Source organism: Wolbachia endosymbiont (group B) of Longitarsus flavicornis, assembly GCF_964028135.1.
Taxonomy (GTDB): Bacteria; Pseudomonadota; Alphaproteobacteria; order Rickettsiales; family Anaplasmataceae; genus Wolbachia.
In genome coordinates this window covers 1,441,561-1,499,231 of record NZ_OZ034758.1, presented here as the reverse complement: position 1 = coordinate 1,499,231, position 57,671 = coordinate 1,441,561, and the positions used below count along the sequence as shown (strand labels likewise).

Sequence of the window (57,671 nt, the reverse complement as noted above, 5' to 3'; positions counted from 1 at the left end):
TGAGCTAATAAAGCAATCATCATCTATAAAGAGATAAGTGAAAGTTAATAAATGCTGTAGGTTATACTGTTTCTTCATGTAGATTTTTATATTCTCTTGCCGAAATACTTTTATACAAACAAAAGCTTTTCATTGGTAATTTTTTTAATGCTGTAACAAGAAGTTAAGTTTTCATTTTGTTATAGCATTTGTTTTTATGTAAGTCTCATTTGTGTTAACTACATATTAGTCAGATTGATTTATTATGTAGGAAAAAGATATTAGTTATTAACTAAATGCTACTTAATTTACTAAGGTTAGAATATATTCATTTGAGGCAGCTTTGTGGAGTTATAGCTCTTTTCATAATAGTCCGAAAAGCTTATAGAAAAGCGGAATCAACAGCATGACGAAAAGACGTAAATAGAGGAATGTTTTTCCTGATTTTGTTTTTTATAGCAAACCAATGGTGCTCAATTTTATTGAAATCTGGAGAATATGGCGGTAAATACAGAATATCTACACCAACGCTTTTGGCAAATTCAACAGTCTTTTTAGACTTATGAAAAGTTCCATTATCCAAAATCACCGTTTGTCCAGGCTGTAAAATTGGTGCAAGAAATTGCTCAAACCAGCCATTAAAAACCTCTGTATCACAATAGCCTTCGAAGGTCATAGGTGCAACGATTTTTCCCTTATTTAAAGCATGCTAACTCTCTGAATTTTTTTACCTGATTTTAGTGCATTCTCCTTTTCTGCAATATCCATATGTTCTGTATTGTCTATACCAGATTCATCAATATATCAAATTTTTAGGGGACTCTGCCGATATGACTTTCAAAAATTCAGCACGTTTTTCTTCATTTCTTTCTTTATATCAATAAGTCTTTTTTTGCGTTTAAATCCACTTTTTTTAGAGCTGTATGAATCGTTTGATGACTATATATTGCCTCAGCACCTCTGATTGTGTTTTACCGCCGTGTTTTTTTATAAATTCTGCAAACGCATTCCAATCGGTGATTTTATGATTATAGCCTCTACTTCTCAGTTTCTTCGATTCCTGTTTCTTTCCGCCTTTTCTCCCATTTGTACAATGTTACTCTACTGATTTTGAACCTCTTTGCTACTGCTGTTTTACTCTCTCCTTCATCTAACGCCTGAATGGCTTTTTTCCTTAAGTCATAACTGTACGCTGCTGGCACTTTTACCTTCTTATTACCCTAAATCTCTATTTTATTCTGTTGCCACTATTATTAGAAGGGCTATAATTCAGTAAAATTTAAGAATTTTAATAGTTTAGCAGCATGAAACACGCAATAAACTGCCACTTTTAAATTTGATCAGACTTAATTAAAAAAGACAAGATTTTCAATAATTTGCCAAAATCTAATCCAGAATTCGGGTTGAAAACATGGCAAAAATTAGATGAAACTGCTTTACAACATAGTATAAGCTTACAATGGGTAATATGTATAATTAGAAAGCAAGCTATAGGAAGAAAACTAAAATACAGAAATCAGAGACACCAAAAAAGAGATATAAATTTTAGACAAAGTAAGTCATGAAGGGTATATTTTACTTTCAATCAAAGCTTCTATGGCAATAATTCTTTTAGATACAAAAACAATAAACCGTATAGCAGCGGGTGAAGTAATCGAAAGGCCAGCAAGTGTAGTAAAGGAATTAGTAGAAAATGCAATAGATGCTGGAAGTTCAAAAATAGAGATCAAAATAGAAAGTGGTGGGCGCAATCTTATAACTGTGACAGATAATGGAAATGGAATAGAAAAGGAAGATTTGGAACTTGCGTTTATGCGCCACGCTACTTCAAAATTAAGCGATAGTGAGTTAATAGAAATCAAGCACCTTGGGTTTAGAGGAGAAGCTTTGCCTTCAATTGCAGCAGTAAGTAGAATGAACTTATCGTCTAAGGCAAGTGGAGCAAAGGAAGCATGGTCTATAAGGTATGAAGGAGGAGAAAAAGTAGGAGAAGTTATCCCTTGTTCTCTATTGGAAGGTACATATATTGAAGTTCGTGACTTATTTTTTGCGACTCCAAATAGACTAAAATTTCTAAAAACCGAAAGGGCAGAAACACAAAGTATTGTTGATATTGTGAATAACTTAGCGATGATTAATTATAGTATTGGGTTTACTCTCACTTCCGGTAATAAAAAGCTCTTAAAATATGTTAAGCAAACTTCATTATTTAACAGATTATGTGAAGTAGAAGAAGAATTTCAGAGCAATTCGTTGGAAGTTAAAGAGGAAGAAGAAGGCATCAAACTTAAGGGACACATCTGTAAACCTAATGTCAATCGTAGCAACTCAACTCAGATTTATACGTTTGTTAATGGGAGGCCAATAAAAGACAATCTACTTGTTGGTGCAATTAGATATGCGTATCACGATTTTATTCCAGACAATAGGTATCCTTTTGCAGTGTTGCATTTAGAAGTACCATATGACCAAGTAGATGTAAATGTGCATCCAAATAAATCGGAAGTAAGATTTCAAAATAAGAGGTTAATATATGAAATAGTGAGAAGAGGGCTAATAAAAGCGTTGTCAATGAGAATAGGTACCTCTTCAGTGAGTGATATTGATGGATCTAGGTGTCAAGGTATTGGAGAAGAACTGGGTGGTTCGCCTCTTGATGTTAGTGAAAGTCAAAGGAATAATGAGCGTGTTAATAATGGAAAAAGCAGAGAAGTAAAGGGTCAAAAAGAATTTTACGAAAGGAGGCCAAATCTTTTAGAAAATCGTCTAATGAAAGAATTCAATGCACCAGATGAAAGAAGGCAAAGCTTACCAGAAACGTTTAAATATGGAGAATCTCCACCCCAAAAGGGAACGATGGTTTTAGAAAGGAAGCAAATTGATTTAATAGCGGATCATCCTCTAGGATATGCACGCTGTCAGGTCTACAATACTTACATTATTGCTGAGGCTAAAGGCAAATTAATTATAGTAGACCAGCACGCAGCTCATGAGAGGTTGATCTATGAGTGCTTAAAACAAAAATCAAGCATAAAAAGGCAAAAGCTTCTTCTTCCTGAAATAGTCGAGATTAAAAACCAAGCAGGAATGGAGATGGTTGAAATGTATAAAGATAAGCTTTTCGAAATGGGTTTTGGTATTGAAATAGAATCAGAAGATAAAGTAAGGGTGAAAGAAATACCTGCAATTTTAGGAACAATAAATGTGAAAGAGATGGTGATGAATATAGTTGATAGATTAATGGAGATAGGAGATACGCTACCTATAGAAGAAAAAGTGAACAAGATACTAGCTACCATTGCGTGCCATGGGTCAATTAGAGCTGGAAGGGAAATGAAGTTGGAGGAGATGAATGAGTTGATGAGACAAATGGAGGAAACACCTTATGCTGGGCAATGCAATCACGGAAGACCAACGTATATAGAAATGAAACTAAGTGATATAGAAAAATTGTTTGAAAGGAGATGAGTTCAGTTTGTCAAAAAGGTTCCCAATTAAGTATACGTAACAGCTCTTCTGGTTATGGAGTATAAAATGTGAAAAAAGAGAATAAATGCTCTAATTTTTTAGATTACAAAGTAATAGGACAGGAAGTAAGAGGTTGTCCGGAAACTAGTAAACTCAAGCATATTCCCTACTTAACATAACTTTACTCATAGCCAGATATATGAAACTTTCAGTAGATGTTGTAAGTAAATCGTACTCCTTTGATAGTCTTCTATTTCTATTGATCCAAGCAAAAGTCCTCTCTACCACCACTGCCATTAAGTTAAGGAAAAGTGATGAACTGTATTATAAAATCAGGTAAGATTCACAAATTAAAAGAAGTAATGACATGAGTAAAAAAAAGAATAATCATGTTTATAAAAAATAAATTGATGAGTTTAAACTTTATAAACGCACACAGAGCATCCTCAAAAGACTTCTCACGAAAAAGAAAGCTGCCCTTCGTTAATGTATTTCTCCTGATTTTTAGAAAGAGTGTAAAGTCATTACAAGTGATGCTTAATGAGTTTGTTCTGCATACAAGAAAAGATTATACAATTACGGCAAGTGCATTTACTCAAGCAAGAAAGAAGCTAAAACATACTGCGTTTTCAGAGTTAAATGATGATATAGTTTCCCTATACTACCAAGATCAGGAATTTAAAACCCACCATGGCTTCAGAGTACTTGCATTTGATGCTTCAATACTGATTCTGCCAAAGAGCGACAAAATAATAGGTGAGTTTAGCTCAAGAGCAGTATGGAATGGAATCCAGAGATTTGAAGACTATACAAGTGCAACCTTTGAAGTTTGTTACGATGTGCTAAATAATATTGCAATAAAATCTGTGCTAAGTAGAGGTGACAGCTATGAGGTTGATTTAGCAATCGGTATGCTTGAATCCATAAAATCAGACGATTTGTTAATCTGTGATAGAGGATACGTATCTTATCGATTTCTTGCTGAGCTTACAGGAAGGAAAATCAATTATATAATTCGCTGTTCAAGTTCGTCTTTCAATGAAATAAACGCTATGTTTAAGCCGGAAAGCCCATCTAGTACGGTGGTAGTGTCTACCGCACCTATTAAAGTAGCAAGACAGCTACGAAAGCTAGGATTACCTGATGAGATGAAATTCAGGTTAGTCAAAATAATACTTTCTTCTGGCGAAGTTGAAGTGTTAGTAACATCTCTGTTAGATGAGAAACGTTTTACAGTTGAAGAGTTTGAGAGATTATATTACTTGCGCTGGGGAGTAGAAACATTTTTTTCTAGGCTGAAGGGAAGATTAAATTTAGAGAATTTCACAGGAAAAAGTATTGAAACTATCAAGCAGGATTTTTGGTCAACTATCTTCATCAGTAATCTAGAAAGTATCATGATAGAAGATGATGAAGAGACATTGAGCTCACAGAATAGTAAACTAAAAAAAAGCATCAATAAATCTGTCTCATTTAATGCGATTAAAAACTTAGCCTTTGATATTTTTTCTACAGAGTCAGACATAGACTGCATTATGGATCGACTATCACAGTTATTTTTGATGAACACTTTAGTGGTGAGAAAAGGGAGAAGAGTTGATCGTCATAAGATATCTGATATTCGTTCACTCAACTACCAGAAAAGAGCTAGAAAACATGTGTTTTAAATTCAAGATATCTTTTCAGTATCATTGCATTAGTACATTCTTTGCAAAATAACCTGCAATTATTACTTTTTTAAATAACTTGCACTTTTCAGACTCCCTTTTCTTAAAAATTCACCCTAGTATTTACCATAATTATCAATCACTTCAAATTTTTTGTCCAATCTTAACTTCTCTTTCCCTTAACTTAATGGCAGTGAGATCAGACCAGGGATATAGGAAACATTTAAGTAATATATTAAGCAATGATTTGCTAATATCTGATCTCGGTTATTTTGTGCCAAGTTCTTTTAAACAAATCAATGAAATAGGAGCTTATTTCATAAGTCGTTATAAATCCGATACCAACATATATGATGTAGAAACAAATCAAAAAATGGAGTTATTAGAATGTTTAGAGGATAAGTTATTTTTAGAAAACGAGGTATTGTTAGGAAAAGAAGCAAAAATTAGAGTAAGAATTATATGTCAGAAACTAACTGAAGAACAGTCTATGGCCAGAAGAAGGAAAGCTAATGTATCCGTTCAGAGGTGTGGCTTAAGAGACAATAGATAGAAGGTTTTGAAATGGATTTAACTTTTTTTGCCTCCAAGTGAGATACAACGAAATTATCCGCTCAAGGAATCTATTCCCTCGCTCTGACTGTGCAAAATATGAATTCTTACGATAGACAACATAATGCCGTATTTGTCGCTCAACATGATTATTCGTTAATGGAATATTCTCTGGATCATCCAAAAATGTCCACATCATTGGCTCGGATTTTATAATACCCTTTACCGTTCGTGAAGCTCCTTTTGCTTCAAGTATATAAGATATTTTTATCATGCAGTACTGCATAAATCTTCGTAACTCTTTAGCTTGCTTAGTGAACTTTGAAATACTAATTTCATTTTCTGACAAAGCGTTTTTTAATGTAAATAATCCATTAGCTGCATCTTTTAAACAATGGCCAAGTCTCATTACTTCACTATTCCAGCTATGAGATAACCTCTCGAAATTTCTCAATAAGTGAGCCCAACAAATTTGTCGTTTTTCATCACTGAAGTGGTTGTAAACTCCATATCTGTCGGTAATTACCCGATTTTTGTAATCACAAAATGCACTATTCTTTAAAAACTTCATTCCTCTTGTATCTGCTAACTTCATAAGACTTGCTTTATTGTTGGCAAACATCCAGCACCATTCCAATTTACCTTTGTTATAGTGACTGGTTTCATCAATATGCAAAATTTCGCTTGCTTTCATTTCTTCCTCTATTTGTTCATAGGCTTCTTTACATTTTGACGAGACCCTTGCTTCGCTATTGGACACACTACCAACACTTATACTCATGTTAAAGATGTCTTTCATGATATTCGCTATTTCTCGCTTTGAATTCTTATAAAACCCACTTAGTGATGCAACTACTGACTTAACTCTAGGACCAAAGGTATCAGGTGTAACTCCTTCTGGTAATTTGCTACTCCTTCTTTTTCCGCATTTACGACAGCGCCCATGTTCTAGTTGGTATTCCACTACGTAAGGCTTAATTTTTGGGAGATCAACATTCTGGTGAATATAGGGTTTGTTGCATACTGCAATTTCTCCACCACATTCACAAGTATCATGTAATCTTACTCTAATTACTTCATCTGCTTCCATTTTTATCCGATAATTTCCTTTATGACCAACTTGACCCCCTATCTTCCTGCCACCCTCTGACTTATCTTCTGGTGTGTCTTTTTTTATTTTGTACAGCTCTTTTGAACTTGGTAAAGATGAATTCCTTGAGTTCAAGCCAAGTCTCTCTCTTAGTTCAGCATTCTCTATTTCTAAGATTTTATTTTTTTCTTCAAGCTTTGCTACTTTTTGCTCTAAGTTTTTACATAACTCTACAATACTGATCAACAATTGAAGCATCTAGCCTTACCTTACTATCAACATTTTCTGTTATTATTACTTTGATATGTTATGTCAATTCTTTTTTATCCTTACCATACCTCTGAACGGATACGGAACAACTCTAACCAGTAGGGCAGGGGTGTTTGCTGCTGGTGATGTTCAAGATAAGGTATATCGCCAGGCAGTAGTTGCAGCAGGTACAGGGTGCATGGCTGCACTTGATGCAGAAAAATTTTTGGAATCATAATTAGTTCTAAAATTTTTAACTAAATTACTTGCAATTTTCTTTGTTTTTTTTATAATTATGTCAATAAATTATAGGTTAGGGAGAATTTAGTATGCTTTCGAGAAGTAATGTAGGTTTTAGAAGAAGTGTTGTTAATGATACAGGATTAAGGGTTCTGTCGCATTTGTAGGGAAGTAGAAAGAAGAATGATATAATTGTCTAAAAAAAAAGCAAAGATGTTTCGTATCAATCAAAAATTGTTGCCATATTTCAAAGGATTTAGCTTTTCAGAGGATGTTATCTGTATACATGAAATGTCGATTCTCTTTGAGCTATCGAGATTTGGAAGAAATGATGAGTATAAGGGGAGCAAAATGCTACGTTACAAAGGTGGGTTATCACCACTGATAGATGAGGCAGTAAGGAAAAGAAAGAAGCAGGTTGGTAGTAGTTGGAGAGACTTACATTAAATTAAACGGTAAATGGGTTTATTTATATACTGTAGACTTGTGTGTTAGTAGAGACAAGTCTGCAGCACTTGCATTCTTTCGTAAAGCCTTCAGGAGTAACTATCTTCCTGAGAAAATTGTAATTGATAAAAGCGGCAGTAATACTGCTGCTCTTGATGATTTGAATGCAGAAATTTCTGAAGATTACAGTTCTTCAAATAAAATATCTAAATAATATTGTTGATAGATTTATCAAAAAACTAATAAAGCCAATGCTTGGGTTTAAAAGCTTCCATTTCGCAAAGATTACCATCACAGGCATAGAAAATATTCGTATGATTCAAAAAAGACAAATTATTAAAATAATGTTTCTACTTTTGAGAATTTTGCTATGTTAATGGCTTCATAACTCCTATAATCCCACCTTTAATGATCTTCTTTCCTATGGTTTATAGATGCGACAGAACCATATAATATAACCAGTGTATTAGGTTACTATGTAAAAATGATTAACATAGAAGCTTTATCATCAAAATATTATTTACTTATTAGTTTAAAATACGTCACAATATAAAAATGAAAAATAGCCGATTAGCGGTAGTATTCGATTGGGATAATACCTTAGTTGATACTCAAGATAATATTTCTAATGCCATTAAGCATACTTTAGATTTGATGGGATCTGGCAGTAAAGTTGTTGATAGAAATTCTCATGAATCAAGAAAGAGCTACATGGTCAATTTGTTTGGTGATCAGTGGAAAAAAGCGAATCAGATATATCAAAAATACCTAGATAATGCATTGTTACAAAATATTACTCTGAATGAAGGAGTAGAGAAAATGCTGCAGACACTGAAAAGCCACAATATTTACCTAGCGATAGTTAGCAATAAGAAAAATACTAATTTACGTCAAGAAGTTGCCTACTTTAAACTAGATTCTTACTTTGAAAGAATAGTTGGATCATGTGATACTGCAGAAGATAAACCATCTGCAACTCCACTGCTATTTGCACTAGAGGAGAGTACGCTACCTGTAAATAGAGAAAATGTGTTTTTTGTTGGTGACAGCATCACAGATATTCTATGTGCACAAAATGCAAATTGCTTACCTATTGTATACGGACAATCAATAAGAGGTTATGAAGATTTGTTATATTTTCAACATTTTAATAAACTTACAGAATTCATAGTAAAGTATTTGAAAGATAGGTGGTAATGACAGAGATCGCTAGTGTACACAGGCGCTTTTGCGCATATTTAATAGATGTAGCAATTTTATTAATTCCAACCTTACTAATTGTGTTGTCATTAGGGGATTTTCCATTAATTTTACACCTTTCATACATGTGTATAAATTGTGGATACTTTACATATTTTATATCTTCAACAGCTCAAGCAACTCCTGGTCAACAGTTAATGAATATATATACTATCACTTTAGATAGTTCTAAAATAGGTTTGAGCTTAGCATTTGATCGCACTATCTCTCAGTTTTTCCTTCCTATGCTAAATAATTCAATTATCACCTTTATCAAACTTTTTCAAACATCAGTAAATGCTTTAAGTACACTAGAAGTGATTATAGTGATGCTTACCTTCAGTTGGTATTTAGTTGCTTGCTTCTCTCAGAGGAAACAGGCATTTCATGATGTGCTATTTGATACGATTGTTGTGAGAAAAATGAATTGATGTTGCCTTGATTGTTATGTAGATTACATTGGTATATTAGCTAAAGAAAGGTTATGAATAAAGAAATAGTAGAACATTTAAATAAATTACTTACAAATGAGCTGACTTCTGTACGCCAGTATCTTTTGCATTCTGCGATTCTTAAAAATAGCGGAATCAATAAACTTGCAGAAAAGATGAGAAAGGAGCTTAATGAAGAACTTGAGCATGCAAATAGGTTGGCAGAAAGAATTTTACTGCTTAAGGGCATGCCAAATTTTCAAGATACAAATAAAATCTCAAAGTATGAAGGAAAGTTCACAAAAGATACAATGCAGAAAATCTTAGAAGATAATTCTAACTTAGAAGAAGAAGGTATCAAGGGCATCAAAGAGGCAATTTCCGTTGCTGAAAAAGAAAAGGATTTCGTGAGTGTAATGTTATTAGAAGGACTACTGAAAAATGAGGAAGAGCACTTACATTGGATCAAAGAACAGATTGACCTTATTGAGCTTATGGGTATTGAAAATTACTTGAGAACACAAATATAGAGTGTTAAGAAAAACAGTATTTATTTTCATTATACCTTTTTTATTTCTTTTTTCACTCGGGTTATGGCAGTTATTTAGATTGAGCTGGAAGAATAATATTATCAAAAATATGGATCTTCCAGTTATTCATCTACTGCCTAGTGATAATCTTTCAAAGTTTAACTACAGAAACGTTAAAATCGACGGAATTTTAAGTGATATAGAACTATATGTTTTCGCAGGTCAACGTGGCTATCATGTGCTGTCTCCTATGTTGCTTATCAATGGACATTACATGTTAATAAATAAAGGAATAGTCAGAGAAAAAAAAGAAGAAAAAGCAAAAATTGAAAAAGTAGCTGCTGATGGCGTTTTGTATTGTGATGGTAGCAAAAATTGGTTTATCAAAAATGATATTGCTTCAAATACATGGTTTACCTTAAGTACAGAAGAAATCTCCAATGATCTAGGTATTAAGCTAGAGAAATGTATATTGTGGCAAGATAATTTTGGTGGCAAATTGACTATACAGCCAATAAAGCATCTTGAATACGCAATTACTTGGTTTGCACTTTCCTTGATTTGGCTCATTATGTGCGTATTTTACTATAGGCAAAATATATATAAGTCGTAGAGATACAGTGTGGAAAAAGAAAAGCTACAAATAGAAAAAATGCAACAAAGTGGAAGAAAATACTTATTACAAGGGTTAGTGATATGTCAGTGTTGCAAATCCGTTTATTATGGAATGAGTAATGCTAAGGGAGGAAGAAGTTACTATCGTTGTCCTGGAAAACGTTTTGGTGAATGTAACAGCAAATCAATACGCGCAGATATACTAGAAGGGGTAGTATGGGAAGAAGTGAAGATGTTAAGAGGGCATATAACGAAGGAAAAGTGTGATTTATCAGAGGTAGATTGGGAGACTAAATTTAATATAATTAGAAAGTTAGTTCAGCGTATTGAAATTGATGATGATAATGTACATATGGTGTTTCGATTAAAAGAACTCGCTCTCGAAAGACAAAAAGAAGATATTCAACCTTGTACCAGAATTATAAAGAATGTAGTGCTATCAAATGCAATAGGAATGCATAAAGTTAGCAATGCCCTGGCTGCAATATCAGTTGCAGTGAAACTTGGAATTAGTGATGAAGAGATTAAAAAAGGTCTTTTGGAATTTAAAGGAGTAGCAAGGAGATTTTCTTTAATTGCCGATATTAAAGGTGTTAAGTTAATTGAGGACTATGCTCATCATCCAAATGAAATACAAGCAACCCTGGCAGCAGCACGTTTGACCACTAAAGGAAAGGTAACAGGAATTATCGAGCCGCTTCGTTTTGCTCGTGTTCGTAATTTTTTTGATGAGTTCGTACGAATTTTCATGATGTTTGATTATGTAATTCTCACTCCTGTCCATCCTCCAGAAGATAAGCCTATTCCTGGCTGTGGAATTGATGATATACAAAAAGCCTTGATCAGTAATGGGTTTAATGATGTGAAGATTATGAATGATGCTTTACTCATTTCACATTTTATTAGTAATTCGACAAGTTCAGGAGATGTAGTATTATTTATTGGTGCTGGTAGTAATATAGCTAAACTAGCGAAAGAAACTGCAAAGCTGCTGCTAGTAAAATAAACTTAAGCATTGGTGATTTATATGATAAAATTGTGTAGTAAAACTGGATCCCAGTGTCTAGGCAAACAACTGTACAGACATTGCGATATGGGGATAGCTTCCATTAAGAATGGTGTCATCCCAGTGCCCAGACACTGGGATCCAGAAGACTTAACTTTAAATAAGTGGCTGTATAATAAAAACTGGATTCCAGTGTCAAGCACTGACCATCCGCTACTCAAATTACCTGTATATTGCAATGTTCGTACACTGAAATGTTACAGCGCTGGGGTGACATTTCCCGAACGTGAACACAATTGTGAATCTAGTGGAGGTTTAGCATGATGAAAAAGACGATCAGCAGTGTATTTGCAAGAGAAATTTTAGATAGCAGGGGTTACCCAACAATTGAGGTAGAAATAGAACTATGTGATGGAGCAACAGGTAGAGCCGCTGTCCCTTCTGGGGCTTCGACCGGTAAACTAGAAGCATTGGAGCTGAGAGATCAAGATGAAAAAAGGTATTGTGGTAAAGGAGTGCTGAAAGCTGTTCAATCTGTGAGTGGAGTGATAGCAAATAAAATCATTGGCATGGATGCAGCAAACCAGAGTGCAATTGATAAAGTTTTAATTGAACTAGATGGAACAAAAAATAAATCTAAACTTGGAGCAAATGCAACTTTGGGTGGGTCTCTTGCTGTTGCAAAAGCAGCAGCAAACAGCTTTAAAATGCCGTTATATAAGTATTTGGGAGTAGGGGAAGAGCAGATGCCAGTTCCGCTAATTAACGTCATTAATGGTGGAGTACATGCAGATAATAAACTCGATTTTCAAGAATTTATGATTCTTCCGGTTGGTGCTGAAACTTTCAGTGAAGCAATCAGAATATCTGCAGAGGTATTTCATAACTTGCGCAGCATTCTTAAGAAAAAAGGTTATAGCACAAACGTAGGAGATGAAGGTGGTTTTGCACCAAACATTGGAAGCACTGAAGAAGCTCTTAATTTGATAATTCAGGCTGTTGAATCTGCCGGTTATTCGATGAAAAATCACTTTGCACTGGGTCTTGATGTTGCTGCATCTACTTTTTATGAAGATGGAGTTTATAAATTTGAAAACAGAGAACTCACTTCAGAGGAATTGGTTCAGTATTATTTTGACCTTGTAGGCAAATATCCAATAATTTCTATAGAAGATGCAATGAATGAAGACGACTATGAAGGTTGGAAATTACTTACTGCAAAATTGGGAAGTAAAATTCAATTAGTCGGGGATGATTTATTTGTTACAAATTGTGAACTAATAAGTAAGGGAATAGAGGAAAAAATGGCAAATTCTGTACTAATTAAACCAAATCAAATAGGAACACTTACGGAAACTTTTGCTGCTATTGAAATGGCAAAATCAAATGGCTATAGGGCTATTATTTCGCATCGCTCAGGTGAAACAGAAGATACAACGATATCCCACATAGCGGTTGCATCGAATTGTGGACAAATCAAGACTGGCTCACTGTCGCGTTCTGATAGGCTTGCAAAGTATAATGAATTAATGAGAATAGAAAGTTCATTAGGAGAAAATGCTAAATATTATTGTGGGTTAGCATGGACTTCATAGACGAAGTTAAATTATATTTAAAAGCAGGTGATGGTGGCGATGGCTGCGCGAGTTTTCGTCGAGAAAAATTCGTTGAATTTGGTGGCCCAAACGGTGGTAATGGAGGCAGGGGAGGAGACATAATTTTCATCAGTGATGCAAATCTCAACACTTTGCTTAATTTTCGTTGTCGAAGACATATTAAAGCAAGTAGTGGAAAAAGTGGTACGAGTAGAGATAGATCTGGCACGGCAGGAAAAGATATTATACTTAAAGTTCCAGTTGGTACACAAATAATCGATGAAGAAAGTGAGGAAATAATAGTAGATCTTGATAAACCTGACATGGAATTTCAAGTAGTGAAAGGTGGAAAAGGTGGGCTTGGAAATACTAACTTTAAATCTGCTACTAATAGGGCACCAAGACATTTTACCCATGGTCAACCCGGTGAAGAAAGAAATATAATATTGAAGCTAAAAGTTTTATCTGATGTTGGCATTATTGGTATGCCAAATGTAGGTAAATCTAAATTTTTAACCCGCTGCTCGAATTCTGATACGAAAGTAGGCGATTATGAATTTACTACTATAAGACCACATTTAGGTGTAGCAAAAGTGGATTATAGCGAAATTGTAATAGCAGATATTCCTGGAATAATCGCTGATGCTCATCTTGGAGTTGGGCTCGGACACAAATTTTTAAAGCACATAGAAAGGTGCAAAATTTTACTGCATTTAATTGATGTAACTCACGATGACATTATTTCAGCTTATAATTGTACGCATAATGAACTGAAGCTTTACAATAGCGATCTTGTTGAAAAAGAGGAAATTGTAGTGTTAAATAAATGTGACTTATTGGAAGAAACAGAAATTCTTGAGAAGAAGAATCATTTAGCCAATTATCTTGATAGAGAAGTACTGTGCTTATCAATCGACGATGATTTACAGCCCATCTTAAGATTATTAAATGAAAAAGTGAAAATTAAGGAAATTAATGTATATGATCCTTTTAAGATGTGAATTTTTTATTTGACAATCAAAGTCTGGATTCCAGTGGGTAATTTTCCACAGTTGTCTGCATTTTTTGTTCCACAACTTATCTTTTTTTCGGCTTGTGCCATTTCTCACACTGTCTCTTGCTTTCTTGAACTCAGAAATTCAATAGCTACAAAAGCATTTGAGTAGTTTTTTGTTAAGAATTAGGCATAGAATCCCCCATATTTATTAATAAAGAACAGAAAAAATGTAACGCACATACGACAGAGATTAAGCATATGTGTGCACCCATGTGCGCTGAAGAAGATACGCTACATTCTTTACTTAGTTTGATTATTTGATAGAAAAGTCTGCAGACGAAGATAGATTTTGAGCTCTAAAAATACCTCTACTGTGAGTATACTAAGATTAGATAAATAGGCGAAGTAATTTTTATATTAGTTTTTTAGTTGCCAATCAATTTGGAGTTCAATAACTTGACATTTATTCAATACTACTGTATAATAAGCATGTGTATTTTTTATACACTATGGCAATAAAATTACCTTGTAATAGGTGTATTGGACCCGAGGGCAGTACTCGGCGCCTCCACCATATTTTTTGATTGATACGGGGGCGAGTAAGGATCGACATGCATAGTAAAGATGGTAGCTTTGCTCGGTTAGATACCACCGCTAAGAGTTCACAATTTAGATGCAAACGATAACTTTGCTGCTGAAGACAATGTTGCATTAGCTGCTTAATTTAGGCACTATAACTTCATTGCTATAAGCACGGTTTAGGGAACGCCGGGTAACAGAAGTTCCCCCAAACATGTAAGGGTTATATGGATAAAACAGATTATCAGAAGTCGCTTAGTTATGCTAAATTTCAAGTTATCAAAAAGGCTTTGAATATTATATTAGATAATGTTTTTACTCCTCACTTAGAAATATTATTTTTTACGCGCTTTAATGGTGTTGTCATACCAGACTACTTGAAAGAATCATACCCTACTCAAATGCTTATTATATTACAGCATCAATTTTTTGGTCTAAAAGTTCTTGAAGATAAGTTTAGCGTCAGTTTGAGCTTTCGTGGAAAACAAGAACAAGTCACTGTACCGTTTTTTGCTATTAGTGAGTTTCATGATAAAATTTCAGGAGATACTTTAGTATTTAGCGTTGATTCTGATAAAGAATATGAAATTGAGAAATGTGCTGAAAAGTCATCAAATGGTAGTATTATATCTATAGATCAACTTTACGATAAGTAGTTACTTCATTTTATAAATAAAAAATATTGTATCTGTTCAGGATATCGACAAGACCATAGAGTAAAAGTGAGTTTATAACAAATGGTATCATTTGAGTAGCTGACATTGGCTTTCACATAAAAAACGTTGTAAAGCGCTTTCATGCTTACCAACGGTTCTGTCGCATCTATAAACCATAGGAAAAAAGCTGGGATTATAGGAGTTATGAAGCCATTAACATAGCAAAATTCTCAAAAGTAGAAACATTATTTTAATAATTTGTCTTTTTTTTAATCATACGAATATTTTCTATGCCTATGATGGTAATCTTTGCGGAATGGAAGCTTTTAAACCCAAGCATTGGCTTTATTAGTTTTTTGATAAATCTATCAACAATATTATTTAGATATTTTATTTGAAGAACTGTAATCTTCAGAAATTTCTGCATTCAAATCATCAAGAGCAGCAGTATTACTGCCGCTTTTATCAATTACAATTTTCTCAGGAAGATAGTTACTCCTGAAGGCTTTACGAAAGAATGCAAGTGCTGCAGACTTGTCTCTACTAACACACAAGTCTACAGTATATAAATAAACCCATTTACCGTTTAATTTAATGTAAGTCTCTCCAACTACTACCAACCTGCTTCTTTCTTTTCCTTACTGCCTCATCTATCAGTGGTGATAACCCACCTTTGTAACGTAGCATTTTGCTCCCCTTATACTCATCATTTCTTCCAAATCTCGATAGCTCAAAGAGAATCGATATTTCATGTATACAGATAACATCCTCTGAAAAGCTAAATCCTTTGAAATATGGCAACAATTTTTGATTGATACGAAACATCTTTGCTTTTTTTTTAGACAATTATATCATTCTTCTTTCTACTTCCCTACAAATGCGACAGAACCCTAAAAAAGAAGTAATACATATAATCGGTATAGGTGGAATTGGAATGAGCGCAATTGCTGAAATTCTTCATAATTCCAGTTATAAAATTCAAGGCAGTGATACGCGATCAAACGACAATATAGATAGGTTACAAAAATTAGGTATAGAGGTCTATATTGGTCACGATGCAAGTAGTATTAGACAAGCTCAAATAGTTGTACATTCTTCCGCAATAAAACCTGATAATGTGGAGCTAGTTGCAGCAAGAAATAACAATAAAACAGTTTTGCATAGGTCAGACATGCTGGCTAAAATTATGAAAGGTAAATATGTGATAGCGGTTTCTGGTTCAAGTGGCAAGACAACAACAACAGCTATGATTGCTTCCATTTTTGATCATTCTGGTACTGATGCTACTGTAATTGTGGGAGGAGTATTAAACTCCTATCAGAGTAATTCAAAACTTGGCAAGAGTGACATTTTTTTAATCGAGGCTGATGAGTCTGATGGAACTATGTTAAAAATTCCTGCAAATATTGCTGTTGTAACAAGTATTAATGACGACCATATAGACCATTACGGTACATTTAACGAAATCAAAAATGCATTTTCTCGATTTGTAAACAACGCGGATTTTGCGGTTTTACCTGATTCTGCAAGCGTCAATTATGATGAGAATAATTCTATAACGTTTGGGTTTGGGAATGATAAGATTAGAGCCAGCAACGTCAAACAACACAATAATAGCATAGAATTTGATGTATTGATTAGTATAAACGAAAATAACTGGATTCCATTGTCAACTACTCAAATAGTTGATAGGGATGGGATAAAAGCAGCTCTTGATTCGTCACTTCAATGCTTGAAACGGGACTCTCGTTTCAATGTTGAACAAAATACTATAGAACTCAAGAAGACAATCCCTAGAAAATCTCTACATCCCAAAAAAAGTAAATCGTACTAATGCTATTTGAACGAACTAGCGCAAAAGTAAGCTAAATTTTTTAGGGTATAAAAACAGCAAGAAACAGTATTTTAAAGAAAGTTAGAATTTGATTGGATTGTTGAAAGTTGGCTCTCAAATTTTAGACGCATGAGCAAGCTCATATTTGTTAACTAATATAGACTAGGTGATGTGGAAGAGATACATTTAGAGCAGCCGGCAAAATTGCAATACATATTACCGCAATAACTAGAAATGAGAAGGATCTATATGGTGATTATAGATTTTCTCCAGATCTTGAAAACAATAAATAGGCAGTAAAAATAAGTTCTAGCGCTACTGCAGATAGAACAAGAAGAGATATATTGATTGCCTGACCGTTGTAAACGTAGCTTGTTAAGCCGATAAAAATAGCCATAACAAAAGCTCTAATGAACGAGAGTGCAGAAGAAGCTGTACCTTTAATTTCAGGAAAAACGTTTATTGATGCGTTAAAAACCACTGGCTGGCATATTGCACAACCAATAGAAAAAATAATCATAGATAGTGTTACTAAGTAGAAAGAATGGGGCATAATTACACTGAGTATTACAAACAATAGAGATCCGATAGCACCCACGCTCGTACCAGAAATTACACACCATACGGCTCCAAATTTTTTGAGGATCTTAATGGAAAATAGGCTAATTAGTGAGAAGGACCCAACTATTGCACCTTGATGTAGTGCATAAATAGTACTGGATAAGCCAAAAGTTTCCATATACAAAAAAGGTCCGCAAGTAATGAATGACATATAAGCAGCAGAGAAGAGGCTCTGCTGCAAAGACAGAACCATAAATTTTGAACTCGATAATAATTTTCTGTAATCTTTCATCATTTTTTTCAAACTGAAAATATCGCGGTCCTTTTTTGTTTCTGGTAACAGAAAAAGCAGCAAAACCCAAGAGATTAAACAAAGTATTGCAACAGTTGCATAATTACCACGCCACCCTACAATTTGATTGATGAAACTGCCTAACACTGGCGCAATTGCCATGACAACTGTTAGAACAGAATTCATGATTCCAATAAATTTTATTGCTTTGTCACCCTGATAACTGTCTGCAACGATTGCAAACACAACTACAGATGTGCTTGCACCAATACCTTGAATAAAACGAGAAATTAAAAGAGAAAAAACCGACGGTGCAAAAACACAACCAACAGCGCCGATTAATAACAAAGTGTTACCTATGATCATAATCCTTCTTCTGCCATAACATTCAGACAATGGACCAAAAAATAACCCTCCTATGCAAAAGCCTAGGAAATTATAAGCAATAGTTAATTGAATTGTTCCTTCTGATACGTTAAAATAGCGCACCATATCAGGAAAACTAGGTACGGAAATGTCAATCTCAATGAACTTGGCAATTAGAGACAGGATTAACAGAAATGGTAGTAACATTTGAGATTTTTCATTAATGAATAAAAATATCACATTTAAAGCGTTGAAAGAAGAACATTTTTTACTGTTATTAAAATGGTTAGAAACACCTCACGTAAAGCTATGGTGGGATGAAGATATAAATTGGACACCAGAGTTAATTGAGAAAAAATATAGTACCTACATTAAGGGGTTCAAACGTTTGAAGTTTGAGACGCAAATTATTGAAAAACCGATGTATGCATTCATTATTAATTGTGACGCAGTTGATATTGGTTATATTCAATACTATAATAGGCAAGATTTTCCACCTGAACAAGGCTACGATACTTCAGAGCTTCCAGAAAGTTGTGCTGCTATAGACTGGTATATCGGAGAGCTGAATTATGTAGGTAAAGGAGTTGGTTCACAAGCTTTGAATATATTTTTAAACAAATTTGTCTTTAAAGTTTATGAGAATGCCTTTGTCGACCCAGGTATAGCAAATGTTTGTGCAATCCGTGTTTACGAAAAAGTTGGCTTTAAAAAAAATTATGGAAAGTAATAGTGCGATTTTAATGATTAAGGCAAGAATTCCTGAGAACCATTCAAGATGAGTGTTTTTTCAACAATCTACCTAAATTACTACAAGTGGTTTATAAAAATATACAAGGAGCTTTATACAAACTTAACATAATTTAATCATAAAAATATCATTATTAAGTCCTATATAAGAACAAATTTTGGCACTCAGTGAATCTTTTTTTAACTAACTATGAACTTGATTAATTGGAAAATAAATTTTACTTACTTTTACAATACCTTAAAATCTAATATCACTTTATCAGCAAAGATATCACAATAGGCTAGTATGTTCTTTACTCTTTTCCTCAAAATATTACCTATTTACATTACAATACTTATTGGTTACTTAGCAGGAAGATATCTTAAAATTGATAGAAATACTATATCTCAAATACTCTTTTATATAGCTAATCCAATAGTGATTTTATACGGAGTATCTCATACAGAAGTTAATTTAAAAGTAATTTCTCTGCCGATTTTGATATGGTTTATAGGTAGTACTATGTCCTTATCAGTGTATTATCTTTCTTCTTTTTTATTTAAGGACAACACGAGAAACATATTAGCGTTTAGCTCGGGCAGCACAAGTATGGGTTATTTTGGTCTACCGATTGCCATGGCTTTATTTGATGAAGATTCAGTGTCTGTGTATGTTGTCTGTTACATAGGAATGGCACTATTTGAAAATAGCTTGGGATTTTATATAGCTGCAAATGGTATCTATACTGCAAAAGAATGCGTATTAAAGTTACTCAAACTTCCCTCATTATATGCAATGATTCTAGGTTTCTTTTTAAGTATATATGATATACAAATACCCACCTTTTTGACAGATGTTATGATAAATATCAGAAGTACATTTATCACATTAGGAATGGTGCTGCTTGGAGTAAGTATTGCACAAATTACAAATTTTAAAGTAGATTGGAAGCTTGCCTTGACCACTATTGTAGCAAAGTACATATTCTGGCCGTCATTTGTTTTGGGAATTGTCTTGCTAGACAAGCATGTTACAGGTATATACGATGAAAGCATCTATAAAGCACTGATGTTACTGGCTATTATTCCGATTTCTGGATCCAGTATAATACTTGCTAATATTTTAAATTACCAACCAGATAAAGCTACTTTATTGCTCCTAATTAGTACTGCAGTGGGGCTATTTTATGTTCCACTTATAATATCATTATTTTTTACTAAACTTGTCCCTTTTTGATCAAAAATTTAAGCGCTAGCCTATTCACAAAACTTGAATTTAGACTAGACTTCTTGGATAATCATAAAAGAAACTAATCCTTTTTTCCTCTCCTTTCTTATTTTTTTACACAGAATAGGAAGTTATCAATTGATGGAATTTTCGCAATAATGTCAATAGCAGTAAGATTTCCTACACCTTTTAGCAGGTCTAGAGTTGAATTTGGATGTTCTATGAGCAGCAACAAATAAATGTAACTTGCCTTTTTCTATATGATGCTATTAACCGAATAGGTATTCGCTTGACATTTCCATATCTTTGTTATCATTAGTAATACTAAAGGGAAAACTAAACTTAATAAGATTTGGAAGCATATTGTTGTTCTATGATTCACGTAATGCTGCTATGCCTTCGTTGCAGACGTTGTCATAAAGTAAATTAAATTCTTTAATATTTGAAAAACTACCACCCCTTAGCGCACTCATTAATATTATTCCACTTTCAACATCAATATCATTAGAAATTAAATCAAGTTTAATAAGATTTGGAAAGTTACCATTCTTTAACAATTTAGTGATTGCTATTGAGCCTTCTGCGCCAATAATGCTAGAAGTTAATTTACACTCAGTAATATTTGGAAGATTAATATTCTCTAATGCTTCATTTAAAACTTCTCCGCACTGAGCATCAATATAACAATTAGATAAAGTCAAGCTTGTAATATTTTGCTTTTTCTGTAAAAAGTTTACTAGCTTTTCCATATATACATATAGATTATTTAACTCTAAGGTGTTACTATTAACATATTGATTAAAGTCAACTTCCATGGTTTCTGTAAGTTATAGAGCTGCTAATTATAGCATAAATTTAAATAATTGTCAACCTTATGAACAACTAACTTTACTTCTTTTTAACCTGATACCTATGCTTTGTTTCAAATTTCCATCAAAAAGTAACATTACCTCCTCCAGTCAACCTTTCTGCTTCATTTCGTGAAATCAATGCCTCAATAAATTCATCTAGTTCACCTTCTTTTATAATCTGTTCTAGTCGATGTGAAGTGAGATTAATTCTATGATCTGTTATTCTTGATTGTGGAAAGTTATAAGTTCTTATACGTTCAGAGCGATCTCCAGAACCAATTTGGCTTTTCCTCATTGTTGACCTTTCCATTTCTTTTTTTTGTCTTTCAATTTCGTATAGCCTTGCTCTCAACACTTTGAGCGCTTTAGCCTTATTTTTGTGCTGCGATTTTTCATCTTGCTGTATTACAACTATCCCTGTTGGCAAGTGGGTGACCCTTACTGCGCTGTCAGTTGTATTCACTGATTGCCCTCCAGGACCACTGGATCTATAAACATCTATGCGTAAATCTTTTTCTTCTATTTCAAAGTCAACCTCTTCTACTTCAGGTAATATTGCAACAGTAGCTGCGGAAGTGTGCAATCTTCCTGAGGATTCAGTTTCTGGCACTCTTTGTACTCTGTGCACCCCTGACTCAAATTTCAGTCTTGCAAAAACTTCTGTTCCATTAATGAGTGCAGAAGCTTCCTTATGGCCACCTATACCTGTATTAGAAATACTTATTGGCTCAAACTTCCAATTTCTTCTTTCTGCATATTTTTGATACATACGAAATAACATCGCTGCAAATAATGCTGCTTCTTCTCCGCCTGTGCCTGCTCTAATTTCTAATATTGCATTTCTTGAGTCATCTTCATCTTTGGGTAATAATGCCAACTTTAGTTTTGCTTTTACTTTCGGTAATAGTATCTTTTGCTTCTCAAGAAGTTCTTCTTTTGCTAACTCTTTTATATCACCATCGCTGTTCTCATCTTTCATGATTTCTTCTAAATCTGAAATTTCCTCTTTTAATATATTATATTCATCGATTATCTCGATAATTGGTCTGAGTTCAGAGTATTCCTTTGAAAAACTAACGAATTCTTTTTGACTCAAATTGGTAGGGTTTTCCAGATTTCTCTCTACATCAGAAAACTTTTTTTTTAAGTCTTGTAAATTATTCTCTATATCCATATAGTACAGGTCTAGTTTTCAGCTGTTTAAGTAAGTAATATATACTGAAATAAAAAATTTCTTATATCAAGCAATAACACTATAATTGTCTCGAATATTTCTACCTAAGTATAATGGCAAAACAGATAACATCAATCTGCAGCTTCATATTTGGAGCTTCAGACAAAAAATCATTACCAGATGAGTCGGCTCCAGAGATTGCATTTGCTGGTAGATCAAACGTAGGAAAATCAAGTTTAATCAACTTGCTGATAAACAGCAAAAAAGCTGCAAGAGTTTCTTCTAAACCTGGATGCACTAGACAAATAAATTTTTACTCTATGTACAATGATAAGTTTAGGATTGTCGACCTACCGGGTTATGGCTATTCTTGTGCAAGCAAGGAAGAAGCAGTACAATACTTAAACCTAATTGAGTACTATCTAATTCACAGGAGAAATCTAAAAAGAGTGTTTGTGCTTATAGATAGCAAGGTAGGATTAAAAGAAATAGACAAAGACTTTGTTTATTGGTTAATATGTAATAATATTAACTTTAATATTGTGCTAACAAAAATAGATAAAGTGAATCAGGAAAGTCTAGATGCTATTCTAGAAAATACTCAAAAGTGGGTTAATAATGAACATGTATCAATTCATCAAATAAGCATTCGTGTTAAGCATAAAATCACCAAGGTAAGAGATGAGTTTTTCAAATTTACAAGATAAAAAAATGAAAAGTGATGAATCTTTAAATGGTAAGATGCCATTGAAGGAAAAAACAGAAATATTATTTGAAGTTCTGTCTAACATACCTAAATTTGTAGGCGAAACTTTTATCATCAAATGCAGCAGTGTAATAATCTCAGATGAAACGCTGCTTAGTGCTTTTGCGCATAATGTTGTTCTGTTGAAACAGCTTGGTATAAATCCGGTGGTAGTTCATGACGGAGAATATGAAATTAACTTAGTGTTAAAAATGCTAGGTATGAATGATAAGTTTATAAATGGTGTCAGACTTACAGACAAAAGCACTATGAAAATCATTGAAATGGCACTGTGTGGTTCAATTAATAAAAAAATTGTTCAGCATATAAATTCTGCTGGTGGTTCAGCTATTGGACTATGTGGAAAAGATGGCAACCTCATAAAAGCTGAAAAGATAAGCACTACGCTTAGGGAAAATAGATTAAATAATATTGAAAAAATACTAGACATGGGATTTATCGGTAGACCAACTGAAATCAATCCTGATATATTATTCTTTATTGAAGAATCAGATTCTATACCAGTTATTGCACCTATCGGTTATGGAAAAAATGGAGAAACATATCATATTGATACTGATAGCACTGCAAGTGCAATTGCACTTGCAGTTTACGCATCTAAAATGATAATCTTGAGTGATACAGATGAAGAAATAAACAAAGTTGGCAATGGAAGAGTCTTGATTAAAAATTTAAAAGAATCGATTGATTGTGGAAAAATTAAAGGAGAAAAATTTGTTGAAAGGCTTATGTCATATACTAAAATGGTAGAAGAATGTGCAGGGGTTGTTCACATAGTTGATGGTAGAGTACCTAACATTATACTTGATTTATTTACTGAGAATAATTCAGGTATATCAATAATGGATGATTAATAGCTGTACTGCTTATAACCATATGAACATTGAAAATTTGGGAATAGCTTATGTCAAATTCCTATTCTCTTTTCCAGTTTTTTAGGGTTTTTTTTTCTTGCAAGCATAATAGTTTCGTATACATAATGAAACCAAATGGTATTTTTAGCTTGATAACAGAGGAAAATAAAGAGGGCTTGGGTGTAACACTCAAATAATGATTTACCTTATGGATACCGCTAGAAAAGTTGACTAAGGTATACAATTCTCTCTGCGTCAAGTTACTCAAGATATCGAATCTACAAACGCTTTGGATTGAGTGTGTTTGGTCAATTTGAGTGCTTTAAATGAAAGGCGAAAATTGAGCATACTATGCCTCTGTACACAGTATCTTTAATGCAAATGCCCATGTGATTCCATAGATAATCTCTGTTTTTTTATTTTATCTGTCCATTTATCATTCTCTATATCTTGCTTGTTGGTTGCTCTTTTTTCTTGCTCAACAATTGCCTTATCTATCTTCTGATGAATTGCATTAATTGCATTTTTTTCTTTGTATACTTCGCTTTTTCCTTCAACAATTAAATTGGTAAAAATATTTACAATAAACTGCACTTGATTATGATTAACCTGACCTTTTATCGAAGAAGGTAAAGAGTTTAATTCCATCAATACTTCTGATGCTGTTTTATCTTGAGTGGAAAGCCCTAAATTATCTGCTACTTCACTTATTAATAACTCTCTGTTTTCTTTATTATCTTCCAATTTAGTATAATCACGCAGTAGATCCATAACTGAAGATACTCTGACTTCAATAATATCATCAACATCTTCACCTCCTAGAGCAACTCCTGATCCCAATAACCTCTCTCTGAGATTTTTCTTTAAAAGATTGGTAAATTTTTCATTTGCATCCGATCCTGTAGTAGATATTGTACCATCTAAATAGTTGTTTACTTTGATTTGAGTACCTAAGCTATGCTCTATTTGTATTTTTGCCTCAGGTTTAAATCCTAATTTTGCACAGAATTTCTGAAAATATTCTTTAATAGTGTCAAACAAGGTCTTGCCATTGTCTTTATAGTTTTTCAACTCTTCAGGAATAGTAAGTGATAATTTACCATCTCCATATTTTACAAGGTCTTCACCATATTGAGACTCAAGTGTAAATTCTAATGAGCTGGATAGGTCACATATTTTCTCTTCCGGATTGTCAATCGTGGTTATAGGTATTGCCATATCAGACGTCACTTTTATGCGGTTGTGGTCAGTGCAGTAAATGTTTAGCACTTTTTTAGGACTGTGTGGAGTTAAATTACAACTACTGAGTGCGGCATGAGATTCATTAAATATACCAGCCCCATACCCTGCTTGATTACAATTGGTGACTAACTCTTCTAAAATAGCATCACTTGGGATTTCTGCTTCAGCGTATCTAAACATTTCCTTAAAAATTTCCTTTGCTAATGAACGGTAATCTTTTTTGGAGAATAGATGATAAGAGCTTCTCCCTGCGTTATAAAATCTCTCAAATTCCTTTCTATATTCATCAATTTTTTTTTCATCAGCAACTGTAGGGCTATTACAATGATTTTCCCAAACTTCAGATAGTCTATCTTGATCAAGCTCCTTAAGTACTGGTTCCATAAAAGCTTTACCTTCTTCAGAGAGGTTATCAAAATTATCACGGTTAAAAATCTCATTTTTATAATCTTTAGCTCCTTCCTTAAATGCAATGATAAAATCTTTATCTATTTCTTTTCCGTTAATAATAAAATTCATCCTTTGAAAATCTAAGAACATTGTTTCACCGGAATTTGCTAATTTATTTTCTTGATCTGCTCTTAACTTACTAAAATTGAACTCTTTAGCTGTGGCCTTTAATCTAATTACTGGACTCTCCTTTGCCTTTTTCATAATCAACACCTTACTATAAATATGCTGTAAGTTGTACCATATAATGATGAATAATTTTATAATATATAAAAAAGTCGATAGTCTATTTCTTTATTTTAGGGATATAGGAAAGGCGTAGATTTCTCTTTTCATTTGTAGCATGCTGCATTAATATTTACGTATTAATCTAGAAAATAGTGATGAATAATATTGTAATTGTTGGTCTGCAATGGGGTGACGAAGGTAAGGGTAAAATAGTAGATTATCTTTCTGAGAATGCAGATGTAGTTGTGAGATTTCAGGGAGGAAATAATGCAGGGCACACTATAGTAATAGATGATGAGGTTTATAAATTAAATTTACTGCCCTCTGCTGTTTTGAGAGCGGACAAAATATCTATTATAGGAAACGGTGTTGCTCTTGATTCACATGCTCTAGTCTCAGAAATAGAGTCATTGAAAGTTAAAGGAGTGGACGTAAACTATAACAACTTGATGGTATCCGAGAGCTGTCCATTAATACTTAGCGTACATAAGGACAAGGAAAAGCTATTTGAAGATTTAAACGGAAATCACAAAATTGGTACAACAAACAAAGGGATAGGGCCATGTTATGAAGATAAAGTTGGCAGGAGAGCTATACGCCTTTGTGACTTAGAAAACACAGATGAGCTCAATCAAAGAGTGGATGCTCTCCTGAGTTACCATAATGCTATCAGAAAAGGACTTAACTACCAGGTAGTTAAAAAAGAAGAAATATTAAAGGAAATTCAAGAGATTTCAGAAAAAATTCTTTTATATAAAAAACCTGTGTGGAAGATACTAAATGATTTTATGAAAGAAGGTAAGAAAATAATATTTGAAGGCGCTCAAGGCGCATTTTTAGATATCGACCACGGAACTTACCCTTTTGTTACTTCAAGTAATACTGTAGCATCGCAAGCGATAACAGGCTCAGGATTATCCTACAATGCTCACATTATTGGTGTAGCAAAAGCGTATACAACAAGAGTGGGTAATGGTCCATTTCCTACTGAACAAAATAACGAGATTGGAGACAGCTTATTTTCTATAGGTAAGGAACTTGGAACAGTAAGCAATAGAAGAAGGCGCTGCGGATGGTTTGACGCAGTTTTAGTGCGCCAGGCCGTACAACTCTCTGGAGTTTCAAGCATTGTATTAACCAAATTAGATATTCTTGATTCTTTTGATACTATTAAAATAGGCACTGGTTATAAGTATGGCGGAAAAATGTATGATTATTTACCCGCATCACATTCAATACAAAAAGAATTAGAGCCAATATATGAAGAATTTCCTGGTTGGAAAGAGAAAACTCAAGGCAAAAGGTCAGTTAAGGAATTACCTGCAAATTTGATGAAATATGTGAGAAAAATAGAAGAATTAATAGGTGTACCAATTCATCTAATTTCAACTAGTCCCAATAGAGAGGATGTTATTAAGCTTAAAAATCTATGAAAACGTCTTGTTAACTTTTATCTAATAAAAAACGATACTTGTGTGACTTCAAGCAATCTATTATGCAAAGTAGCAGCGTAAACGTACAGTGAGCAGTGTGATTTTTCTTAAATACATGTTGATTGTTATAATATAAACATAGTTAAAGGAGGCGTATTATGATTGCAGGTTTGACTAAGGGAGACAAAGCAGTAAAAGCGGAAAAAACAAGTGATCAGCTGAGAGAATTGTCAGTTGCAGAATATGTAGTTAAGTCAATACATGACTTGCAAAAATTGCATAATAGATTATGTTCATCACAGGGCAACAATTGTGTTAATGATAGAGAGAAGTTTGTCCAAGATAGTGATGGGCTTGGTATATTTCAATTTCTCAAAAGCTATATTAATGATGCAGAAAAAAATGAGCCTTCCATTAAGAACCTTACTATAATGAAATTTCTTCGCTCAATTATAGAAGATAGGGAACTGTATAAAAAGTTATGCAGTTTCGATGATTTTCTCGATTGTGAGTTAGAAAATTTGAGAGATAAGATAAGCTTATTAGCGCTTTTGAGAGAAAAGATGGACTTTGCTGATATACAAAAAGCTTATGATAATTGGCGTTTTAATGATCTAATAGGTGATAATGATTTTAAGCGAATGTACGTGGATCAAGCAGTAAAAGAAAGAGAAAAGCCTGTTAATGAGGACTTTGAGAAAAATATAGGTAAATACATAGAGTTAGTAAAGGAAGGAAAAGAAGTTGCAAGTAGGTATTTTGGAAAATGGAAAGAGGACTTTCAAGTTTACTGTGAAGAAATTGACAATAATAATAAAGTTTTGAATATTAACCTTACTCATTACGACAATAGTGAGCCAACAAAGATTAGTGACGTTTTACAGCAAGAGAAAGATATTAAAGAACTGAATATCTATTGCAATAAAAAACATGAAATACACGCTCATAAAAAAGATAAGAAAAGATATTATGAATTTAAAGAAGGTGCATATTATGAAATGACAAGCACTTGGGCTGCAAAAGATGGATCAGGAATGTGTACCATGATTATGAATGTGAGTAGCGATGGCATAACTGAAATACTAAAATTTAATGGTGAAGATTTTGTTTCATCGAAGGAGATTCTAGAATTAATAAAGCAAAACGATGAATTATATATTCAAGGTCTCTCCTTATATGATGCTGTAATGGAATCACTAGAAGAGAATAGGGCTACTCCTATTAATCTTTACAATGAATCTATGGTGGCTTATCAAGGTAAGGAACCAGAGGGGAAGTTAGATCATAAAGTTGATGCTGATAATAGCCTTCCTTCTTCTCCTTCTATTAATAGCAATGCATTGGAAGTCAATTTACAGCACACTGAAACTCAACCAGAAATTGCTTCACAACAAATAACTGATTTACAAAACAGTTTTGGAAAAGAAGAGCGAAAAAACACGGAATTGCAAACTGAACTGGCACAAAAAGATGAAAAGTTAGCAAGTGTGTTAGCAGAGTTACAAGAGAAAGCACAAGAACTTAAAAATGTATGTGAAGCAAAAGGAAAGCTAGAGGGTAAGTTAAAAGGTGTTAATACAGAAAAGAAGGAGTTAGAAGACAAATTAAAAGAAGCAGCACACATAATGAAGGAAAAGGAGCAGTATATAAGCAATTTAAAACTTCAAGTGCAAGAGTTGAAAGATGAGTATAAAGCACAATTGGAATCTTATGAACAAGGGATATGCAAACTAGCATGGGAAGTTGAAGAGTTAAGAAGCAAGCTAGAGTGTGAGAATGAATGGGATGATAAAGTTGTAGAAATAGCTGATGGACTGGGAGAAAAAATTCATGCTGATGAACAAAGAAGCCTCAATAATCAATTTTATACTCCAACAAGAAATATTTTTAATGAGACTAATAATGAGTCTTGTGTTCCACTGGAAGAAAAGATGACGTTACTCAGATCTTCAAGTTTTGATAGTGGACTTGATAGCGATGAGGAAAATTGTGATAATGATTTATCTTCTAACATAACTTCTATTGAGAAGGTAGTAGAGAGTAGAAGCGTAGGTAGCTCGCTTTCCTCTTGCATTGTTAAGGAGATGATTGGAGTTAAGTTGCAAGAGCAATACTCAAGTAGAGTATAAAAATCTCCTGTATTGATAATAATTTAAAATCTATAGTAGACTGAAAAAGATTATTAAATTATAATACGACAATGATAAAAGAAGACAAATCAAAAACAATTTTTGAAGTGGAAGGGGCAGTAACTGCTTTACTACCTGCAGCAGAATTTAGAGTGAAGCTGGACAATGAACATGAGATTATCTGTCATGTATCAGGGAAAGTGAGAAGAAGTAAAATACGCATAATTATAGGCGATAGGGTGTTGGTTGAGATGAGTGTTTATGATAGGAATGCAAAAAAGGGTAGGATAATTAGAAGGCTTAAAGGTACAAGTGACAGAACGATCTCTAAATAATCTTATTCTTGCTTCATCATCGAAAAGGCGTATAGCTTTACTAAAACAAATAAATATTGAGCCAGGTTTAATTTTGCCAGCAGACATAGATGAAGTTCCTTTAAAAAAGGAACTTCCAAGAGATTACTCAATCCGTATGGCAAAAAGTAAAGCTGAGAAAACACAAAGTTCAAATCCAAATTACTTTGTGCTTGGTGTTGATACAGTTGTTGCTTGTGGTAGAAGGATACTGCTCAAAGCTGAAAACGTTGAGCAAGCAGAAAAATGCGTTCGCTTGTTATCAGGAAGAAGGCATAGAGTATACACCAGTGTGTGTTTATTAACTCCTGATCAATCTAAACAGCATATTAGGACTGTAGTTACAATAGTGAAATTTAAGCGTCTCAGCGAACAAGAAATTAAATATTATTTAGCATCAGAAGAGTGGAAAAACAGGGCAGGGGGGTGCAACATACAAGGTCTTGCAGGAATGTTTGTATTATTTTTACGTGGCTCATACTCTTCTGTAATAGGGTTACCATTACATGAAACCCATTGCTTGCTAAGTAATTACTTTAACCTATACTAATACCATTGTCCTTTTTTTGTTTTTCTTCAGCAATAAGTTCAGCCCAGATTCTATTTCTATTTGCTAATGCAATTCTATTGCGATCAGGACTATCATTGCGTTCTGTTAAAGTATCTTTTCTTTCCTCTTCTACTATTCCAGCTTTCAGTTGTGCTGCATCTTTTTCTAGCAATTTATATAGTTCGCTATTTTTGTCTATAGTCAGATTAGTATTATCATTTTCTTGTTCTGCTTCTTGTTCTGCCACTTTTCTTTCTAATAACTTACGTACAGGGTCATATTTTTTACCTTCTTTTATTTCTTTCAACATACTTTCTGAGAATAAATCTTTAGTAGCCTGGTGTGAAGGTTCTCTCAATCCTTTATTCAATTTTTCCAATGTATCTTTTGGTTCAATGGTTTCTAATCTCTTCTCTAATTGCTCAGAATTGACCTGAAAATTATAGTGGCTAGTGTAAGTTGGAGATGAGTAACCTGAGTCGTTTATTTCTTTCTCCGCTGCATTGTCTTTTAGCAATCCAGCTGCTAATAAATGTTCTTTTGTTTGCCCACTCATTTTCTTTTGATTTACTGGTTTTAGCAGGAATTTCTGAGTTTCTTTATCCAACTTACTGGTAAATTCCGCAAGTAGGGTATCATCTCTTTGTTCAACATTCATTAGGCTCGCTTTTAACTGTCCAGAATTTACTCGAGATTTTTCATGATTAGAGTGAGTTGGAGATGAATAGCCCGAATCGTTTGTTTTTATGTCTGTTGAGCTGTATTCTAGAGATTCATTTTCTTGTAATTTATCTTCGGTTTCTTTTTGTTTATCGTTTCCTCTTTCTTCGTTTTCCTTAGTGCTAAGATAATCTTTTTCTTGTTTATAATCTGATTGAGGATTTGAAAGCGTTATATACTCATCTTCGTTATCGCTCCAACCATCTTCGAAGTCAGAAAATTCTTCATCATACTCACTTTCACTACGTAATAACTCATTTTTTGCTTTCCATGCAAGAATCGAAGCTACATCATTTAGTGGTTGCTTATTTCCAGTATTGCGTGATTCTTTAGCGTTTTCATACTTAAATGCATCTTTAACTTTTTTGAATGCAACGTCTTGTACTGGTGCAGCGCTTTCAGTAGTTGTAGGATCAAAAATTGCACCTTTTTGCCGATTATTAGATATTTGCTCACTTTCATCTGATTTTCGGCTTCCAGGTACAGCATGTCCAAATGTAGCAAATGTAGGATTGTCATACCGTTCATCCTCTTGTGTATTATCTTGATTGTAGATTACAGACTTGGTGAAAATAGTACTGCTTGAAGAAGCATCAGAATATGGAGAATTGTAGTTATTTCTACTATTAATCCGTATTGGCTGATACTCATCTTTTTTCTGATTATTAGGTAATGAACTAGCTCTAGGTGGCAGTGACGGTGGAATCTTTTTAGCAGATGCGTTATTAGAATTTGTAGTGCTAGTCGTTACATGCTTAAACTCAACTTCTTGATCTTGAGTAGCTTGAACGCCAACACCTTTACTAATATCACTTTCTATGAAAGTTTCAGATGATTGTTGATTCTCTTGTTCTTGTCCTTTCTCCTTGAATTGTATTTGATATAGGAATAAGCCACCTATTTTTACATCTGTGTTTGCTTTTAATTGTTCCTCAGTAACACCATTACGTTCAGTTAGATCTACACCATCTTTATCAATCTTGATTTTGATAGTACATTTTTTTCCATTTTTGTCATGCCAATTCAAAGTCATTTCATATGAACCATCGGTTACAACATAATGCCTTATTCTTTTCTCTCCTTCTTCGGCAACAAAACCGTGCATTCCGCTCTTTCCATCACTATGCAGCGTTGAAAATCCCGAAATTCCTTTCTTCTGACAAAAGTCACTATTTAAAAACTCGCTGATTTTAAACTCTTTTTTGTCATCTCCCAGTGTAATACTTGCGTGATCGCCATATATTGAAACTCCTGCGATATCATCAACATACTCTTTTAACCTTGCTTTAACTTCACTTTCAAGCTTTTGTTCGGCTTTCTTTATCTTGTTCTGCTCTGGAAGAATAACTTTATAAGCTTTATTTTTGTCTTCATCTGTCTCCAAATTCCAGATGGGGTGCTTTATTAGAAACTTTACTGCATTAAAACCAACTCTGGAATTATAAATTGGGTCGTCTTCCTTTTTTATTTCATCGAATAAAGTAAAAAATCCTCGAATGAATTCATGATATTGTTGTGTGCTTTGAGTATTCATATTTTCCCTCACTAATAACCCTCTGCCTTTTAGCCTTAGCTAGTACAATTATTACGGGAATTGATTTAGTTTTTATTAAAGAAGTTGTATTGCTAACGTGATGACATGAGCTATTTTATGTTCACATCAAGCAATTTAAGTTGTCATTCCAGTCTGGAATCTAGATTTTTCTAGACTTGATCCTATAGTCAAATTCATAACTACAAACGTTATAATATAAGAGTAATTTTCACCAAAAAGTATGTCATTCTAGTAGCTGACACTGGGATCCAGTCGCACTCAGTTAGTGAGCATAAAATTATTATGTTAAAACATAACATTTTTGATGAAGTTCATGAAAGGCTGGATTCCAGACTGGGATGACAACTTAAAATATTGCTTTAGCTCTGTTTTTGCAACTTCAAGTATTTGCTACTCATAGTAAATACTTCTGGATCTTGAGAAGTGAGCTTGAGTATAGCAAGTATGTTAATAAAAAGCAAAGCAGCAATCGAGATATCAGCTATATCCCAGAGTAACTTAACTCCACCAATTGCACCAAATGGAATGATTAAGGTAAAAACTACAGTCCAGATTTTGGTGTATTTATTATCCATAGATACATAGCGTATTGTTTGTTTTGAACAAAAAAACCAAGTAAAAATAGTAGTAAATGCAAAGCAAAACATTATGGTCATAATAAAATAGTCAATATAGGGCCAATTCATAGCTTTTCTAAAAGCAAATATGCACATGTTAGTGCTCTCTAAATCAGTAATCCAAGAATCTGTGACAAGCAGTACCATTGTTGTAATGAATACTATGAGTGCAACTATAAAAGGAGATATTATTGTGATTAGACTCTGTTCAATGATAAATTTATTGTTATTTTTTTTAGGAGTAATCGAGGAGTGTACAATTCCTTCGAGGCCAAGTCCTATATCTGTTGCAAAAATACCTCGCAAAGTTCCAACTTGAATAATAGTCAACATTTCTAAAATTAAACCTAAAGATAAACCAGAGTTAAAGCTACTAGTTGTAAAAAAATTGCTTGTTATTAGTTTTAGAGAAGGAAGAATATTTTCACTAAACTTAAATAATATGATACCGCAAAGTGTGAGGTAACTTACCGTCATTATCGGTATCATAGCCGATATAAAAATTTTAATTTTTTTTAAGCTGAGAGCTGCAACAACAAAAAATATTATGGCCATTACAATGCCGCCAATGACTACAGGTATATCTACCATGCTGAGTGGTATTGATAGAGAATTTACCTGAACAAGGTTACCAACTGTTATTGAAACCATCATCATAATAACTAGAAACACAACTGTAGCTTTTCTAGAGTTAAATGCATCAGCCATGTAGGCTACAGGTCCACCTATAAACCGTCCATTTTTTTCTTTTCTGGTTTTTATACTTAGGTAACAAGTAACATATTTTATCACAGAAGTAACAACAATAATTATTGCCATCCATAAAATGGATCCCGGTCCTCCGGTTTTTAGAGCAACAGCAGTTCCTGAAATATTTCCTACTCCTAAATTTCCCCCTAAGATTGTAAACAGAGCAGCTATAGAAGAAAATTTATTTTCTCCTCTTTTAGCTCCAATAAGTGAAAGGGCATACGGTAGTCTAAATATCTGCAACCATTTTAGTTTAACCGATAGGTAAACACCAGCAACTAGTATGAGTAGTATTGTTGGCAGTAATAAAACAAACTTTACTGTATCCATCTGTAAAAGAGAGATTTTTACTTGAGTATATAGCAAAAGTTGAAAAATACCTAACCTATTTTCTATGTATGACTTCGGTTCCATTATTCTAGCACCTCTTATCTTGTCATACCAATCACAACTGTATGAACATTGTAATATGGTACAATGTTAAAACAATGTCATTCCAGACTGGAATCCAGAAAATGAACAATGGATCCTAGTTTTAGCTACTCGGATGATAAGAAAAGGATACTTGAATGACAAGAAAGGGGACACTAGAAAGAAATGGGTGTCATTCCAGTGCTTGACACTGGGATGGCTTTGTTGCATCACTCAAGAGAAAAGAACTGGCAGTTACTGACAAAATTCATTATAGAATAGCCATTTAACCATTGAAGAAAAAATATGCCACAGCAAATGAAAGTCAGTAACTGCAATGAATATAACAAATTTCTCCAAGAAAGAGGAAATATTTTTCATTTAGGCAAGGTGTTGATAAGAAGTTTAAGCTACAAGAGCATTAAATACACTGATGAAGTACGAGAATATCTAAATCACATATTGAAGCAACATTCAACAAGTGTAGATGGAGCACAAGCACAATCTTTAGCAGGTGAAAAGAAACAACTATAGTTTTCGTTATTGTTTAGTGTTGACCTAGAAGGTCAACACTGATATATACCTCTATATAGCTAATGTGTGGAGGTAATATGGTGGTAGATAATCCAAAAGCAGTTAATAATCAGGATTATTTTGATAAAAGTAATCGTTTTTATTTGCGCTTAAAAGATAATTTTTTTAAAAATCTGAGCCCAGATAGTAAAGTATCTATAGATTCTGAAGATAAGAACGAAGAAGTTAGTATTGATGATGATGAAGTGTGGTTTAATTTCTACTGTGGTTCCTAGTGAAGAAGGACAGGAAAAGTATAGATATGAAGTTAATGGCAGGTATGAATACAAGTATGCCAATAAGTACGATAGCAAAAATATTGTAGGCAAAATTGCTAAAAAAATTGCACAAGATGTAATTGAAAGTATAAAAGACAATACTTTAGAATATATAGAAATTAAAGAAAGTAGAAAGAAAGGTAAGATTAAGCCTGCACTCAGAATTATGCTTGGCGATCCTACAAAATCAATAAATGTGGTTGATGTTTTAAATAGTGATCTATGCAGAAAATATGGTGTAGATGGAATTACATTATTACTGCCTAGTAAAAGCAAGTGTGAAACAAGGGGAATACGCTGCAGAGTTGATGAGAATGGAGTAAGAATTTATGAAGTAGCTAATGGCTCATATTATATGAATTTAAATTGGTATGTTGAGGGGAAAGAGTGTAAAATGAAAATTAGCATTAGCGATAATAGTTCTGTAGAGTTTATTGAAAGCAATGGTGTTACTTGGGATCAATTAGCTGCACATAAAGAAGTAAAAGTAGGAAGACAATATGAAGCGAAGCCTTTATATGAAGCATTGTCATGTTTAAAGCGAGAAGGCTCTGAAGTAATAAAAGGATTTTATCCTCCAACAAGTGTGGAAAGCATACAAATTACTACAACCCCAACTATGGATTAAATAAAGAGATAAAAGTGCAGCTAAGAAGAGGAAAACAGGGTAAGCTCAAGTATTTTATCAATAATTAAGAGGTTACCCATGAAGAAAGATATTACAGAACTTTACTGTTGCGTCGAGGATTTTTGTCGCACAGTCGATGATAATTTTGCTAATATGCTCCTATCAAAAGGCAGAAAACCCACTAGAATACCGGACTTCGGAAATTCTCACCATAATTCTATTATATCATCAATCCCCTTGCAAAAGTTTCAAAGCTTTTTACCTACTTTATCTGCCACTTTATAAATCTGAGTTTTCTAAATTGCCAACATATGACCGATTTATCGCTCTTAAATCACGGGTTTTATGGTATTTAGCATTACTTTTGCAATGGTTCTGCAAACAAGCAAAAATGACAGGTATTGCCTACATAGACACTTCTACAATCGCTGTTTGCCACAAAAAAAGAATCTCCAAGAACAAAGTTTTTGATGGTTTGGCAGAAATTAGTAAGAGCACATATGGTTGGTTTTTTGGCTTTAAATTGCACTTGGTAATTAATGAAATTGGAGAAATTCAAGCACTTACTCTAACCAAAGGTAACGTTGATGACAGAAAACCTGTGCCAACTCTCACTAAAAGACTGACCGGACTTTTGTTTGGAGATAAGGGCTATATAAAGAAAGAGCTCTTTGAGAAACTCTTTGATAGAGGCCTAAAACTCGTCACTAAAGTAAAAAAAGGTATGAAAAACGTACTCATTTCACTTAAAGAGAAGATTTTACTAAGGAAAAGATCGATTGTTGAGACTGTTTTCGACTCCTTGAAAAACAAATTTGAGATTGAGCACACAAGACACAGATCGCCAACAAATTTCCTAATTCATGTTTTTTCTGTTCTGATTTCCTATTCCATGCAGTCGAAAAAGCCCTCTATTTCTATGCCTTTCTTTGCTGGCTAATCCATAGTTGGGGTTACAGGAGTTAATAAGCAAGCAGCTCTTTCAAAGTTATAATTTTCGTTATTGATTGAAATGAAGCCTTTTGGTCCCCAAAAGGCTTCATGATCGAAATTTTTGGAAAGATCTTTATTGGAAAATTCAGGGACAGGAATAACATTTTTAAGCTATCGTATAACTATCACTTGCTCGCTGGGAGCTCTATTTTTCATACCACTCATTTATGAGTTTATTGATATCAGAATCTATAAAATCCTTTAGTGGTTGACTGGTTTTTATCTCGGCATTTTTAGGGATACACCTATCTTTACATATTGCGTACTTTATATGAAAGTTAATATCAGCGTATTCCTGATTTGGAATGATATTGGTTTTAAAGGGAAATAACACCATATCTTCATATATGTTACTAATAAATGTAACTTCCCCAACTTTATCTTCATGTTCCTTGGGAGTAGGCCAATGAATATCTATATTTGATATGTTACCCTGACAGTCAAAGGAAGTAGGAAGGCCGAAATCTCCAGGGTCTTTGTAATATATATGCCAACCTGGTTTTATTGTAACCTTTATTGCGCCTTCAATGGTAAGGTTTGCTTTATTTACCTTACCAATGAGCAGATCAAATTTTGCAACTTCTTCTTCAGCGCACAATTCAGTGCAAGAAAAAAGTAAAAGTAGGATTGAGTATATACGTATTTTCATAAATACTCTATTTATGAAGAAAATAATTTAAGTTCTATCTATTATAATAAAAATATTATATAAATCATTTGTTAATATAATATTATGCTAATACAAATATACTAGCAATTATAACTTTAATATATTATTTTTTTATTTTTAAGCAGTTATAATATTAAAGAGACGTAACAAATATAAATAGTAGTGGCTTTGCATAGAAAATCACAAATTTATTTCCTTTATAAATGTAAGACTTTTTAGAACTAGAAAGATACCTTGGAGCAAGTTGCTCCAAGGCTCTTGTTTACTTAGAATCCACCCATTCCGCCCATTGCTCCTGCACCCATAGGTGATGAAGCATTTTCTTCTTTGTTTGGTAGATCAACTATCATAGATTCAGTAGTAATAAGTGCGCTTGCTACAGACACTGCCGTTTCAAAAGCAATACGAACTACTTTTGCCGGATCAATTACACCAGCTGTTGATGCATTAGCGTAGTTCATAGCCTCAACGTTGTATATAAGCTCTTTATCATTCTGCTTAATCAAATAGTCAATTATAACAGCAGATTCAAGACCAGCATTTTTAACCAATCTTTTGATTGGAGCACTGAGAACTTTTTTGACAATGTTGATACCTATTTGCTCTTCATCGCTTGAAGCTTTTAGCTTATCAAGAGCAGATGCAGCGTAAAGAAGTGCAACTCCTCCACCTGGAACTATCCCTTCTTCAATTGCAGCTCTTGTTGCGTGAAGTGCATCTTCAACTCTATCTCTGCGTTCTTTTACTTCTACTTCGGTTGCTCCACCAACTTTGAGCACAGCAACACCCCCTGATAATTTTGCTAAACGTTCTCTTAGCTTTTCTTTATCATAATCAGAGGTTGAAGTTTCAATCTGAGATTTAATCTGGTTAATTCTAGCATTTACTTTGTTTTGTTTATTACAGTCGCTGTCTTCACTAACAATTGTGGTATTGTCTTTAGTGATTTTAACATTTTTAGCAGTACCAAGATCTTCAAGAGTTAAATCTTCCATCTTGATTCCAAGCTCATCTTTTATGACATACTTAGCACCTGTTAAAGCTGCTATATCTTCGAGCATCTCCTTTCTCCTATCACCAAAACCTGGAGCTTTTACTGCAGCAACTTTTAGACCACGTAATTTGTTGATCACTAAAGTGCTTAATGCTTCACCTTCAACATCTTCTGCAATGATAAACAAAGGTTTACCAGACTTAAAAATAGCCTCAAGAATAGGAAGTAAAGGTTGAATAATATTAAGTTTTTTTTCTGTAATCAGCAAATATGGATCATCAAGTTCCACGCTCATCTTTTCATTATTTGTAACAAAGTATGGAGAGAGATAACCACGGTCAAACTGCATACCAGTTGTAAGTTCAACTTCTAATTCTTTTGAACCCTTACTCTCTTCAACAGTGATGACGCCTTCTTTTCCAACCTTTTTAACAGCATCAGCAATGCTATTACCAATATCTTTATCACCATTTGCAGAAATTATTGCAACTTGTGCAACTTCATCCATTTTCTCTAAAGAAATTGTGCGAGACATTGATGTAATCTCCTTTAATATCACATCTTTTGCCTTCTGTATTCCATTTTTGATACAAATACGATCATTTCCAGCTGCAATTGACTTTGAAGCTTCCATTATCATATTGCTAGTCAGTATTGAGCATGTTGTGGTACCATCACCAACTTTGTCATTACACTGAGAAGCACTTTGAGCAATGGTGCTTACTATCGCAGAGTGTAATGGTTTTTCAGGCTTTATACCTTTCATTACCTTATAGCCATCCTTTGTGACCTCTGGTCCACCATATGGCTTGCTAATTCCTACTGTATTTCCCCTAGGCCCTGCAGTTGCTCCCACCGTTGAGTCAACCATTGCTGCAACTTCACGAAAGGCTTCTTGCAACTGTTCGCCTGATACTACTATGTTAGCCATTTTTATCACTCCTTAAATTAATAAAAAATTTAGAATATTAAAATACATAATGCACTATATAGCGCATTAGTTTAGTAAAATAGGAATACCTACTTGATAACAGCAAGTAGGTCTGACTCCTTCATCACGACATACTTTTCATTATCATGCTCTACTTCTGTTCCAGCCCACTGCCTGTAGAAAACCTTATCACCAGTTTTTACAGTTAAAGCTATACGCTCTCCGCTTGAGTTGCGTGAACCACTACCAATTGCTATAACTTCACCTTTAGTAGGCTTCTTTTCAGCACTTGATGGTAGTACAATTCCACCTTGTTTTTCTTCAGTAATAGGCTTTATTAGCACGTTATCATCTAATACATTCAAATTTACACTTGACATTTATGTTTCCTCATTAATAGATTAACCTACAATTCTATGTAGTCATCTAAAGGTTACATTTCAAGGGTTGGAGTTAGTAAAAGTGTATAATTTAAGGTTTGAACAGAAGTTTTATGGGTTACATACCGCTAGCAAACCGTAGTCTAATATCTTTATACGGACAAGATACGAGAGATTTTCTTCAGGGTGTTATAACAAATGATATTAATAAACTAAGTAGCCAGCAGGCAATTTACTCTTTATTACTCAACCCTCAGGGAAAATATCTGTACGATTTTTTCCTCATTGAGCATGATAAATATATTTATTTGGAGTGTGAAAATTCCCATCTACAGCAAATAATTGAAAAATTAGACTTGCTCAAAACTTACCTTAGAGTGAGGATTAAAGACATTAGTTCACTATATAAGGTTGGAGTTTTGTTTGATGCTAAGTTGGCGGAGTGTAGTAGTAAGTCACAAGTTATTTTTCAAGATCCAAGGCACAAGCTGCTAGGAATGAGGATCATACATGAAGATGAAATAAAAGAACCGGTTGGAGATTTTATTCAGTATGAAAAAGTTAGAATTAAAAACCTTGTCCCAGATGGAGCAAAAGATATGGTGCAAAATTCATCATTTCCGCTGCAATATTTAATCGATAAGATAAATGGTATAAGCTTTAATAAAGGGTGCTATATAGGTCAGGAAGTTGTAAATCGAATGAGCAGACAAGAAAAATTCAGAAGGAAACTTTACCTTGTTGAGGGAAAAAATGCACTTCCAAATATTGGCACTAAAGTAATCAGTGAACATAATGAAGAAGTAGGAGAACTACGCTCTAGTGTCGACAATATTGGACTTGCATTGCTTAATACTGGAAAAAGCCACGCAAATTTATATGTCGGTGGAGTTAGCATTAAGACGTTATAAAATATCTATTCGAGCAAAAGCCCCTTTTTCTTGTTTGAGTGTTTGTGATACTTAGTTAAATTGTTGACTTTATTACTTAAATATATAATAATTAAAGTATATTATTTTTTTAGTAGGAGAGTTTGATATGCCATTAACAGAAAAACAGAAAGAATCATTTCAACAATTATATAAAAGATTTAGAGATAATGGAGATATTGGTGAACTTTTAGGAACAGTATCAAAAGAAGATCTTCCTACTGTTTTAACAGTACATTATAGTCAAAGTGGAGATACAATTCTTGGATCTTATGAATCATTAAAGGTAAAGCAAGTTCAAGCAGTTTTGAAGCGTGCGAAAGAACTAAATATTTCTTTTGAAAACATTGTAAATCTATCAGTTTTTTTATTAAGTTTTGATAGTGAAAGTAAAAAAAGAGAAAGTATCTCACTAGATGGATGCATTAAAAATCCTGATTTTAAATTTCTGCCAGACGTTTTACATGCAATTAATGAAAGTTACGGATTAAAATCACTTTGGGAAGATATATCTGAAGATGATCGTGAAAAGATTAAAACTCGATTAGATGAAGGTAAACATAAAGACTTGCTAGATAAAATCAATCTGATTGAAAAGACCATGATAGAAGAAGAACGAAAGAGTAATTTATTTATTAAATTACATAAAAAATTCAGAGAGGTTGATGATATTGATGGATCTTTAAGAGCAATAGAAAACAAAGTAGATTTTCTTAATGTCTTTTCAAGATTTTATGTGAAAGATGGAGATCAAATTCTTGGATCTTTTGAATCATTAAAGGTAAAGCAAGTTCAAGCAGTTTTGAAGCGTGCGAAAGAACTAAATATTCCTTTTGAAAACATTGTAAATCTACCAGTTTTTTTATTAAGTTTTGATAGTGAAAGTAAAAAAAGAGAAAGTATCTCACTAGATGGATGCATTAAAAATCCTGATTTTAAATTTCTGCCAGACGTTTTACATGCAATTAATGAAAGTTACGGATTAAAATCACTTTGGGAAGATATATCTGAAGATGATCGTGAAAAGATTAAAACTCGATTAGATGAAAGTGAACATAAAGACTTGCTAGATAAAATCAACCTGATTGAGAGGATCATAAGCACTGAAAGTAAGGAAGTACAAACTGATAATACGGCAGATGACAATCTATCTAAAACAAGTAGCTTAGCTAGTAGTGATGGAAGTAATTTAACTATCACAGATAATATGAAAGATAAAAGTAAGCCAGTTAGTAAAGCAATTGTTGCTGGTGCTATTTGCGGTGTTATAGCTGCATTAGCAGTTGGTGGTGGATGTTTTGCTGCTGGTGTTGCATTACCAATACTGGCTCTAATTGGCATAGCTGTAGCTGCTGCTCTAGTAACAGGACTTGTTGCTGGTGGTATTACATATGTAATATCTAGTAAGATAGAAAATCCTGACACATCAAGATTGGCAACAGAACAAGATTTGCCTCAGCAAAGTTAAGTAGAAGGAAGAAGTCTCTTCTTCCTTCTCTCCAAATTTTTTACTTTGTTAGGTACCCTGAATAGGATTTTAGATATCTTGTCCTATGTGTAACCATAAAGTGTTAAAGGATAACTCCGTTCGCGCAAAAGCACCTTTTTCTTGTTTAAGTGTTTGTGATCATTAGTTGTTCACAGCATTGTGAATAACTCAGTTGATAGCTTAGTGGAATAAATATTTTACGCATTATGAGTACTTTGGAGATTCATAATAAAGTGGACAACTCTAAAAAATTATATCAATTTTAATCTTTTTTAGTGTCCCCCTTCGGGGATTGTCCCGCCTTGAGGCGAAGGGCAAGTTACAATAGTCGCGTATGCGACGTTATGGGTATAATGCACACTCTAAGTACGATATGAAAGTACACTTGGTATGATATCGCAAAAGGGTGCTAATAGGCCAAATTGCTGTTAGAGTTAGGGAGCTGCTAAGGCAGGTTACTATGGAAAATGAGATTCAAATTATCTCAGGCAAAGTTGCAGTAGATCATATTCATATGTTTATATCATATAAACCACAGCAAAGTGTTAGTAAAATTGTACAACTTTTGAAAGGAACAAGTTCAAGGTTGCTGATGCAAGATTTTGCAAGTCTAAGGAAGCAATTTTGGGGCAGGCACCTTTGGGCACGTGGATATTTAGCCGTAAGTTCTGACAGACGAGGTTATACAAGAGTAGTATCCGTTCAGAGGTATGGTAAGGATAAAAAAGAATTGACATAACATATCAAAGTAATAATAACAGAAAATGTTGATAGTAAGGTAAGGCTAGATGCTTCAATTGTTGATCAGTATTGTAGAGTTATGTAAAAACTTAGAGCAAAAAGTAGCAAAGCTTGAAGAAAAAAATAAAATCTTAGAAATAGAGAATGCTGAACTAAGAGAGAGACTTGGCTTGAACTCAAGGAATTCATCTTTACCAAGTTCAAAAGAGCTGTACAAAATAAAAAAAGACACACCAGAAGATAAGTCAGAGGGTGGCAGGAAGATAGGGGGTCAAGTTGGTCATAAAGGAAATTATCGGATAAAAATGGAAGCAGATGAAGTAATTAGAGTAAGATTACATGATACTTGTGAATGTGGTGGAGAAATTGCAGTATGCAACAAACCCTATATTCACCAGAATGTTGATCTCCCAAAAATTAAGCCTTACGTAGTGGAATACCAACTAGAACATGGGCGCTGTCGTAAATGCGGAAAAAGAAGGAGTAGCAAATTACCAGAAGGAGTTACACCTGATACCTTTGGTCCTAGAGTTAAGTCAGTAGTTGCATCACTAAGTGGGTTTTATAAGAATTCAAAGCGAGAAATAGCGAATATCATGAAAGACATCTTTAACATGAGTATAAGTGTTGGTAGTGTGTCCAATAGCGAAGCAAGGGTCTCGTCAAAATGTAAAGAAGCCTATGAACAAATAGAGGAAGAAATGAAAGCAAGCGAAATTTTGCATATTGATGAAACCAGTCACTATAACAAAGGTAAATTGGAATGGTGCTGGATGTTTGCCAACAATAAAGCAAGTCTTATGAAGTTAGCAGATACAAGAGGAATGAAGTTTTTAAAGAATAGTGCATTTTGTGATTACAAAAATCGGGTAATTACCGACAGATATGGAGTTTACAACCACTTCAGTGATGAAAAACGACAAATTTGTTGGGCTCACTTATTGAGAAATTTCGAGAGGTTATCTCATAGCTGGAATAGTGAAGTAATGAGACTTGGCCATTGTTTAAAAGATGCAGCTAATGGATTATTTACATTAAAAAACGCTTTGTCAGAAAATGAAATTAGTATTTCAAAGTTCACTAAGCAAGCTAAAGAGTTACGAAGATTTATGCAGTACTGCATGATAAAAATATCTTATATACTTGAAGCAAAAGGAGCTTCACGAACGGTAAAGGGTATTATAAAATCCGAGCCAATGATGTGGACATTTTTGGATGATCCAGAGAATATTCCATTAACGAATAATCATGTTGAGCGACAAATACGGCATTATGTTGTCTATCGTAAGAATTCATATTTTGCACAGTCAGAGCGAGGGAATAGATTCCTTGAGCGGATAATTTCGTTGTATCTCACTTGGAGGCAAAAAAAGTTAAATCCATTTCAAAACCTTCTATCTATTGTCTCTTAAGCCACACCTCTGAACGGATACGTTGTTCCAGGTTTCGTAATTATATAACCTTGCTGATCCATTTCAACAAAGCCCTTAAAAATACCTGTATTTGGTGCATGCCCAATTGCAATGAACACTCCATCTACTTTCAATTCCTGGGTTTTATTGATGTCTGTCGATTTAATTGTAATGCCAGTAACTTTTTTAGGATTTTCTTCTCCAAGAATCTGCTCTACGGTATGATTCCATATTACCTTTATCTTATCATTTTTAAAGAGCCTGTCTTGCATTACTTTCTCTGCTCTTAACTTATCACGCCTGTGTATCAGTATAACTTCCTTAGCAAATCGAGTTAAAAATATTGCCTCTTCAACGGCAGTATTTCCACCACCAATCACAGCTACAACTTTATTCTTAAAAAATGCACCATCACAAGTTGCGCATGCCGAAACTCCGTAACCTTGAAATTTCTTTTCACTCTCCAGGCCAAGCCACTTCGCTTGCGCACCAGCTGCGATTATAATTGCATTCGAATAGTAGTCACTAGCATTACCACAAGATCTAAATCTATACTCATTAGAATCCTCAAGTTGTTCAACGCTTTTTATTTCGTCATCTATTATCCTTGCCCCCACCTTCTCTGCATGCAACCTCTTTTGTTCCATGAGTTCTGGACCTTGTATAGAAATAAAACCTGGATAGTTTTCAACATCCGTAGTAATTGTAAGCTGACCACCAGGTTGCATTCCTGTTACTACAATTGGCTCTAAATTTGCACGTGCTGCATATATAGCAGCAGCATAACCCGCTGCTCCAGATCCAATAATAAGAACTTTTGTACTCAATTTATAATTCTGCACTGTGTGAGTTTAGATAATCAGCCACTCCTTCATCGCTTGCCTGCATTGCTGGCTTACCTTTTTTCCACCCTGCTGGACATACTTCACCATGCTCTTCATTATGTTTTATTGCATCAATAATTCTAATAAACTCATCGATATTACGCCCTAAAGGAAAATCATTTATCGATTGATGACGTACAACAAACTTATCATCAATAACAAAAGTTGCTCTTAGTGCAATTGAGTCATCATATAAGACCCCATAGTCTCTTGATATAGACTTTTTGATATCAGACACTAAATTGTAGCTAACCTCTCCAATACCACCATCATTAACTGGAGTGTTTCGCCATTTATAGTGTGAAAATTTTGAATCTATACTTATTCCTATCACTTCAACATTACGTTTTGAAAAATCTTCTATTTTGTTGCTAAATGATATCAACTCAGTTGGACAGACAAAAGTAAAATCAAGTGGATAGAAAAAAAGGACAGCATACTTATCCTTTATATGTTTACTTAAACAGAAATCATCAACTATTTTTCCACTAGCAAGAACAGCCGAAGCAGTAAAATCGATAGCGGATTTTGTTACAAGATTCATAACTAACCTATTCATTCTTAATATTTATAATTTTATACCTTGATACATTTACATGCAAGTTTTCTCTAGCCCCAATCCTATAAAAACGGTTCTGTCGCATCTATAAACCATAGGAAAAAAGCTGAGATTATAGGAGTTATGAAGCCATTAACATAGCAAAATTCTCAAAAGTAGAAACATTATTTTAATAATTTGTCTTTTTTGAATCATACGAATATTTTCGGTTCTGTCGCATTTGTAGGGAAGTAGAAAGAAGAATGATATAATTGTCTAAAAAAAAAGCAAAGATGTTTCGTATCAATCAAAAATTGTTGCCATATTTCAAAGGATTTAGCTTTTCAGAGGATGTTATCTGTATACATGAAATGTCGATTCTCTTTGAGCTATCGAGATTTGGAAGAAATGATGAGTATAAGGGGAGCAAAATGCTACGTTACAAAGGTGGGTTATCACCACTGATAGATGAGGCAGTAAGGAAAAGAAAGAAGCAGGTTGGTAGTAGTTGGAGAGACTTACATTAAATTAAACGGTAAATGGGTTTATTTATATACTGTAGACTTGTGTGTTAGTAGAGACAAGTCTGCAGCACTTGCATTCTTTCGTAAAGCCTTCAGGAGTAACTATCTTCCTGAGAAAATTGTAATTGATAAAAGCGGCAGTAATACTGCTGCTCTTGATGATTTGAATGCAGAAATTTCTGAAGATTACAGTTCTTCAAATAAAATATCTAAATAATATTGTTGATAGATTTATCAAAAAACTAATAAAGCCAATGCTTGGGTTTAAAAGCTTCCATTCCGCAAAGATTACCATCACAGGCATAGAAAATATTCGTATGATTAAAAAAAAGACAAATTATTAAAATAATGTTTCTACTTTTGAGAATTTTGCTATGTTAATGGCTTCATAACTCCTATAATCCCAGCTTTTTTCCTATGGTTTATAGATGCGACAGAACCTTTTTTAGTGCTGTGCATATTTGGCAATAGACGTTTACTTATTACTAAATTTATTATAGTATAATTTAAAATCCTCATGGTATCGAACCATTTCACTAAGTACAATGATAAAAAAACTAGCCTTTCTATGTCTAATATTCGTTTTGATGAGTAGTTGTAGTTTTAGCAATAGGTGTAATCACACTGCAGGTCATTATAAAATTGGCAATAGCTATACAATAAATGGTATCACCTACCACCCAAAATACTGTAGCTGTTACGAAGAAGTAGGAATAGCATCGTGGTATGGAATAGAAGATCATGGCACAATTACAGCCAACGGTGAAGTGTTTAATCGTCACTTGATTTCTGCAGCACATAAGACCTTGCCCCTACCCTGCTTTGTTCGTGTTACTAATTTAGAAAATGGAAGAAAGCTTGTTATAAGAGTTAATGATAGAGGGCCATTTGTTGAAGGTAGAATAATAGACTTGTCAGAAAAAGCAGCACAAGTTTTAGGACTTCATAAGTCTGGGCTTGCGAAAGTAAAAGTCGAGTACTTAAGAAAGAGGTCAGAACAATTGATACAAAATACTCCTCATTACAAAAGGCAATATGAAAAAGAAATGCAGAAACGTCACCCAAAACAAAACAATGCAGAAAGTAAGGGATATGTAGCATTTTTTGTAAACGCTCAAGTAGCTAAATCAGCTGCATCAAAGCTTCGTAATCAAGGAATAGAAAATGTTAGATTGCTTTTCAAGAATGATCAATATTGCGTAAAAGTAAGTTAAAACCTGCATTACAGATTGTGTAGCATGCCAGAAACTATTTGACAAATGAGAATGTTCCAAAAGCATGTGCGTCAAGTTGAGAAACTATCGTGAAATATAGCAATATTTAAAGATTGGTATTTTATTTGTTACATTTCAGGTAGTGACAGCTACCTAAGCTAGAGCTGTAAAAAATAATCTACCACTCAAGAAATTTCATTAAAAAAATAGCATAATCTTATTTCTCGGGAGTGTTAAATAAACCATACGCGTCAAGTTAAGGAAATAAAGGTATGAAAGAGATAGAATAATAAGGTATAAGTTCTCCCAGATATACTTTTAGTGAGAGAACCAATGAATAAAATAACTAGCTTATCAAAAAAGCTCAAAGAATTTTTTAATGAAAAAGCAGAGAAAATCTCAATTACAACAAGGTTTATAAAAAGAAAGAGAAAGCTAAAAGGTTCATCATTCGTAAAAGCCATGGTCTTGGGTAATATAGGAGTTGATAATTGTAGCGTAGAAACAATGTGTCAATTACTAAACGAGGACTCGATAGATATAACAAAACAAGGTTTGGATTTTAGATTTACTGAAGAAGCAGTGGAATTTATGAAAAGGATGTATAATGAATCTGTGATTCTCTTTAAAAATATCTTGCAAGTTGATTGCAAAATCTTACAGCAATTTAATAGTGTTAAATTATTGGACAGTAGCTATATTACTCTACCTAACAGTATGGAAGAGATGTATAAAGGTTATGGTACTAGCTACAGTGGCTATGAAAGCAATACTAAGTATGGAATAAAGTTACAATTAGTTTTCGACTACATGAATCAGATAATAGACCAACTTAATTTAACGGAGGGGGTAAGATCAGACCCACTGCCATTAAGTTAAGGGAAAGAGAAGTTAAGATTGGACAAAAAATTTGAAGTGATTGATAATTATGGTAAATACTAGGGTGAATTTTTAAGAAAAGGGAGTCTGAAAAGTGCAAGTTATTTAAAAAAGTAATAATTGCAGGTTATTTTGCAAAGAATGTACTAATGCAATGATACTGAAAAGATATCTTGAATTTAAAACACATGTTTTCTAGCTCTTTTCTGGTAGTTGAGTGAACGAATATCAGATATCTTATGACGATCAACTCTTCTCCCTTTTCTCACCACTAAAGTGTTCATCAAAAATAACTGTGATAGTCGATCCATAATGCAGTCTATGTCTGACTCTGTAGAAAAAATATCAAAGGCTAAGTTTTTAATCGCATTAAATGAGACAGATTTATTGATGCTTTTTTTTAGTTTACTATTCTGTGAGCTCAATGTCTCTTCATCATCTTCTATCATGATACTTTCTAGATTACTGATGAAGATAGTTGACCAAAAATCCTGCTTGATAGTTTCAATACTTTTTCCTGTGAAATTCTCTAAATTTAATCTTCCCTTCAGCCTAGAAAAAAATGTTTCTACTCCCCAGCGCAAGTAATATAATCTCTCAAACTCTTCAACTGTAAAACGTTTCTCATCTAACAGAGATGTTACTAACACTTCAACTTCGCCAGAAGAAAGTATTATTTTGACTAACCTGAATTTCATCTCATCAGGTAATCCTAGCTTTCGTAGCTGTCTTGCTACTTTAATAGGTGCGGTAGACACTACCACCGTACTAGATGGGCTTTCCGGCTTAAACATAGCGTTTATTTCATTGAAAGACGAACTTGAACAGCGAATTATATAATTGATTTTCCTTCCTGTAAGCTCAGCAAGAAATCGATAAGATACGTATCCTCTATCACAGATTAACAAATCGTCTGATTTTATGGATTCAAGCATACCGATTGCTAAATCAACCTCATAGCTGTCACCTCTACTTAGCACAGATTTTATTGCAATATTATTTAGCACATCGTAACAAACTTCAAAGGTTGCACTTGTATAGTCTTCAAATCTCTGGATTCCATTCCATACTGCTCTTGAGCTAAACTCACCTATTATTTTGTCGCTCTTTGGCAGAATCAGTATTGAAGCATCAAATGCAAGTACTCTGAAGCCATGGTGGGTTTTAAATTCCTGATCTTGGTAGTATAGGGAAACTATATCATCATTTAACTCTGAAAACGCAGTATGTTTTAGCTTCTTTCTTGCTTGAGTAAATGCACTTGCCGTAATTGTATAATCTTTTCTTGTATGCAGAACAAACTCATTAAGCATCACTTGTAATGACTTTACACTCTTTCTAAAAATCAGGAGAAATACATTAACGAAGGGCAGCTTTCTTTTTCGTGAGAAGTCTTTTGAGGATGCTCTGTGTGCGTTTATAAAGTTTAAACTCATCAATTTATTTTTTATAAACATGATTATTCTTTTTTTTACTCATGTCATTACTTCTTTTAATTTGTGAATCTTACCTGATTTTATAATACAGTTCATCACTTTTCCTTAACTTAATGGCAGTGAGTTTGTCCCTAGCCAAACTTTTATTTTCCTTTCCTAATTTACTAATTCTTTTGCTTGAAGATTTATCCGCAGCTTGTGTACCTTGGTCTTGTGTTTTAGGAACTGTAGTTTCGTGATTACTTGCCTGGATTCCTCTACTTTCATATTTAGCTTCAGTTTGAGTTGAAGTAGCTACTTTCGTAGTTACTTCACTCATCTCATCCGCAAGTGATCTTCCAGGTTCAAGTTGTCGAATTTTCCTCTCTAAATCTTCGTTTTTTCTCTCTAATTCCCCCTCTAAATCTTTGTTTTTTATGTTTACTTCATTTAATTCTTTAACCAAATTATCGATTTTTTCCTTCAATTTTTCTACCAACAGCTTTTCATTATTATCTGTTTCCAGTATTCTTTTTGTAATATTTATCAGCTCTGTGTTTTCTTCTTTCAACTTACTTAGTTCAGTCTCACCTTGATCCAATTTTTTCTGTAGTTCCTCATTTATTCTATTTGTTGACTGAATCTCATTTTCATTTTCTTTATCTTTCAATTGATTAATTAAATCTGTTATTCTAGCATTTTTATCTTTTTTACTTTGTTTTAGTACGTTTACCTCTAGTTCTAATTTCTTAATGTCTTGATCCTTTTCAGCTAACTCTTTTTCCTTTCTTTTCAATTCATCTTTAAGTCTTGTGAATTCTTTTTCCAGATCTTGCTTTCCCTCATTTAGTGTTCTTATTCCTGTACCACCTTCCTTTTCTATCTTTTGATTAAGCTCTTCTGATTTTTTGAGTTTCTCTGTAAGTGACTTAATAGAAGCATCTTGTTCCTCGATTTTTTGATCTCTTTCACGCATTGCTTCCTGTTGTTCGTTAATTTCATTTCTCAGGTAATCACGTTCCGAGATTAGATCATCACGCTGCTTTGCAAGTTTGTTAATTTCATTTATAGTCTCACCTACACCTTTTAATCCCTCTGGCTCATACTTTCTGTAATAATCTTTGTGCATTTTTTGTTGATCGTAACCGTTGTCAATGTATTCATGAGTGATTTCAGACTCTTCATCACCAATTTCCCTCTCAGCGGAAAAAGAACTTCTACGCGAATCAGGAGAGGAATATCCACTGCTACTTGGTGTAGCTGACTGTGGTGAATTTTTTGTAAATGTTTCCTCTGCTGGTGTTTGCTGATTGTTCACACTTTTGACCATGTCAGTGAAAGTTTGATATAGAGTTTTGCCATTGATAAAAACTTCTTTATTCTGCTCAACTAATTTTAATGCTTCTTCTGAACTCGTTATTCCTCCAAATTTTGGTTCACCAATCACTCTTTTTATGCCCTTAGAATTTACTTCTACAGTCATGCTACAATCTATGCTATTGTCTTTAGAATCCTTAGCTTGCCAGTTAATGGTCATCTCACATGAGCTTGAACCAGTAAAATCATAATGCCTTTCGCTGCCTTTTTTGGTTGCAGTTATTTGACTATCTTTCCCCAAAGATAGGTTATAAACCTTACCTTCGTCGCTGGCTCTTAAAAGGGCGCTAATCTCTATTGGTTTTTCTTTATTTTCAAACCTAATTTTAAAGTCATTATCTTTTGTTGTATATACTAAGAAATTTTCACCTGGTAGAGATTCTTCAAATTTTTTATGTGTTGCAGTTATTGATTGCTCAAACTTTTGAAACTCATTTTCCCACTTTAAATTTATCTGTTCTTTAATGTCCTTATCTTTGTGTAAAGGGCCAATAAAATACCAAATTAAGTTTTCTTCCTCTAGTTTTTTTATAAAATCCTGAAAATTGTTGCAAGATTCAATGAAACTTAAAATATCATTTTTCTTTTGCTCATCTACATCTAAATCTTGATTTTCAGCTATAAATAAGTTTTCTTTTGGCATAATTTCTATTTTTAGAGAACTGTGTTATAATATTAGCATATTTTCTTAAAAAATCAACTAATCTTATAGTTAAATAAACTTGAGTATTTGGCGGGAATGTTATATATTAACCACTCCAAGAAGTGCAGTATGGACAATACTATTATAAGAAAATACGATATTAGAGGTGTGGTAGGCAGAGACCTGCAGATCAGTGATGGGTATGAAATAGGCAGAAAATTTGGTCAAACTGCAGCTAACGTTTGTGTAGGCTATGACAGCAGGATAGATTCACCAAGTATAGAAAAAGAATTAATCAGAGGCTTAATTTTATCCGGTGCAAATGTTATACGCGTTGGGCTCTGTTCTTCACCTATGCTCTACGCTGCAACAATGCAGGTAGATCTTGGGATTATGATCACTGCTTCTCATAACCCCAGAGAATATAACGGCTTTAAATTTTTCAGTAGTAAAAAAGTTTACTCAGATCAAGAAATGAAGGAAATTATAGGCAGTACAATTAAAAACAGCACGAAAATTGGAAGCTTAATTAACACGAATACATATAGTGAATACATTCACATATTAAAAAATGCACTAAAAAATAATACTACACGCAAGCTAAAGATAGCCTGGGATTTTGGCAATAGTCCAACAATTGTAAGGTATATTGAAAAAGTTTTACCAAGTCATATACACATCATAACCAATAACTCTATAGATGGGACGTTTCCACTGCATGACCCAGATCCCATAGAAGAAAAAAATCTTGCTCAGTTAATCAGTATTGTCAAGAAAGATAAATGTGATCTTGGTATTGCACTTGATGGTGATGGTGATAGGGTACGCTTGATTGATAATAAAGGTAATGTTGTTTCCAATGATCACTTGTTTATGATTTTTTCACGTGAAGTATTGGCGGAATACCCAAAAAGCAAAGTTATTGCCAACGTAAAAATGAGTATGAAAGTGCATGATTTCGTTAGCAAATTAGGAGGGCAAATAATTACCTGTGCCACTGGACACTCACTAGTTAAGAAAAAGATGGTAGAAGAAGGGGCCAAGTTTGCCGGTGAACTCAGTGGGCATTTTTTCTTTTCTGAGTTAGGTTTTGATGATGGACTATATTCTGCTATTAAAGCCATTGACATTTTACTTAAGAAAAACCAAAGCCTATCTGAGGCGATTGAAGATTTACCAAAGTTATATATCACTCATGAAGTGAAAATTGTGGTGAAGGATGAGAAAAAATTTCAAATAATTGAATCAATCAAGGAGACACTAAAGCAGCAAAACATTGTATTTTCAGAGCTTGATGGAATTAAGGTAACTGATGATAAAGGTTGGTGGCTTCTTAGAGTATCAAATACGCAAAACTGCATAACAGCAAGATGTGAAGGAAATACCTTAGAAGATTTTGAACTCACTAAAAAAGTTTTGTTTTATTACATTGATGAACTAAAATTATACATTTAAATTTTTTTGATGATTTACTTATTCGTCAATGTTTGCAGTTTTGTTTGATTAGTAATAGGAATTGTTAACCTATGGCGCACTGCTGTGGATAACAGCTGTCTAAGCTAATTTAGCTATAGAAAATGAACACTCACTTTTCTTTATTGTTTTGAGATTTTTCTTGATCAACCATTTCCTCACCGATCTCTTTTATTTTTAGTATCAATGACTCTGGTACATACATGTTAATTACTTCTTCTGTTGTCACAAATAAAGCCTGATAAGAGTGTGAATTTATTATCCAATTGGGCAATATGTCTTCTGCGTCTATTTTAGACTCTCCCTCTTTTTTATCGTATACTGTGTGGCAATATAAGTGCACAGCAAAAAATAGTACATAAGAAAGCAATATTCCTCTAAGTGCTCCGACAAACATTCCAGTAACTCTATCCATTAATCCCAACCTTATAGGTGATAATATGTACATTAGCCAGTTATTCATTGTCATGAATGTAAGATTAAGTATGATAAATACAGAGATTGTAGAAAGTATCTTTTGTGTAACTTTAGAGTCAAAATACTTACTATAATTTATAATAAAAAAATCATAGTAATTGGCTGTCAAAAAGACTGATAAGAGCAAGAACATTAATGCACATAGCTCTTTTATAAAACCTCTAGTTATCGATATTATTACACACAAGACAATAATAAAGATAATTAGGCTATCGAAAAACATATTTTGTATCTATATGATTTTCAAGATATAATAGTTGTAAATAACAAAGTTGTAAAATTAATTGTGTTGATATTTTATCAGCTGGTCTAAGTACCGAGCAATCATATCAACTTCTAAATTTAGGTAATTACCTATTTTATTATGCTGAAAAGTTGTGTTTTTCCATGTATAGGGAATGATATTCACAGTGAATTCTTGATCGGCAACTGAATTTACTGTAAGGGAAACTCCATCTAGCGTTACAGAACCTTTTTTTGCAACAAATTTAATTAATTCTTGTGGGCATGATAGTCTGATTTCATGAGATTCTAAATTTTGATTGATTGTTAAAATTTCTGTTGTGTCATCCACATGACCCTGAACCAAGTGGCCGTCAATTCTGTCACTCAGTTTCATTGCTTGTTCTAGGTTTATTTTTTTCCCTGTTTTCCACGTATTTAAGTTAGAAACCTTCATGGTTTCTTGAGATACTTGAACTGTGAATACATTGCTCATTATGTTGACAACAGTTAAACACACTCCGGAGCAGGATATTGAATCTCCTTTGTTTATAGAGGATAAATTTTGTGTCTCAATATGGAAGATTTGATCAGAGTTAGGGTGGATAGTGATATCAGTTATAGTGCCAATATCTTTGATAATTCCTTTAAACATGCAATAAAATAAATAATTATATCACAAAAGATCTTATTTGTTAGGTGCGCAAAGGAAGATCTTTTTTACTTATCTGCTCAATAGATTCTACAGAATATTCAGAATATAGAAAGTAAGCCAGGTTCAAAACGCACAGTGTAATTAATATTGGTAACCCTATGTTTAATGTTAGACCGATACTTTCCCTTTTTTCTGTTGGCACCAATTCCTTTAAAATTGACACTTTTCCCAGCGGCAAGTGCCATAGGCAGAGTGCTGATATAGAAGCTGCTACTAAAAATAGACAAAAATAAGTCTCTTTCGAAGAAAACATAGCTTTTAATGGTGATTTGAGCCTAATATTAGTAGGCAATCGAGTTTTAGCTTCATTTGTTTTTGGTAAATGGTCTACAGCTTTGCTTGGTAAAATTTCATGAGAAACATTTTTAGGCTGTGGAGAAGGTTGGCCTGAAACTAATTTAATCAACTGCTCTTTTTTTCTATATACTTGCTTGTGTAAATACTCTTTTGGAAAAGAAGATTTGCCTGCTGTTTGTGGTATCTTCAGCATTTCTAATGCTTCTGATATCTCATCTGGTTCTAATACTTCATGTAGTTGTTTATCTTGGAAATAAATAATATTAAACATTGAGTTGAAAATATTGTGAAATATTTCTGGATCTTGATTTTTATATTCACTTACTACTTTTACGAATATTTCATCGAGTTTTTTTCCCTTGTGCTCAGCCAAATGATATATCATGGCTACTCTAGCATCAAATTGAGCTTGTTTTATGGTTGATTGTTTTTCTTCTCTCAGTGATTCTTTAGCCTGCTTTTCGGATTCCTTTTTTCTATTAGCCTTAAAATAATCTGTGTGTGACCTAATTTGACCTATATCCCGCTCTGTTTCTTGAGGGACTAAATTTCCTATACTACCCTCTGTTATCCGAGTGTCTAACACTGGTTCTTTTTCTTTTTGGTCAAGTGCTGGAATAACACCAGGTGGCATATTGTTACTCTGTATAGAAAATTTGGGCAGTTGTGGGAAAAAGAATTGTGCCGTATTAAAAAAATTGAATGGCTGAAAAAGAGACCTAAACCAGGAAATATTTTCATGCATTGCAGCAACAATTACTGGTGCGCGTGTAATTTGCTTTCTGTTACTTACTATATTGTAGCCAAACGAACCTTGCACAATTTGTTTATCTTGCTTGTTCCTTTTTTCAACCACATTTTCGTTTTTATTTTCAGTTTCTTCTGCTTGTAACGTATCTTGACTTTGCTCCTCATTTTTAGTTTTTTCCACACGTTTTAGCTCCTTATTCAAGAATATCTCGATTTGTTGCAAGCTAACGAGGTTGATGTTTTTAACGTCTGTTTGTAGCGTTATTGTTATGCCCTGCAGAAGGATTTGAATTGAAGCATTACTTATGAATTCTTCTACAGTTTTATTAGCTTTATGGTAGTTGTTGTGTAGTTCTTCGCTTTCTTTTGGTACTTTTATATTGGCTGTGAAGTTTCTCTCCTGAGAAAGGCAGGTTTTAAAAAAGTCAATTAAATGTTTTATTTGAGGTAATATTGTATTAGGGTTTACCTCTGTTAGCAGCTTGATCTTAAATGAAAATTCTTGTGTATCGCTTGTAACACTTCTTGAGCGAATAGTGCTGATTTCTATTACTTCATTGGAAAATACTTTGCCTATCTCTTTAGATTTATCTTTGAAAAATTTAGGTAAATCTTCTACCTCATATTTTTTCTCAGCTCCAACTTTGGTGAGATTTTTTTCTGTGTATTGAGCTTTATTTTTAAATAAATTCTTTGCTTGTTTCTGTAGTGTGGTATTAAGGTTAGTAACATCTTCCTTTATGTTTTCACAATCTTTTTTAAAGGACTTAGAGAAATCTTCTATCTCATGTGTTACCTTATTTTGAATTTCGGAAGCTGCTGTATGTATGGTTTTTTTAGACTTATCTATAAAAGACTTAAATGAATTTTTTGTTTGCTCCCATGGAGTTGTGATATTACTACTGTGCATGTTTCTAGTTTTTTAATTTATTAATATAATTTTAATAAAAAGATATAATTAGTCAATAAATTAATAATTATAGCGCCCTTGCATAACAGCGGCGCGTTGGATTCAATAAGAGCAGAAGAAGTTACTTTACAAACCTCATCAGTTTCCTTATCATGACAATAAGAGTATTTATCCTTGTTTTTAATCTCTGCAGATTTAATAACAAAATTCAGTAAAAAACTCAGATATTTATTGGCAAATTACATAAAATTATAGCGGCTGCATGTCTTTTTTATTTTTTCTACATTCAGCCAAAACGCGCTTTAAATAAGCGTTAGCACATTATTACAATGCCAAATTACATTATTATAGGGTCAAAACTCACTACTGGGGGATTCTTTTGCCTTTTTTTTCCTTGGTAAATTTCTTAATATTTTAATTAGTTAGGAGTCCTATAGACATGTTATTCCAGCACTTCTTACTACCTGTTATGGATCCCAGTGTCAAGCACTGGGATGACAAGAAAGAAAGCGCTGATTTCATATGCATCTGATAAAAAAGATGATGTCATGCCAGTGCCCAGACACTGGCATCCAGTTTTTTCATGATCATCAAAACGTTGTATTTTAACATAAAACGGCTACTTTTATGCTTACCAACCTAATAAAATTCCTGAATTCCAGTGTCACGCACTGGAATGACAAGAAGGAGAGTACTCGCATGACACCTTTTTATCCAAATAGTTTTATTGATGATATTAAAGATTGCACTATAATGAAAGTTTAAGCTAGTGTTTTTAAGGTGAATAAAGAGCTAATAAGTGAAATACCTTTACTTGAAGATAAGGCAGTTTCTGAGATTGAAAATGCTTCTTCTTTGCAGGATTTAGAAAAAGTTAGGTTGTCATACTTGGGGAGAAAGGG

Annotated in this window: 45 protein-coding genes, 1 other RNA gene and 11 pseudogenes (2 of these 57 only partly in view); 37 read left to right on the top strand and 20 right to left on the bottom strand. The window is 33.6% G+C overall.

Going from position 1 to position 57,671, the window contains the following annotated elements; genetic code table 11:
• Positions 1 to 37, top strand: partial view of a hypothetical protein gene (locus ABWU45_RS07120; RefSeq protein WP_353278334.1) — the 3' end only. Its footprint begins 1,259 nt before the window's first position; only the last 37 of its 1,296 coding nucleotides appear in the window; its start codon lies off the left edge, out of view; the stop codon is at positions 35 to 37.
• A gap of 324 nt (positions 38 to 361) precedes the next feature.
• Here the strand turns inward: ABWU45_RS07120 and ABWU45_RS07115 are convergent.
• Positions 362 to 1,181: pseudogene (locus ABWU45_RS07115) on the bottom strand (IS630 family transposase).
• 394 nt (positions 1,182 to 1,575) lie between these two features.
• Here ABWU45_RS07115 and mutL point away from each other — a divergent pair.
• Complete coding sequence (gene mutL / locus ABWU45_RS07110) at positions 1,576 to 3,447, top strand: DNA mismatch repair endonuclease MutL (RefSeq protein WP_265022699.1); 1,872 nt, start codon at positions 1,576 to 1,578, stop codon at positions 3,445 to 3,447.
• A 153-nt stretch (positions 3,448 to 3,600) separates the two neighbouring features.
• On the opposite strand, the pseudogene ABWU45_RS07105 reads toward mutL, so the two are convergent.
• A pseudogene (locus ABWU45_RS07105) lies at positions 3,601 to 3,735 on the bottom strand (transposase); the annotation flags it as partial.
• 101 nt (positions 3,736 to 3,836) lie between these two features.
• On the opposite strand from ABWU45_RS07105, the gene ABWU45_RS07100 reads away from it, so the two are divergent.
• Positions 3,837 to 5,114 carry an IS4 family transposase gene (locus ABWU45_RS07100; protein ID WP_353277994.1) on the top strand — a complete coding sequence of 426 codons (1,278 nt, stop codon included), beginning with the start codon at positions 3,837 to 3,839 and terminating at the stop codon, positions 5,112 to 5,114.
• 178 nt (positions 5,115 to 5,292) lie between these two features.
• Positions 5,293 to 5,628, top strand: a pseudogene (locus ABWU45_RS07095) (IS4 family transposase); the annotation flags it as partial.
• A 21-nt stretch (positions 5,629 to 5,649) separates the two neighbouring features.
• Here ABWU45_RS07095 and tnpC (ABWU45_RS07090) read toward each other — a convergent pair.
• On the bottom strand, positions 5,650 to 7,002 hold the full coding sequence (gene tnpC / locus ABWU45_RS07090; RefSeq protein WP_353279066.1) for an IS66 family transposase: 1,353 nt from the start codon (positions 7,000 to 7,002) through the stop codon (positions 5,650 to 5,652).
• Between the two features lie 106 nt (positions 7,003 to 7,108).
• Here tnpC (ABWU45_RS07090) and ABWU45_RS07085 point away from each other — a divergent pair.
• The 11 genes and pseudogenes from ABWU45_RS07085 to ABWU45_RS07030 all read left to right on the top strand — a co-directional run.
• A pseudogene (locus tag ABWU45_RS07085) lies at positions 7,109 to 7,243 on the top strand (thioredoxin-disulfide reductase); the annotation flags it as partial.
• A gap of 215 nt (positions 7,244 to 7,458) precedes the next feature.
• Positions 7,459 to 8,080 (top strand): annotated as a pseudogene (locus ABWU45_RS07080) (IS6 family transposase).
• Positions 8,081 to 8,247: 167 nt separating this feature from the next.
• Positions 8,248 to 8,889, top strand: coding sequence for an HAD family hydrolase (locus tag ABWU45_RS07075; RefSeq protein WP_010401658.1), 642 nt, complete (start codon positions 8,248 to 8,250; stop codon positions 8,887 to 8,889).
• On the top strand, positions 8,889 to 9,362 hold the full coding sequence (locus ABWU45_RS07070) for an RDD family protein (protein WP_064085312.1): 474 nt from the start codon (positions 8,889 to 8,891) through the stop codon (positions 9,360 to 9,362). Before ABWU45_RS07075 ends, ABWU45_RS07070 begins: the two co-directional genes overlap by 1 nt.
• Before the next feature lie 53 nt (positions 9,363 to 9,415).
• Entirely contained in the window at positions 9,416 to 9,892 is a 477-nt protein-coding gene (gene bfr, locus ABWU45_RS07065; RefSeq protein WP_010406741.1) for a bacterioferritin, read from the top strand.
• Between the two features lies 1 nt (position 9,893).
• The gene (locus tag ABWU45_RS07060) at positions 9,894 to 10,505 is read left to right on the top strand and encodes an SURF1 family protein (RefSeq protein ID WP_265030519.1); all 612 of its coding nucleotides are present in this window, start codon (positions 9,894 to 9,896) and stop codon (positions 10,503 to 10,505) included.
• Between the two features lie 9 nt (positions 10,506 to 10,514).
• Positions 10,515 to 11,513: a recombinase zinc beta ribbon domain-containing protein gene (locus tag ABWU45_RS07055; protein WP_265030520.1), complete on the top strand. Its 999-nt coding sequence runs from the start codon at positions 10,515 to 10,517 to the stop codon at positions 11,511 to 11,513.
• A gap of 320 nt (positions 11,514 to 11,833) precedes the next feature.
• Positions 11,834 to 13,108 carry a phosphopyruvate hydratase gene (gene eno / locus ABWU45_RS07045; RefSeq protein WP_353278333.1) on the top strand — a complete coding sequence of 425 codons (1,275 nt, stop codon included), beginning with the start codon at positions 11,834 to 11,836 and terminating at the stop codon, positions 13,106 to 13,108.
• Positions 13,096 to 14,109 (top strand): Obg family GTPase CgtA, encoded by a 1,014-nt coding sequence (gene cgtA / locus ABWU45_RS07040; protein ID WP_353278332.1) that lies wholly within the window; start codon positions 13,096 to 13,098, stop codon positions 14,107 to 14,109. The genes eno and cgtA overlap by 13 nt, the downstream gene beginning before the upstream one ends.
• Before the next feature lie 448 nt (positions 14,110 to 14,557).
• Positions 14,558 to 14,897, top strand: a transfer-messenger RNA (tmRNA) gene (ssrA, locus tag ABWU45_RS07035).
• Between the two features lie 14 nt (positions 14,898 to 14,911).
• Positions 14,912 to 15,340, top strand: coding sequence for a ClpXP protease specificity-enhancing factor SspB (locus ABWU45_RS07030; RefSeq protein WP_353278331.1), 429 nt, complete (start codon positions 14,912 to 14,914; stop codon positions 15,338 to 15,340).
• A gap of 250 nt (positions 15,341 to 15,590) precedes the next feature.
• Here the strand turns inward: ABWU45_RS07030 and ABWU45_RS07025 are convergent.
• Positions 15,591 to 16,165 (bottom strand): annotated as a pseudogene (locus tag ABWU45_RS07025) (IS6 family transposase).
• Positions 16,166 to 16,217: 52 nt separating this feature from the next.
• Here ABWU45_RS07025 and ABWU45_RS07020 point away from each other — a divergent pair.
• Positions 16,218 to 17,006: pseudogene (locus ABWU45_RS07020) on the top strand (Mur ligase domain-containing protein); the annotation flags it as partial.
• A 424-nt stretch (positions 17,007 to 17,430) separates the two neighbouring features.
• Here the strand turns inward: ABWU45_RS07020 and ABWU45_RS07015 are convergent.
• A complete protein-coding gene (locus ABWU45_RS07015) occupies positions 17,431 to 18,633 on the bottom strand; it encodes a multidrug effflux MFS transporter (protein ID WP_353278330.1) in 1,203 nt (400 codons plus the stop codon).
• Between ABWU45_RS07015 and ABWU45_RS07010 the strand changes: the two genes are divergently transcribed.
• Positions 18,617 to 19,123, top strand: a complete 507-nt coding sequence (locus tag ABWU45_RS07010) for a GNAT family N-acetyltransferase (RefSeq protein ID WP_353278329.1) — start codon at positions 18,617 to 18,619, stop codon at positions 19,121 to 19,123. The two genes, ABWU45_RS07015 and ABWU45_RS07010, sit on opposite strands and share 17 nt — an antisense overlap.
• Before the next feature lie 306 nt (positions 19,124 to 19,429).
• Positions 19,430 to 20,359: an AEC family transporter gene (locus ABWU45_RS07005; RefSeq protein WP_064125222.1), complete on the top strand. Its 930-nt coding sequence runs from the start codon at positions 19,430 to 19,432 to the stop codon at positions 20,357 to 20,359.
• Positions 20,360 to 20,721: 362 nt separating this feature from the next.
• Here the strand turns inward: ABWU45_RS07005 and ABWU45_RS07000 are convergent, their stop codons facing one another.
• Positions 20,722 to 21,165, bottom strand: coding sequence for a hypothetical protein (locus ABWU45_RS07000; protein ID WP_010401259.1), 444 nt, complete (start codon positions 21,163 to 21,165; stop codon positions 20,722 to 20,724).
• Positions 21,166 to 21,283: 118 nt separating this feature from the next.
• Positions 21,284 to 22,375, bottom strand: coding sequence for a peptide chain release factor 1 (gene prfA, locus ABWU45_RS06995; protein ID WP_264683298.1), 1,092 nt, complete (start codon positions 22,373 to 22,375; stop codon positions 21,284 to 21,286).
• Positions 22,376 to 22,485: 110 nt separating this feature from the next.
• On the opposite strand from prfA, the gene yihA reads away from it, so the two are divergent.
• Together yihA and argB are read left to right on the top strand one after the other, a co-directional pair.
• The gene (gene yihA / locus ABWU45_RS06990) at positions 22,486 to 23,082 is read left to right on the top strand and encodes a ribosome biogenesis GTP-binding protein YihA/YsxC (protein WP_369800778.1); all 597 of its coding nucleotides are present in this window, start codon (positions 22,486 to 22,488) and stop codon (positions 23,080 to 23,082) included.
• Positions 23,057 to 23,995: an acetylglutamate kinase gene (argB, locus tag ABWU45_RS06985; protein ID WP_017531630.1), complete on the top strand. Its 939-nt coding sequence runs from the start codon at positions 23,057 to 23,059 to the stop codon at positions 23,993 to 23,995. The genes yihA and argB overlap by 26 nt, the downstream gene beginning before the upstream one ends.
• Before the next feature lie 372 nt (positions 23,996 to 24,367).
• On the opposite strand, the gene ABWU45_RS06980 is transcribed toward argB, so the two are convergent.
• Positions 24,368 to 25,891 carry a hypothetical protein gene (locus ABWU45_RS06980; protein ID WP_353278328.1) on the bottom strand — a complete coding sequence of 508 codons (1,524 nt, stop codon included), beginning with the start codon at positions 25,889 to 25,891 and terminating at the stop codon, positions 24,368 to 24,370.
• A 179-nt stretch (positions 25,892 to 26,070) separates the two neighbouring features.
• Between ABWU45_RS06980 and ABWU45_RS06975 the strand changes: the two genes are divergently transcribed.
• The 4 genes from ABWU45_RS06975 (at position 26,071) to ABWU45_RS06960 (ending at position 30,380) form a co-directional block, all read left to right on the top strand.
• Positions 26,071 to 27,348: an adenylosuccinate synthase gene (locus ABWU45_RS06975; protein WP_010401253.1), complete on the top strand. Its 1,278-nt coding sequence runs from the start codon at positions 26,071 to 26,073 to the stop codon at positions 27,346 to 27,348.
• Between the two features lie 158 nt (positions 27,349 to 27,506).
• Positions 27,507 to 29,477 carry a hypothetical protein gene (locus ABWU45_RS06970; RefSeq protein WP_353278327.1) on the top strand — a complete coding sequence of 657 codons (1,971 nt, stop codon included), beginning with the start codon at positions 27,507 to 27,509 and terminating at the stop codon, positions 29,475 to 29,477.
• A gap of 71 nt (positions 29,478 to 29,548) precedes the next feature.
• On the top strand, positions 29,549 to 29,812 hold the full coding sequence (gene infA, locus ABWU45_RS06965) for a translation initiation factor IF-1 (RefSeq protein WP_052264695.1): 264 nt from the start codon (positions 29,549 to 29,551) through the stop codon (positions 29,810 to 29,812).
• Positions 29,790 to 30,380: a Maf family nucleotide pyrophosphatase gene (locus ABWU45_RS06960; protein ID WP_010401248.1), complete on the top strand. Its 591-nt coding sequence runs from the start codon at positions 29,790 to 29,792 to the stop codon at positions 30,378 to 30,380. Before infA ends, ABWU45_RS06960 begins: the two co-directional genes overlap by 23 nt.
• Here the strand turns inward: ABWU45_RS06960 and ABWU45_RS06955 are convergent.
• A complete protein-coding gene (locus tag ABWU45_RS06955; RefSeq protein ID WP_353278326.1) occupies positions 30,367 to 32,634 on the bottom strand; it encodes a hypothetical protein in 2,268 nt (755 codons plus the stop codon). The two genes, ABWU45_RS06960 and ABWU45_RS06955, sit on opposite strands and share 14 nt — an antisense overlap.
• Positions 32,635 to 33,014: 380 nt before the next feature.
• Entirely contained in the window at positions 33,015 to 34,352 is a 1,338-nt protein-coding gene (locus ABWU45_RS06945; protein ID WP_264683308.1) for an alanine/glycine:cation symporter family protein, read from the bottom strand.
• A 387-nt stretch (positions 34,353 to 34,739) separates the two neighbouring features.
• Between ABWU45_RS06945 and ABWU45_RS06940 the strand changes: the two genes are divergently transcribed.
• The 4 genes and pseudogenes from ABWU45_RS06940 (at position 34,740) to ABWU45_RS06925 (ending at position 36,852) form a co-directional block, all read left to right on the top strand.
• Complete coding sequence (locus ABWU45_RS06940) at positions 34,740 to 34,967, top strand: hypothetical protein (protein ID WP_064085506.1); 228 nt, start codon at positions 34,740 to 34,742, stop codon at positions 34,965 to 34,967.
• An 80-nt stretch (positions 34,968 to 35,047) separates the two neighbouring features.
• Entirely contained in the window at positions 35,048 to 35,242 is a 195-nt protein-coding gene (locus ABWU45_RS06935; protein WP_353278325.1) for a hypothetical protein, read from the top strand.
• Positions 35,205 to 35,912, top strand: coding sequence for a hypothetical protein (locus ABWU45_RS06930; RefSeq protein ID WP_353278324.1), 708 nt, complete (start codon positions 35,205 to 35,207; stop codon positions 35,910 to 35,912). Before ABWU45_RS06935 ends, ABWU45_RS06930 begins: the two co-directional genes overlap by 38 nt.
• A gap of 78 nt (positions 35,913 to 35,990) precedes the next feature.
• A pseudogene (locus ABWU45_RS06925) lies at positions 35,991 to 36,852 on the top strand (IS982 family transposase).
• A gap of 198 nt (positions 36,853 to 37,050) precedes the next feature.
• Here ABWU45_RS06925 and ABWU45_RS06920 read toward each other — a convergent pair.
• The 3 genes from ABWU45_RS06920 to ABWU45_RS06910 all read right to left on the bottom strand — a co-directional run bounded on the left by ABWU45_RS06920 (position 37,051) and on the right by ABWU45_RS06910 (position 39,880).
• On the bottom strand, positions 37,051 to 37,554 hold the full coding sequence (locus tag ABWU45_RS06920; RefSeq protein WP_264683312.1) for a protein-disulfide reductase DsbD domain-containing protein: 504 nt from the start codon (positions 37,552 to 37,554) through the stop codon (positions 37,051 to 37,053).
• A gap of 287 nt (positions 37,555 to 37,841) precedes the next feature.
• Complete coding sequence (gene groL, locus ABWU45_RS06915; protein ID WP_353278323.1) at positions 37,842 to 39,500, bottom strand: chaperonin GroEL; 1,659 nt, start codon at positions 39,498 to 39,500, stop codon at positions 37,842 to 37,844.
• Positions 39,501 to 39,589: 89 nt separating this feature from the next.
• Positions 39,590 to 39,880 carry a co-chaperone GroES gene (locus ABWU45_RS06910; protein WP_007302813.1) on the bottom strand — a complete coding sequence of 97 codons (291 nt, stop codon included), beginning with the start codon at positions 39,878 to 39,880 and terminating at the stop codon, positions 39,590 to 39,592.
• A gap of 113 nt (positions 39,881 to 39,993) precedes the next feature.
• Between ABWU45_RS06910 and ABWU45_RS06905 the strand changes: the two genes are divergently transcribed.
• From ABWU45_RS06905 to tnpC (ABWU45_RS06890), 4 genes are all read left to right on the top strand, one after another.
• A complete protein-coding gene (locus tag ABWU45_RS06905) occupies positions 39,994 to 40,791 on the top strand; it encodes a YgfZ/GcvT domain-containing protein (RefSeq protein WP_353278322.1) in 798 nt (265 codons plus the stop codon).
• A 127-nt stretch (positions 40,792 to 40,918) separates the two neighbouring features.
• On the top strand, positions 40,919 to 42,277 hold the full coding sequence (locus ABWU45_RS06900; protein ID WP_353278321.1) for a hypothetical protein: 1,359 nt from the start codon (positions 40,919 to 40,921) through the stop codon (positions 42,275 to 42,277).
• 427 nt (positions 42,278 to 42,704) lie between these two features.
• Entirely contained in the window at positions 42,705 to 43,037 is a 333-nt protein-coding gene (gene tnpA / locus ABWU45_RS06895) for an IS200/IS605 family transposase (RefSeq protein ID WP_353278320.1), read from the top strand.
• Positions 43,038 to 43,098: 61 nt separating this feature from the next.
• On the top strand, positions 43,099 to 44,451 hold the full coding sequence (gene tnpC / locus ABWU45_RS06890; protein WP_353279066.1) for an IS66 family transposase: 1,353 nt from the start codon (positions 43,099 to 43,101) through the stop codon (positions 44,449 to 44,451).
• An 8-nt stretch (positions 44,452 to 44,459) separates the two neighbouring features.
• Here tnpC (ABWU45_RS06890) and ABWU45_RS06885 read toward each other — a convergent pair.
• Both ABWU45_RS06885 and ABWU45_RS06880 read right to left on the bottom strand, forming a co-directional pair.
• A pseudogene (locus ABWU45_RS06885) lies at positions 44,460 to 45,293 on the bottom strand (FAD-dependent oxidoreductase); the annotation flags it as partial.
• Positions 45,280 to 45,879, bottom strand: a complete 600-nt coding sequence (locus ABWU45_RS06880) for a peroxiredoxin (RefSeq protein WP_010401485.1) — start codon at positions 45,877 to 45,879, stop codon at positions 45,280 to 45,282. The pseudogene ABWU45_RS06885 and the gene ABWU45_RS06880, both read right to left, overlap by 14 nt.
• Positions 45,880 to 46,166: 287 nt before the next feature.
• On the opposite strand from ABWU45_RS06880, the pseudogene ABWU45_RS06875 reads away from it, so the two are divergent.
• The 3 genes and pseudogenes from ABWU45_RS06875 to ABWU45_RS06865 all read left to right on the top strand — a co-directional run.
• Positions 46,167 to 46,741, top strand: a pseudogene (locus tag ABWU45_RS06875) (IS6 family transposase).
• Positions 46,742 to 46,942: 201 nt separating this feature from the next.
• Positions 46,943 to 47,611, top strand: coding sequence for a septal ring lytic transglycosylase RlpA family protein (locus ABWU45_RS06870; RefSeq protein WP_012481726.1), 669 nt, complete (start codon positions 46,943 to 46,945; stop codon positions 47,609 to 47,611).
• Positions 47,612 to 47,932: 321 nt separating this feature from the next.
• Positions 47,933 to 48,472 (top strand): annotated as a pseudogene (locus ABWU45_RS06865) (IS4 family transposase); the annotation flags it as partial.
• Positions 48,473 to 48,669: 197 nt separating this feature from the next.
• Here the strand turns inward: ABWU45_RS06865 and ABWU45_RS06860 are convergent.
• Positions 48,670 to 49,947, bottom strand: a complete 1,278-nt coding sequence (locus tag ABWU45_RS06860; RefSeq protein WP_353277994.1) for an IS4 family transposase — start codon at positions 49,945 to 49,947, stop codon at positions 48,670 to 48,672.
• A gap of 49 nt (positions 49,948 to 49,996) precedes the next feature.
• Positions 49,997 to 51,925, bottom strand: a complete 1,929-nt coding sequence (locus ABWU45_RS06855) for a hypothetical protein (RefSeq protein WP_353278319.1) — start codon at positions 51,923 to 51,925, stop codon at positions 49,997 to 49,999.
• A gap of 129 nt (positions 51,926 to 52,054) precedes the next feature.
• Here ABWU45_RS06855 and ABWU45_RS06850 point away from each other — a divergent pair, with 129 nt between their 5' ends.
• Positions 52,055 to 53,380 carry a phosphomannomutase/phosphoglucomutase gene (locus ABWU45_RS06850; protein WP_353278318.1) on the top strand — a complete coding sequence of 442 codons (1,326 nt, stop codon included), beginning with the start codon at positions 52,055 to 52,057 and terminating at the stop codon, positions 53,378 to 53,380.
• Positions 53,381 to 53,510: 130 nt separating this feature from the next.
• Here ABWU45_RS06850 and ABWU45_RS06845 read toward each other — a convergent pair whose 3' ends face one another.
• From ABWU45_RS06845 to ABWU45_RS06835, 3 genes are read right to left on the bottom strand one after another with little or no spacing between them, the layout of a single operon-like run.
• Positions 53,511 to 54,098, bottom strand: a complete 588-nt coding sequence (locus tag ABWU45_RS06845) for a CvpA family protein (protein WP_353278317.1) — start codon at positions 54,096 to 54,098, stop codon at positions 53,511 to 53,513.
• A 57-nt stretch (positions 54,099 to 54,155) separates the two neighbouring features.
• Positions 54,156 to 54,752, bottom strand: coding sequence for a riboflavin synthase (locus ABWU45_RS06840; protein ID WP_353278316.1), 597 nt, complete (start codon positions 54,750 to 54,752; stop codon positions 54,156 to 54,158).
• 40 nt (positions 54,753 to 54,792) lie between these two features.
• Positions 54,793 to 56,769: a hypothetical protein gene (locus tag ABWU45_RS06835; protein WP_353278315.1), complete on the bottom strand. Its 1,977-nt coding sequence runs from the start codon at positions 56,767 to 56,769 to the stop codon at positions 54,793 to 54,795.
• Between the two features lie 780 nt (positions 56,770 to 57,549).
• Here ABWU45_RS06835 and pheS point away from each other — a divergent pair.
• On the top strand, positions 57,550 to 57,671 hold the 5' end (the start) of the coding sequence (gene pheS / locus ABWU45_RS06830) for a phenylalanine--tRNA ligase subunit alpha (protein WP_353278314.1). It continues 922 nt past the right edge of the window; only the first 122 of its 1,044 coding nucleotides appear in the window; its start codon is at positions 57,550 to 57,552; its stop codon lies off the right edge, out of view.

Coding starts and splice junctions, on each gene's coding strand:
- ABWU45_RS06955 (WP_353278326.1), bottom strand. CDS start 32,634: ATGAATACTCAAAGCACACAACAATATCATGAATTCATTCGAGGATTT.
- infA (WP_052264695.1), top strand. CDS start 29,549: ATGATAAAAGAAGACAAATCAAAAACAATTTTTGAAGTGGAAGGGGCA.
- ABWU45_RS06880 (WP_010401485.1), bottom strand. CDS start 45,879: ATGAATCTTGTAACAAAATCCGCTATCGATTTTACTGCTTCGGCTGTT.
- argB (WP_017531630.1), top strand. CDS start 23,057: ATGAGTTTTTCAAATTTACAAGATAAAAAAATGAAAAGTGATGAATCT.
- cgtA (WP_353278332.1), top strand. CDS start 13,096: ATGGACTTCATAGACGAAGTTAAATTATATTTAAAAGCAGGTGATGGT.
- eno (WP_353278333.1), top strand. CDS start 11,834: ATGATGAAAAAGACGATCAGCAGTGTATTTGCAAGAGAAATTTTAGAT.
- prfA (WP_264683298.1), bottom strand. CDS start 22,375: ATGGATATAGAGAATAATTTACAAGACTTAAAAAAAAAGTTTTCTGAT.
- ABWU45_RS07000 (WP_010401259.1), bottom strand. CDS start 21,165: ATGGAAGTTGACTTTAATCAATATGTTAATAGTAACACCTTAGAGTTA.
- ABWU45_RS06970 (WP_353278327.1), top strand. CDS start 27,507: ATGATTGCAGGTTTGACTAAGGGAGACAAAGCAGTAAAAGCGGAAAAA.
- ABWU45_RS07030 (WP_353278331.1), top strand. CDS start 14,912: ATGGATAAAACAGATTATCAGAAGTCGCTTAGTTATGCTAAATTTCAA.
- ABWU45_RS06920 (WP_264683312.1), bottom strand. CDS start 37,554: ATGAAAATACGTATATACTCAATCCTACTTTTACTTTTTTCTTGCACT.
- ABWU45_RS06840 (WP_353278316.1), bottom strand. CDS start 54,752: ATGTTTAAAGGAATTATCAAAGATATTGGCACTATAACTGATATCACT.
- ABWU45_RS06940 (WP_064085506.1), top strand. CDS start 34,740: ATGCCACAGCAAATGAAAGTCAGTAACTGCAATGAATATAACAAATTT.
- bfr (WP_010406741.1), top strand. CDS start 9,416: ATGAATAAAGAAATAGTAGAACATTTAAATAAATTACTTACAAATGAG.
- ABWU45_RS06900 (WP_353278321.1), top strand. CDS start 40,919: ATGCCATTAACAGAAAAACAGAAAGAATCATTTCAACAATTATATAAA.
- ABWU45_RS06930 (WP_353278324.1), top strand. CDS start 35,205: ATGATGAAGTGTGGTTTAATTTCTACTGTGGTTCCTAGTGAAGAAGGA.
- groL (WP_353278323.1), bottom strand. CDS start 39,500: ATGGCTAACATAGTAGTATCAGGCGAACAGTTGCAAGAAGCCTTTCGT.
- ABWU45_RS06860 (WP_353277994.1), bottom strand. CDS start 49,947: ATGTTTATAAAAAATAAATTGATGAGTTTAAACTTTATAAACGCACAC.
- ABWU45_RS06850 (WP_353278318.1), top strand. CDS start 52,055: ATGGACAATACTATTATAAGAAAATACGATATTAGAGGTGTGGTAGGC.
- ABWU45_RS07100 (WP_353277994.1), top strand. CDS start 3,837: ATGTTTATAAAAAATAAATTGATGAGTTTAAACTTTATAAACGCACAC.
- ABWU45_RS06905 (WP_353278322.1), top strand. CDS start 39,994: ATGGGTTACATACCGCTAGCAAACCGTAGTCTAATATCTTTATACGGA.
- ABWU45_RS06845 (WP_353278317.1), bottom strand. CDS start 54,098: ATGTTTTTCGATAGCCTAATTATCTTTATTATTGTCTTGTGTGTAATA.
- ABWU45_RS07070 (WP_064085312.1), top strand. CDS start 8,889: ATGACAGAGATCGCTAGTGTACACAGGCGCTTTTGCGCATATTTAATA.
- ABWU45_RS06870 (WP_012481726.1), top strand. CDS start 46,943: ATGATAAAAAAACTAGCCTTTCTATGTCTAATATTCGTTTTGATGAGT.
- ABWU45_RS06855 (WP_353278319.1), bottom strand. CDS start 51,925: ATGCCAAAAGAAAACTTATTTATAGCTGAAAATCAAGATTTAGATGTA.
- ABWU45_RS06975 (WP_010401253.1), top strand. CDS start 26,071: ATGAATAATATTGTAATTGTTGGTCTGCAATGGGGTGACGAAGGTAAG.
- ABWU45_RS06835 (WP_353278315.1), bottom strand. CDS start 56,769: ATGCACAGTAGTAATATCACAACTCCATGGGAGCAAACAAAAAATTCA.
- ABWU45_RS06910 (WP_007302813.1), bottom strand. CDS start 39,880: ATGTCAAGTGTAAATTTGAATGTATTAGATGATAACGTGCTAATAAAG.
- mutL (WP_265022699.1), top strand. CDS start 1,576: ATGGCAATAATTCTTTTAGATACAAAAACAATAAACCGTATAGCAGCG.
- ABWU45_RS07010 (WP_353278329.1), top strand. CDS start 18,617: ATGAATAAAAATATCACATTTAAAGCGTTGAAAGAAGAACATTTTTTA.
- ABWU45_RS07075 (WP_010401658.1), top strand. CDS start 8,248: ATGAAAAATAGCCGATTAGCGGTAGTATTCGATTGGGATAATACCTTA.
- ABWU45_RS06945 (WP_264683308.1), bottom strand. CDS start 34,352: ATGGATACAGTAAAGTTTGTTTTATTACTGCCAACAATACTACTCATA.
- ABWU45_RS06980 (WP_353278328.1), bottom strand. CDS start 25,891: ATGAAAAAGGCAAAGGAGAGTCCAGTAATTAGATTAAAGGCCACAGCT.
- ABWU45_RS07005 (WP_064125222.1), top strand. CDS start 19,430: ATGTTCTTTACTCTTTTCCTCAAAATATTACCTATTTACATTACAATA.